Origin of the sequence: Labrenzia sp. C1B70 (genome assembly GCF_000475395.1) — a bacterium.
GTDB lineage: Bacteria > Pseudomonadota > Alphaproteobacteria > Rhizobiales > Stappiaceae > Roseibium > Roseibium algicola.
Window position 1 is genome coordinate 171233 of record NZ_AXCE01000012.1, and the last position, 57054, is coordinate 228286.

54 protein-coding genes (2 of these 54 only partly in view) are annotated in these 57054 nt (G+C 58.7%); 31 read left to right on the forward strand and 23 right to left on the reverse strand.

Going from position 1 to position 57054, the window contains the following annotated elements:
• Both Q666_RS49095 and Q666_RS49100 read left to right on the forward strand, forming a co-directional pair.
• Window positions 1-1985: the 3' portion of a S9 family peptidase gene (locus Q666_RS49095; protein WP_023000993.1), read on the forward strand. The gene continues 100 nt to the left of window position 1, outside the view; the window shows 1985 of its 2085 coding nt (coding positions 101-2085); the start codon falls outside the window, past its left edge; it ends in the stop codon at window positions 1983-1985.
• Window positions 1986-2189: 204 nt separating this feature from the next.
• Window positions 2190-2588, forward strand: coding sequence for a hypothetical protein (locus Q666_RS49100; protein ID WP_023000992.1), 399 nt, complete (start codon window positions 2190-2192; stop codon window positions 2586-2588).
• A 4-nt stretch (window positions 2589-2592) separates the two neighbouring features.
• Here Q666_RS49100 and Q666_RS49105 read toward each other — a convergent pair whose 3' ends face one another.
• Window positions 2593-3519 (reverse strand): LysR family transcriptional regulator, encoded by a 927-nt coding sequence (locus Q666_RS49105; protein WP_023000991.1) that lies wholly within the window; start codon window positions 3517-3519, stop codon window positions 2593-2595.
• 99 nt (window positions 3520-3618) lie between these two features.
• Here Q666_RS49105 and Q666_RS49110 point away from each other — a divergent pair, with 99 nt between their 5' ends.
• The 3 genes from Q666_RS49110 to Q666_RS49120 are packed head-to-tail and all read left to right on the forward strand — an operon-like array spanning window position 3619 to window position 4544.
• Entirely contained in the window at window positions 3619-3927 is a 309-nt protein-coding gene (locus tag Q666_RS49110; RefSeq protein ID WP_023000990.1) for a putative quinol monooxygenase, read from the forward strand.
• A gap of 6 nt (window positions 3928-3933) precedes the next feature.
• Complete coding sequence (locus tag Q666_RS49115) at window positions 3934-4152, forward strand: DUF2798 domain-containing protein (protein ID WP_023000989.1); 219 nt, start codon at window positions 3934-3936, stop codon at window positions 4150-4152.
• Between the two features lie 17 nt (window positions 4153-4169).
• The gene (locus tag Q666_RS49120; RefSeq protein ID WP_023000988.1) at window positions 4170-4544 is read left to right on the forward strand and encodes a RidA family protein; all 375 of its coding nucleotides are present in this window, start codon (window positions 4170-4172) and stop codon (window positions 4542-4544) included.
• Between the two features lie 195 nt (window positions 4545-4739).
• On the opposite strand, the gene Q666_RS49125 is transcribed toward Q666_RS49120, so the two are convergent.
• The 4 genes from Q666_RS49125 to Q666_RS49140 all read right to left on the reverse strand — a co-directional run bounded on the left by Q666_RS49125 (window position 4740) and on the right by Q666_RS49140 (window position 7600).
• On the reverse strand, window positions 4740-5231 hold the full coding sequence (locus tag Q666_RS49125) for a GNAT family N-acetyltransferase (protein ID WP_023000987.1): 492 nt from the start codon (window positions 5229-5231) through the stop codon (window positions 4740-4742).
• A gap of 28 nt (window positions 5232-5259) precedes the next feature.
• Entirely contained in the window at window positions 5260-6192 is a 933-nt protein-coding gene (locus tag Q666_RS49130; RefSeq protein WP_023000986.1) for a cytochrome c, read from the reverse strand.
• A gap of 143 nt (window positions 6193-6335) precedes the next feature.
• Complete coding sequence (locus Q666_RS49135; RefSeq protein WP_023000985.1) at window positions 6336-6791, reverse strand: cytochrome c; 456 nt, start codon at window positions 6789-6791, stop codon at window positions 6336-6338.
• Between the two features lie 206 nt (window positions 6792-6997).
• Entirely contained in the window at window positions 6998-7600 is a 603-nt protein-coding gene (locus Q666_RS49140; protein ID WP_023000984.1) for a superoxide dismutase, read from the reverse strand.
• Between the two features lie 791 nt (window positions 7601-8391).
• Between Q666_RS49140 and Q666_RS49145 the strand changes: the two genes are divergently transcribed.
• Window positions 8392-9570, forward strand: a complete 1179-nt coding sequence (locus tag Q666_RS49145; protein WP_023000983.1) for a YbfB/YjiJ family MFS transporter — start codon at window positions 8392-8394, stop codon at window positions 9568-9570.
• A 10-nt stretch (window positions 9571-9580) separates the two neighbouring features.
• Here Q666_RS49145 and Q666_RS49150 read toward each other — a convergent pair whose 3' ends face one another.
• Entirely contained in the window at window positions 9581-10438 is an 858-nt protein-coding gene (locus Q666_RS49150; protein ID WP_031269285.1) for a branched-chain amino acid aminotransferase, read from the reverse strand.
• Window positions 10439-10752: 314 nt separating this feature from the next.
• Between Q666_RS49150 and Q666_RS49155 the strand changes: the two genes are divergently transcribed.
• From Q666_RS49155 to Q666_RS49175, 5 genes are all read left to right on the forward strand, one after another.
• The gene (locus tag Q666_RS49155) at window positions 10753-11187 is read left to right on the forward strand and encodes a VOC family protein (protein WP_023000981.1); all 435 of its coding nucleotides are present in this window, start codon (window positions 10753-10755) and stop codon (window positions 11185-11187) included.
• A gap of 121 nt (window positions 11188-11308) precedes the next feature.
• Entirely contained in the window at window positions 11309-11971 is a 663-nt protein-coding gene (locus Q666_RS49160) for a haloacid dehalogenase type II (RefSeq protein ID WP_023000980.1), read from the forward strand.
• Between the two features lie 322 nt (window positions 11972-12293).
• Window positions 12294-13400: a TRAP transporter substrate-binding protein DctP gene (dctP, locus tag Q666_RS49165; protein WP_023000978.1), complete on the forward strand. Its 1107-nt coding sequence runs from the start codon at window positions 12294-12296 to the stop codon at window positions 13398-13400.
• Window positions 13401-13496: 96 nt separating this feature from the next.
• Window positions 13497-14831 carry a TRAP transporter small permease subunit gene (locus Q666_RS49170; RefSeq protein ID WP_023000977.1) on the forward strand — a complete coding sequence of 445 codons (1335 nt, stop codon included), beginning with the start codon at window positions 13497-13499 and terminating at the stop codon, window positions 14829-14831.
• Window positions 14832-14834: 3 nt separating this feature from the next.
• Window positions 14835-16190 carry a TRAP transporter large permease subunit gene (locus Q666_RS49175; RefSeq protein WP_023000976.1) on the forward strand — a complete coding sequence of 452 codons (1356 nt, stop codon included), beginning with the start codon at window positions 14835-14837 and terminating at the stop codon, window positions 16188-16190.
• 107 nt (window positions 16191-16297) lie between these two features.
• Here Q666_RS49175 and Q666_RS49180 read toward each other — a convergent pair whose 3' ends face one another.
• Window positions 16298-17053, reverse strand: a complete 756-nt coding sequence (locus Q666_RS49180) for an outer membrane beta-barrel protein (protein WP_023000975.1) — start codon at window positions 17051-17053, stop codon at window positions 16298-16300.
• Window positions 17054-17233: 180 nt separating this feature from the next.
• Between Q666_RS49180 and Q666_RS49185 the strand changes: the two genes are divergently transcribed.
• Together Q666_RS49185 and Q666_RS49190 are read left to right on the forward strand one after the other, a co-directional pair.
• On the forward strand, window positions 17234-17815 hold the full coding sequence (locus Q666_RS49185) for a hypothetical protein (RefSeq protein WP_023000974.1): 582 nt from the start codon (window positions 17234-17236) through the stop codon (window positions 17813-17815).
• Window positions 17816-18160: 345 nt separating this feature from the next.
• Complete coding sequence (locus Q666_RS49190) at window positions 18161-18382, forward strand: helix-turn-helix transcriptional regulator (RefSeq protein WP_023000973.1); 222 nt, start codon at window positions 18161-18163, stop codon at window positions 18380-18382.
• Here Q666_RS49190 and Q666_RS49195 read toward each other — a convergent pair.
• Window positions 18379-18765: a YkvA family protein gene (locus tag Q666_RS49195; protein WP_023000972.1), complete on the reverse strand. Its 387-nt coding sequence runs from the start codon at window positions 18763-18765 to the stop codon at window positions 18379-18381. The two genes, Q666_RS49190 and Q666_RS49195, sit on opposite strands and share 4 nt — an antisense overlap.
• Before the next feature lie 202 nt (window positions 18766-18967).
• Between Q666_RS49195 and Q666_RS49200 the strand changes: the two genes are divergently transcribed.
• A complete protein-coding gene (locus Q666_RS49200) occupies window positions 18968-19237 on the forward strand; it encodes a hypothetical protein (protein WP_077292599.1) in 270 nt (89 codons plus the stop codon).
• A gap of 18 nt (window positions 19238-19255) precedes the next feature.
• On the opposite strand, the gene scpA is transcribed toward Q666_RS49200, so the two are convergent.
• Both scpA and Q666_RS49210 read right to left on the reverse strand, forming a co-directional pair.
• Window positions 19256-21421 (reverse strand): methylmalonyl-CoA mutase, encoded by a 2166-nt coding sequence (gene scpA, locus Q666_RS49205; RefSeq protein ID WP_023000970.1) that lies wholly within the window; start codon window positions 21419-21421, stop codon window positions 19256-19258.
• Window positions 21418-23430, reverse strand: a complete 2013-nt coding sequence (locus Q666_RS49210; RefSeq protein ID WP_023000969.1) for a methylmalonyl-CoA mutase subunit beta — start codon at window positions 23428-23430, stop codon at window positions 21418-21420. The genes scpA and Q666_RS49210 overlap by 4 nt, the downstream gene beginning before the upstream one ends.
• Window positions 23431-23939: 509 nt before the next feature.
• On the opposite strand from Q666_RS49210, the gene Q666_RS66750 reads away from it, so the two are divergent.
• Window positions 23940-24641 carry a helix-turn-helix domain-containing protein gene (locus Q666_RS66750; protein ID WP_006939443.1) on the forward strand — a complete coding sequence of 234 codons (702 nt, stop codon included), beginning with the start codon at window positions 23940-23942 and terminating at the stop codon, window positions 24639-24641.
• Window positions 24642-24854: 213 nt separating this feature from the next.
• Here Q666_RS66750 and Q666_RS49220 read toward each other — a convergent pair whose 3' ends face one another.
• Together Q666_RS49220 and Q666_RS49225 are read right to left on the reverse strand one after the other, a co-directional pair.
• Window positions 24855-25262, reverse strand: coding sequence for a DUF4332 domain-containing protein (locus Q666_RS49220; RefSeq protein ID WP_023000968.1), 408 nt, complete (start codon window positions 25260-25262; stop codon window positions 24855-24857).
• A 44-nt stretch (window positions 25263-25306) separates the two neighbouring features.
• Complete coding sequence (locus Q666_RS49225) at window positions 25307-25699, reverse strand: DUF2780 domain-containing protein (protein WP_031269284.1); 393 nt, start codon at window positions 25697-25699, stop codon at window positions 25307-25309.
• Window positions 25700-25919: 220 nt separating this feature from the next.
• On the opposite strand from Q666_RS49225, the gene Q666_RS49230 reads away from it, so the two are divergent.
• The 6 genes from Q666_RS49230 to Q666_RS49255 all read left to right on the forward strand — a co-directional run bounded on the left by Q666_RS49230 (window position 25920) and on the right by Q666_RS49255 (window position 33438).
• Complete coding sequence (locus Q666_RS49230) at window positions 25920-27479, forward strand: helicase HerA-like domain-containing protein (protein ID WP_023000966.1); 1560 nt, start codon at window positions 25920-25922, stop codon at window positions 27477-27479.
• An 8-nt stretch (window positions 27480-27487) separates the two neighbouring features.
• A complete protein-coding gene (locus tag Q666_RS49235) occupies window positions 27488-28435 on the forward strand; it encodes a cation transporter (RefSeq protein WP_023000965.1) in 948 nt (315 codons plus the stop codon).
• A 132-nt stretch (window positions 28436-28567) separates the two neighbouring features.
• Complete coding sequence (locus tag Q666_RS49240; protein WP_031269280.1) at window positions 28568-30460, forward strand: mechanosensitive ion channel family protein; 1893 nt, start codon at window positions 28568-28570, stop codon at window positions 30458-30460.
• A 149-nt stretch (window positions 30461-30609) separates the two neighbouring features.
• Window positions 30610-31998: a dipeptidase gene (locus Q666_RS49245; protein ID WP_023000963.1), complete on the forward strand. Its 1389-nt coding sequence runs from the start codon at window positions 30610-30612 to the stop codon at window positions 31996-31998.
• A 103-nt stretch (window positions 31999-32101) separates the two neighbouring features.
• Complete coding sequence (locus Q666_RS49250) at window positions 32102-32683, forward strand: TIGR00730 family Rossman fold protein (protein ID WP_023000962.1); 582 nt, start codon at window positions 32102-32104, stop codon at window positions 32681-32683.
• Window positions 32684-32847: 164 nt separating this feature from the next.
• On the forward strand, window positions 32848-33438 hold the full coding sequence (locus tag Q666_RS49255; protein WP_023000961.1) for a DUF1131 family protein: 591 nt from the start codon (window positions 32848-32850) through the stop codon (window positions 33436-33438).
• Window positions 33439-33658: 220 nt separating this feature from the next.
• Here the strand turns inward: Q666_RS49255 and Q666_RS49260 are convergent, their stop codons facing one another.
• The gene (locus Q666_RS49260; RefSeq protein WP_023000960.1) at window positions 33659-34696 is read right to left on the reverse strand and encodes a phytanoyl-CoA dioxygenase family protein; all 1038 of its coding nucleotides are present in this window, start codon (window positions 34694-34696) and stop codon (window positions 33659-33661) included.
• A 176-nt stretch (window positions 34697-34872) separates the two neighbouring features.
• Here Q666_RS49260 and meaB point away from each other — a divergent pair, with 176 nt between their 5' ends.
• The gene (meaB, locus tag Q666_RS49265) at window positions 34873-35871 is read left to right on the forward strand and encodes a methylmalonyl Co-A mutase-associated GTPase MeaB (RefSeq protein WP_023000959.1); all 999 of its coding nucleotides are present in this window, start codon (window positions 34873-34875) and stop codon (window positions 35869-35871) included.
• The gene (locus tag Q666_RS49270; RefSeq protein WP_023000958.1) at window positions 35868-36479 is read left to right on the forward strand and encodes a peptidase C15; all 612 of its coding nucleotides are present in this window, start codon (window positions 35868-35870) and stop codon (window positions 36477-36479) included. The genes meaB and Q666_RS49270 overlap by 4 nt, the downstream gene beginning before the upstream one ends.
• A 159-nt stretch (window positions 36480-36638) precedes the next feature.
• On the opposite strand, the gene Q666_RS49275 is transcribed toward Q666_RS49270, so the two are convergent.
• Window positions 36639-37217: a TetR/AcrR family transcriptional regulator gene (locus Q666_RS49275; protein ID WP_023000957.1), complete on the reverse strand. Its 579-nt coding sequence runs from the start codon at window positions 37215-37217 to the stop codon at window positions 36639-36641.
• Window positions 37218-37420: 203 nt separating this feature from the next.
• On the opposite strand from Q666_RS49275, the gene Q666_RS49280 reads away from it, so the two are divergent.
• Entirely contained in the window at window positions 37421-37894 is a 474-nt protein-coding gene (locus Q666_RS49280; protein WP_023000956.1) for a YHS domain-containing (seleno)protein, read from the forward strand.
• A gap of 198 nt (window positions 37895-38092) precedes the next feature.
• Window positions 38093-39463, forward strand: coding sequence for a TIGR03808 family TAT-translocated repetitive protein (locus Q666_RS49285; protein ID WP_031269278.1), 1371 nt, complete (start codon window positions 38093-38095; stop codon window positions 39461-39463).
• Between the two features lie 222 nt (window positions 39464-39685).
• Here Q666_RS49285 and Q666_RS49290 read toward each other — a convergent pair whose 3' ends face one another.
• Entirely contained in the window at window positions 39686-40486 is an 801-nt protein-coding gene (locus Q666_RS49290) for an arginine deiminase-related protein (RefSeq protein WP_023000954.1), read from the reverse strand.
• Between the two features lie 45 nt (window positions 40487-40531).
• Between Q666_RS49290 and Q666_RS49295 the strand changes: the two genes are divergently transcribed.
• Window positions 40532-40948, forward strand: coding sequence for a GNAT family N-acetyltransferase (locus Q666_RS49295; protein ID WP_023000953.1), 417 nt, complete (start codon window positions 40532-40534; stop codon window positions 40946-40948).
• Window positions 40949-41063: 115 nt separating this feature from the next.
• Here the strand turns inward: Q666_RS49295 and Q666_RS49300 are convergent, their stop codons facing one another.
• On the reverse strand, window positions 41064-42092 hold the full coding sequence (locus tag Q666_RS49300; RefSeq protein WP_023000952.1) for an asparaginase: 1029 nt from the start codon (window positions 42090-42092) through the stop codon (window positions 41064-41066).
• A gap of 35 nt (window positions 42093-42127) precedes the next feature.
• A complete protein-coding gene (locus tag Q666_RS49305; RefSeq protein ID WP_023000951.1) occupies window positions 42128-43306 on the reverse strand; it encodes an aminotransferase in 1179 nt (392 codons plus the stop codon).
• 179 nt (window positions 43307-43485) lie between these two features.
• Between Q666_RS49305 and Q666_RS49310 the strand changes: the two genes are divergently transcribed.
• Window positions 43486-45270: an SPFH domain-containing protein gene (locus Q666_RS49310; protein WP_023000950.1), complete on the forward strand. Its 1785-nt coding sequence runs from the start codon at window positions 43486-43488 to the stop codon at window positions 45268-45270.
• A 23-nt stretch (window positions 45271-45293) separates the two neighbouring features.
• Here the strand turns inward: Q666_RS49310 and Q666_RS49315 are convergent, their stop codons facing one another.
• The 3 genes from Q666_RS49315 to Q666_RS49325 form a co-directional block, all read right to left on the reverse strand.
• On the reverse strand, window positions 45294-45986 hold the full coding sequence (locus tag Q666_RS49315; RefSeq protein WP_023000949.1) for a transporter substrate-binding domain-containing protein: 693 nt from the start codon (window positions 45984-45986) through the stop codon (window positions 45294-45296).
• Between the two features lie 47 nt (window positions 45987-46033).
• Window positions 46034-46777, reverse strand: a complete 744-nt coding sequence (locus Q666_RS49320; protein ID WP_023000948.1) for a hypothetical protein — start codon at window positions 46775-46777, stop codon at window positions 46034-46036.
• 237 nt (window positions 46778-47014) lie between these two features.
• Window positions 47015-47683 carry an ABC transporter substrate-binding protein gene (locus tag Q666_RS49325; RefSeq protein WP_208993914.1) on the reverse strand — a complete coding sequence of 223 codons (669 nt, stop codon included), beginning with the start codon at window positions 47681-47683 and terminating at the stop codon, window positions 47015-47017.
• Here Q666_RS49325 and Q666_RS65925 point away from each other — a divergent pair.
• The 4 genes from Q666_RS65925 to Q666_RS49340 all read left to right on the forward strand — a co-directional run bounded on the left by Q666_RS65925 (window position 47676) and on the right by Q666_RS49340 (window position 53623).
• The gene (locus Q666_RS65925; protein WP_152533348.1) at window positions 47676-48080 is read left to right on the forward strand and encodes a hypothetical protein; all 405 of its coding nucleotides are present in this window, start codon (window positions 47676-47678) and stop codon (window positions 48078-48080) included. The genes Q666_RS49325 and Q666_RS65925 overlap by 8 nt on opposite strands.
• A 74-nt stretch (window positions 48081-48154) precedes the next feature.
• The gene (locus tag Q666_RS49330) at window positions 48155-49693 is read left to right on the forward strand and encodes a SulP family inorganic anion transporter (protein ID WP_031269276.1); all 1539 of its coding nucleotides are present in this window, start codon (window positions 48155-48157) and stop codon (window positions 49691-49693) included.
• A gap of 172 nt (window positions 49694-49865) precedes the next feature.
• Window positions 49866-51680: an adenylate/guanylate cyclase domain-containing protein gene (locus tag Q666_RS49335; protein ID WP_031269269.1), complete on the forward strand. Its 1815-nt coding sequence runs from the start codon at window positions 49866-49868 to the stop codon at window positions 51678-51680.
• Window positions 51681-51796: 116 nt separating this feature from the next.
• On the forward strand, window positions 51797-53623 hold the full coding sequence (locus tag Q666_RS49340) for an adenylate/guanylate cyclase domain-containing protein (RefSeq protein WP_208993912.1): 1827 nt from the start codon (window positions 51797-51799) through the stop codon (window positions 53621-53623).
• Window positions 53624-53674: 51 nt separating this feature from the next.
• Here Q666_RS49340 and Q666_RS49345 read toward each other — a convergent pair whose 3' ends face one another.
• The 3 genes from Q666_RS49345 to Q666_RS49355 all read right to left on the reverse strand — a co-directional run.
• Window positions 53675-54244, reverse strand: a complete 570-nt coding sequence (locus Q666_RS49345) for a cytochrome b (RefSeq protein ID WP_023000943.1) — start codon at window positions 54242-54244, stop codon at window positions 53675-53677.
• A gap of 313 nt (window positions 54245-54557) precedes the next feature.
• Window positions 54558-55673: a hypothetical protein gene (locus Q666_RS49350; protein WP_145903477.1), complete on the reverse strand. Its 1116-nt coding sequence runs from the start codon at window positions 55671-55673 to the stop codon at window positions 54558-54560.
• A gap of 175 nt (window positions 55674-55848) precedes the next feature.
• On the reverse strand, window positions 55849-57054 hold the 3' portion of the coding sequence (locus Q666_RS49355; RefSeq protein ID WP_023000941.1) for a homospermidine synthase. It continues 180 nt past the right edge of the window; 1206 of the gene's 1386 nt are visible here — the last part of the coding sequence; its start codon lies off the right edge, out of view; the stop codon is at window positions 55849-55851.

Genomic DNA, 57054 nt, shown 5'->3' on the forward strand with positions numbered 1-57054 from the left:
ACAACTGGCAGGAGGTCATGAAGGACCCGTCCGTGCTGGATGCCGACATCCGCAGCTATCTGGAAGCGGAAAATGCCTATCACGAAGCGCAGATGGCACCGACAAAGGCTCTGCAGGAGAAGCTTTTTGCGGAAATGCGCGGCCGCATCAAGGAAGACGACAGCTCGGTTCCTGCGCCCGACGGGCCCTTCGCTTACGGCCTCAAGTATGAAACCGGCGGCCAGCAACCGGTTTTCTTTCGCACCCCGCGTGACGGCGGCGCGGAAACGGTTCTTCTCCATGGCGACAAGGAAGCCGAAGGAACGGCATATTTCCGGATCGGCGGCGTCAGCCAGTCGACGGATCACAAGCTCATCGCCTGGGCCTATGACGACAAGGGCTCGGAATATTATTCACTGAAGCTGCGCGACGCCCAGTCTGCCAAGGATTTCGACTACGCCATCGAGGACACGGGCGGCGGCGGCGTCTTCTCGGAAGACAGCCGCTATGTGTTCTACGTTCGCCTCGACGCCAACCACCGGCCCTCGAAACTCTTCCGTCACGAAGTCGGTTCCGATCCGGCGAGCGACGTTCTCGTCTACGAGGAAAAGGATGCCGGCTTCTTCATGGGCGTCGGCAAGACCCAGTCCGGCGACACGATCGTCATCGACATTCACGATCACGAGACCTCCGAAGTCTGGATGATCCCGGCCACCGACCCGACCGCCGAACCGGTGCTTGTCGCAGAGCGCGAGACCGGTATCGAGTACTCCATCGACGATCACGGCGACACACTCTACATCCTGACCAACGCAGGCGGCGCCGAGGACTTCAAAATCGTCACTGCGCCGAAAGGCACTCCCGGCCGCGAAAACTGGTCCGATCTTGTGCCCCACAAGGCAGGATGCCTGATCCTGTCGCATTGCGTCTACAAGTCCTTCATGACGCGGCTGGAGCGCGAAGACGGCTTGCCGCGCATCGTGATCCGACGGCTTGCAGACAACATCGAGCACTCCATCGCCTTCGACGAGGAAGCCTATTCGCTCGGCCTTGGCGGCGGCTACGAGTTCGACACGAGCACGATCCGCTTCACCTATTCCTCGATGACAACGCCGTCGCAGACCTTCGACTACAATGTCGAGACCCGCGAGCGTATTCTGCGCAAGGAACAGGAAGTGCCTTCCGGCCATGATGCGGACGACTACGTCACCCGCCGGTTGATGGCTCCCGCAGCCGACGGCGAAACCGTGCCGGTGTCTGTGCTCTACCGCAAGGACACCAGGCTCGACGGCTCCGCACCTCTGCTGCTTTACGGCTATGGTTCCTACGGCATCACCATTCCGGCGAGCTTCAACACCAACTGCCTGTCGCTGGTCGACCGGGGGTTCGTCTACGCCATCGCCCATATTCGCGGCGGCAAGGACAAGGGCTTCCATTGGTACAAGGATGGGCGGCGCGAGAACAAGAAGAATACCTTCACCGACTTCATAGCCGCGGCAGACCATCTTGTTGCGGAAAACTTCACCTCGCACCATCGCATCGTCGCTCAGGGCGGCTCGGCCGGCGGCATGCTGATGGGGGCGATTGCCAATCTGGCACCGGAAAAATTCGGCGGCATCATTGCCGAAGTTCCGTTTGTCGACGTTCTGTCGACCATGCTGGACGACACGCTGCCGCTCACGCCGCCGGAATGGCCGGAATGGGGCAACCCCATCACGGACAAGGCAGCCTACGATTACATCGCGTCCTACTCGCCCTATGACAACGTCGAGGCAAAGGCCTATCCGGCCATCCTGGCGGTAGGCGGATTGACCGATCCGCGCGTGACCTACTGGGAGCCGGCCAAATGGGTTGCCAAGCTGCGGGCAACCGGCACAGGTGACAAGCTGCTGATGCTGAAAACCAACATGGAAGCCGGTCATGGCGGCGCTTCCGGCCGTTTCGACCGGCTGAAGGAAGTCGCCGAAACCCAGGCCTTTGCCCTTTTGGTGACCGACAAGGCCTGACACCTCGTCAGACCCGAGGATTTTCCGGGCGTGCGGAGCAGTTCGCACGCCCGGGAACCTAAATTCCTTTCACACGCCCTTGCGGGTACCACCCGAGCGAACGTGACTTGATTTTGACCAAGTCTTCGGCTCATGTGAGAGTTGTTGCAAATCAATCAATTGAACGGTCCTGGACCGTACCGATGCTGTTCACTGGAGCCCGTGATGACCTGCTACCGCACACTTCCGCACCGCCTTGCTGATGGGCTGAAAAAGGGGTTGCGCCTGGTTCCGGTCATGGCCGCCACGCTGAGCCTTGCCGCATGCCAGTCCTACGACACGACCGGCGGCAATGTGGTGGAAACGCTGCTGTTCTCCCCCACATTCACCAAGAACCGGCAGGACATTCCCAGCACCTACAACACAGCTTATGACTGCCGCACCTTTACCGGCAGCGGCTGGAAAGGCATTGCCGGTGGCAAGGTCTTCAATTTCAGCCAGAAATACATCATTTCCCAGGCCGGTTGCTTCAAGACTCAAGGCGAATGCAACGCATGGCTTGCGGTCATGTCCAGCTACATAGATCAGCCGCGCTACATCCGCTGCAATCCCTACACAGCGTAGGACATCAAGCGGATCTTGCAGGATCACGCTGGACGACAGTTCCCTGAAACACGGGAAGCGCTGCCATGAACGGTTCCATGTAATCAAGCAGGCAGCGCGCCCGGGCGTTGAGCAGCCGCCCGGTGGGCCATACCGCAAAGATATCCCGTTGCTGCCCTTGCCAGTCTGCGAGCACAGGTGTGAGGCGGCCTGAAATCAGGTCATCGGAAATCTCGCTCACAGGCAACAGTGCGAGCCCGTGACCGTCGCCGGCCAGCTGCCGGGCAAGACTGATGTCATCGACAACAACACGTGCATCGACAGGCACGGTTTCGCGGCAGCCTGTTTCCCGATTTGTCAGTTGCCATTGCGGAAGCGTGGACACCCGCACCACCTTGTGCCGGCCGATCTGGTCCGGACTTTCCGGGGCACCCGCCTGTTCAAGATAAGCAGGCGCCGCAACGAGAACCGTTGCCACCACCCCGAGGCGCTTCTGGTAAAGCCGCTCATCGGTCTGGGGTCCGGCTCGGAGGGCAATATCGACCTTGTGTTCCAGCAGATCCTTGTTCTCGTTGCTAAGCGTCAGCGTCAGCTGGATCTCCGGAAAGGTCTTGAGAAATTCCGACCACATGGGCTGCAGGATGCCGATGGAAATATTGGTGGGCGCCGCCACCTTCAACGCTCCCCGAAGACCGTGCAGATCGGTGCTTAACCCGTCCAATGTCGTCTCAGCGTTTTGAACCAGGTCGGCAAAGGCCTCGAAATACGCTTCACCCGCCACCGTCAGATCGAACTTCCGCGCGGAGCGGAAGACCAACTGCGTGCCTATGGTTTCCTCCAGCTTCGCCAGGCGCCGGGTCACCGTTGCCGGAGGCAATCCGAGATGCGCGGCAGCCTTTGCCAGGCTTCGATTGCGCGCGATATGAACAAACAAGGCGATGTCGTCGAGCATGATTTCATTTTCAAAATTTAAACTCTCATTATTCGATATAGATTGAGATTAGAGAAATCAATAAGTCTGTCTTCGTCCTTAAACGCAACGGAGACACTCATGGGCAATTACTTCATCAGCGCTGGTATCGAACTGCAACAGGGTGCGGAGCGGACCAGGGCAGAGACGGAACTGCGCCGACTTGTGGCGGAAACCCAACACGAACCCGGCTGCAATTTCTTTGAAATCCGGCAGAACCTGCAGGATCCCGACAAGTTCACCCTTTGGGAGAGCTGGACAGACAAGGACGCCCTGGCTGCCCATTTCGAAATGCCGCACACCAAGGCCTATCTCGCGCAGAACCTGACACAGGTCAGCTACATTGAAGAACTGGGCGAAATCGGCACCAGCGAAGCGATCAAAAGGTAGTCAGTCATGAAGAACCGATTGATCGCGACGTTGCTGATGTCGCTGGGTCTGTCGCTCTTGATGTCGTGCTGGGTCACATTCCTGAACCTCGGCTGGAGCGACAGGTTCTTCTGGCAATGGATGAATGCCTTTCGCCTGGCATGGCCCGCCGCTGCCGTCATCGCCTTCTTTCTTGGCCCGCCCGTGCAAAAGGCAACGCTGTTCCTTTCAGCCCGCCTGCCGTAATCAGAAAAGGAAAAACGATGCCTCTTGCCCGACAGAATTTCGAGGAACTGGGCCTGCCGGCAGGCCCCTATACTCACGCCGTTCGGCATGGACAGACAGTCTATACATCCGGTTTCACAGCTTTCGGCACACCTGCTCAGGCCGATTCGGCCGGCCCGCAAATCAGGGCAGTGTTCGCTCAACTGAACACTATCGCCGCCTACTACGGAAGATCACTGAAAGATCTGGTGAAAGTAACCGTGTTCGTCACCGACATGACCGACTTGCCTGAAATCCGGTCAGCCCTTGCAGAACTCTATGAAAATGAGGTTCCTGCTAGCTCACTGGTCTGTGTTGCCGCACTGTTTCACCCACAGCTGAGGGTCGAAGTTGAAGCGATCATTGCAACCTGATCGATGAACGACTTGCAACCGGATTGAGAAATACGTATTATCCCTTAGTTGAATAGCAATGGACCGGCTCTACAACTTTCTGGAGATACGCGTTCCAATTTCTCGAATAACTGTGCACGGGCAAAACGACCCAATAATAAAAAGCGAAACTTGACCACCTGCTCGCAGGTGGTTTTGTTTGAAAGCGTCAGTTGTTTACCCGTTCAGTTGCTTTCTGAAGAAAACCGTCTCCAGGATCGGCGTATCGTAATAGGCGCCAACTTGCTCAAACCCCGCGGCTTCATAGAGCTTGATGGCACCCGTCATGCTTGGCAGCGTGTCCAGCAGCATCTCCCGGTAGCCGGCGGCAACCGCCGCTGCGATTACAGCCTCCACCAGCGCACCACCAACACCCTTGCCGCGTCCGTCCGGCAGGACGTAAAGCCGCTTCATTTCACACGCACCGTCTTTTCCGAACGCCCGCAGGCCAACACAACCGAGAACCGAGCCCTCCTCATCCTTCGCCAGGAAAAGCGCCCCGGACGGCGGCGCGTATTTCCCCGGCAGACCTGCAAGCTCTTCTTCAAAGCCCTGGTAGGAAAGGTCGATGCCGAGCCAGTCGACATAGGCCCGAAACAGGTGCCGGATCGGCGCCAGGTCGTTTTCGGTTGAAACGGGTACGATCGAAATTTGCTGCGATTGAATCATGGAATGACAAAAGGTCCGCGTGGTGTCGTCAGTTGGCTGTCGGCGCAACGGGCGGGATGGCTTTCAGGTAGGCGGCGATCGCTTCACGATCACTGGCAGGAAGCTTGGCCATGTTTTCCTGAACATGCACCATTTCACCACCGACGGAATCGTATTCAGGCGTGAAGCCGCTTTCCAGATAATAGGCAATATCGCTTGCGCTCCAACTGCCGAAACCACCGTCTACCGGCGTAATGTCCGGAATACGGCCTTCTCCTGTGGGAGCCGGTGCGCCACCGAGCCATTTCGCCAGATCCAGTCCCCCTGCAAGATTTCGAGCCGTGTGGCATTCACCGCAGTGGCCGGGCCCTTCCACCAGATACCGCCCGCGGTCCCAAAGGGCAGCGTCGACCTCGTTCCCGCTTGAAGGGGCGGCTATGACGGGTGACGGATCCAGGAACAGCCGTTTCCACAGCCCCAACCCCCGACGGATATTGAACGGGAAACCGAGCTCATGAGGTGGCGTCTTGCCGTTGACGGACGGCAGCGTTTTCATGAAGGCAAATAGATTGCCGATGTCTTCGCCAGACATGCGGGCATAGGAAGTGTAAGGGAACGCCGGGTAATAGTTTCGCCCGTCCGGCGATGTGCCATGCGTCATGGCATTGGCGAAATCAGCAAGCGACCAGGCTCCGATACCGTCTGCCGTGCTGGACGAAATATTCGGGGCAACAAACACCCCGAACGGCGTCTCCAGGCGAAGGCCTCCGCCAAGCTTCAGCTTGTCGTCTCCTGCAGCATCCTTGGCCGCATGGCAGGAAGTGCAACCGCCGGCCCAGAAAACAAGTTCCCCTTGCGACGCATCCCCTTCCGCAATGGCGGCAAGCTGGGCTTCGCTCAGCTTCGTCGGCGCGGACAGGAACCAACCCGCACCTGCCGCAACAACGGCAAGAACGACGAGGACGATGACAGCCTTTTTCATGAGGTCTCCCTGGGTCTTCCTGGCACCGAAACGCCAAAACAGCGGCTCTTCAACCCGGACAGGGTGAAAAGCCGCTGATCTGTCTCACAGTCTGGAGCCTGCCTGTTGCAGTCTGTGTGCGGTAGACCCCGGAATGCCGCCGGTCAGTTTTTCTTACGGTAAGTTTCGTGGCACGATTTGCAAGAGCCGAACACGGGGCCCATCGCAGCCTTGAAAGCCTCGACATCCGCAGGACCGTCCTTGCCGGATGCTTCGAAGGCTTTTGAAGTCGCGTCCGCAAACTTGGCCAGCTCAGCGGAAAATCCGTCCGGATTTTCCCAAATGGCGGCAGCGGCACCGGTTTCACCCTGATCGGAACCTGCAGGGAAATAGTCTCCGAATGTCAGGGCTGCTGCATTCATCGTTGCGATGGCAGCCTTACCGGCAGCAGGAGAATAGGCGATCTCCCCTTTCATCAGGCCACCACCGAGCCCGGCGGCCGCGCCGACCGACGACATGATGGCCTGCCGGGTCGCAATCGGATCGTCAGACGCCTGAGCAATGGAACCGGCAAGGCCAATCCCGGCCGCAAGACCCAATACAACAGCCGATTTGATCATTCGCATCGTTCTCTCCCTCTCGTGGAAATTGCCTTCGGCAATGATTCACCAGTGCGAGTACAGCCCATGTACCGCTCGGTCTGAAAATCACGGTCGCGTGAAGTGCGCCATGTTCGGTGAACACAGCGTCAACGCTGACGAAACAGCCAAACAAAAAACCCCGGCCTTTCCAGGCCGGGGTTTCGCAAAACGGGATGTTTCCCGAATTACTTCGTTGCAGCTTCGTACATTTCCAGCACGTAGTCCCAGTTGACCATGCTGTCGATGAAAGCTTCGAGGTACTTCGGACGCGCATTGCGGTAGTCAATGTAATAGGAGTGTTCCCACACATCGCAGCCGAGAATCGGCGCTGCGCCGTGTACCAGCGGGTTTTCACCATTCGGGGTCTTCATGATTTCCAGCTTGCCGTCCTTGACTGCGAGCCAGGCCCAACCGGAGCCGAACTGGCCAACACCGGCGGCGATGAAGTCGGCGCGGAACTTGTCGAAACCACCAAGATCACTGTCGATAGCGGAAGCCAGCGCACCCGGAAGCGAGCTGCCGCCACCGTCTTTCTTCATCCACTTCCAGAAGTGAATGTGGTTGTAGTGCTGACCGGCATTATTGAACAGCGGAGCGTTCTTGCCGAAGCTTTCCTTCACGATTTCTTCCAGGGACTTGCCTTCCAGGCCGCTGCCGGCGAGCAGCTCGTTGCCTTTTGTGACATAGGCCTGGTGGTGCTTGTCGTGGTGAAACTCGAGAGTTTCAGCAGACATGTAAGGGGCCAGCGCGTCATATGCATACGGCAGGTCAGGCAATTCGAAAGACATGACAAACTCCTTAAAAGGTCGGTGACCGGCGGCGACATGCCTGCCTCAAGAATGAATGCAGGAACGGCCGCGTCGAGCGGCAAAATAGGATTGCTGGGCCGTCACGGCAAGCGCCGATCCCCAAAATAAAGAAATTTTTTCTTTTTATTTTAGGACGTACGATCTGCCATTGACACTTCCCACGAGGGGAACGCGTCCACACGGCTGCAGTTGCGCCGCTCACGGAAATGTGATCAGTAATTTTCGAAAGAAAAGCATCGTTATTTATAACGAAAACACTTTAACAATATAGAATTATATAATAATAACAATCTTATTTCGATCATTATCTAATGTATATCTAGAATGATATTAAATAGAAATCTTCACTTCTTTTCTCAAGAAAAATTCTCCTCGCTACCACCATCACCTCTCAGGCCAGTCTCTGAAACGGCGTTTCTCTTGGAGAATGCTAAAACAACTGGAGTTGATGATGTAACGACAAGACCTGCGACTACCCGAACAGTTGCTACGGTGGAGCATGGCTCATTGCGACTGTATCCATAAGGCCTGCATGACCCGGGCTCCCGGTTCCAAGGTCCAGTCGGTGCGAACCAATGCCCTGCGAAAGGCAATGCGCACCAATACTCGGCTTGTCGCCCCTGGTGTCCGCACCGGAAACTGATCGCCTTCACCCTGCCCTGCACCAACCCTACTTCAACGTGTTCCTGGAAATGACAAAGCAGAGAGATCGTGCAAGATAGCAACGACTGCATGTCAGTTTTCAGCTATCGCCTGACGACCGGAACCCCATGTCACCCATCTCGCGCTCTCCTGCCGCATTGGCTTTCGGTGGTCTGCTCGCCCTTGCTGCCGCGATGGGCATTGGCCGGTTCGTCTATACCCCGATCCTGCCCTTCATGACCGACGGCCTGCAGTTGCCACCTGATGATGCCGGCCTGATCGCGTCCGCAAATTTTCTCGGATATCTGGCCGGAGCTCTTGCCGGCGCCTCAAGGTCCCTGCCCGGTAATCCCCGGCTATGGTTTCTCGGTGGGCTTCTTGCCAGCGCCCTGACCAGTGCCGCCATGGCGCTGACCACTTCCCTGTCTCTGTTTCTGTTGATCCGCTTCGCCAGCGGCGTCGCAAGCGCCTTTGCGCTGGTCTTTTCAACCAGCCTGATCCTGGAGCGGCTGACGGCAGCCGGTCGCGGCGGCTTGAGCGCCCTCCACTTTGCCGGGGTCGGCTGCGGCATTTCCTTTTCCGCTGTTCTGGTTGCCCTCCTGGCGCATCTGGGGGTAGACTGGCGTGGGCTCTGGCTGGCCAGTGGCGCTGCCACGCTTTGCTTTCTTCTGGTGGCTGCATTTCTGGTGCCGTCCGAGCCGTCTCCCCAGCCAGTCACCACACCTGCGCAAAGCTCCCCCGACGAAGCCCCTGCATCTCCGTTTGGCTCTGCCAGTCGCATCCGCCTCATTCTGGCCTACGGTCTGTTCGGTTTCGGCTATGTCATCACCGCAACCTTCGTCAATACGATCGCACGCGCCAATCCGGCGCTTCAATCAACCGAAGCCTTCGTCTGGTTGACAGTTGGGCTGTGCGCGGCACCTTCAATTTACGTCTGGAACAGGATTGCCGCCCGCATGGGCACTCGAAAGGGCTTCGCTCTTGCCTGCGTGCTGGAAGCGGCAGGGGTTGCCTTGACGGCGGTGAGCACAGCGCCTGCGCTCTTCCTCTTCGGAGCAGCGCTCCTCGGGGCAACCTTCATGGGTATCACCGCGCTTGGCCTGATGGAGGCACGGCGCGAAGTCAGCCGGGACGGACCGGCAGCAATCCGTCAGATGCTTGCGGTACTGACGGCAAGCTTTGGAGTCGGGCAGATGGCCGGGCCCTGGGTTGCCGGTCAGATGCACCATCTGACCGGGTCCTTTACTGCTTCATCCCTGGCAGCCGCCGCGGCGCTTGTGGTAGCCGCGGCTCTGGTCGTCAGATGACACTCTCCACTCAGGCGTGGGAGAATTCCCAGTAGAGCTCTCTTGCGCGAGCCGCGATCGGACCCGGCTGCAGGTCGCGTTCCTCGATCCGCTTGACCGGCGTTACCTTGCTGTAGTTCCCGGTCGAGAAAATCTCGTCGGCTTCCAGGAATTCGCCATAGTCCATGGTGCGCTCGAAAACGTCATAGCCAACGGACCGCAGCAGCTGAATGACGCGCTGACGGGTAATGCCGTTCAGGAAGGTGCCGTTGGGAACCGGCGTGTGTACCTTGCCTTCCTTGGCCATGAAGATATTGGCCGATGTCAGTTCAGCGACATTGCCCAGCATATCGCGAACGACCGCGTTGTCGAAGCCGCGCCCCTTGGCCTCCAGCATCGCTCTCGCATTGTTGGGATAAAGGCAGCCGGCCTTGGCGTTGACAGGCATGCATTCAACAGTCGGACGGCGGAATGGAGACAGCGTGATGCTCATCGCCGCATCCTTGGGTGCCATCGGCGCATCGAACAGGCACAGGCAGAACCGCGTGCTGTCCGGATCGCCCACGATCACCCCGGGTCCGTCACTTTCGACCCAGTACATGGGCTTGACGTAGATCTGCTGGTCACCACCGAATTTGGCGCAGCCTTCCTTGGTGAGCTCGACCATTTCACCAACCTTCATGGTCGGCTTCATGCCCAGCGCCACGGCACTGTCGTTGACGCGTTTGCAGTGGAGATCGATGTCCGGCATCACACTTTCAAAGAAGCGGGCGCCGTCAAAAACGCTGGAACCGAGCCAGGAAGCATGTGTGCGCGGGCCCATGATCGGCGGATTGCCCTCGTGCCAAGTCCCGTCGATCCAGGTCCAGGTGTCACTCCATCCGCTCATGTCTCTTCCCTTTTCTGCGCTGCGGTTGTGCAGTCTGTCCGCCGAAACAACACCGCTCATCCCGGCAGGTCAATAGCTTACCGCGAAATTGAGGAAAGTTGCTGTCATTCTTCGCAAGATACGGTGATATCAGGATGAAAATCACCAAAACACCCACTTGAGCGACATCAATTTTTCAAGTCGGGTTCTGCAATGACAAGATGTGGATCCCCTCACCGACCTTTGGCTTGGAAACAATGCCCCCGCCCTCGGACCATTGACTCTCGTCACACAAAGTTCACTATATGTTCCCGCTACAATTTTGGGAGTTCAGGATGGAACAGCGCATTTCCGTGACGACGCTCGTGGTTGAAGACGTTGCCGAGGCACGCCGCTTCTTCGAAGACGGCCTGGGATGGCAGGTTCATTCCTCGCCGGGCCCAGAAGTGGTCTTTTTCCAGGTTCCCGGCAGTGTATTTGCCCTGTATGGCCGCGCCTCCCTGGAAGAGGAAATTGGACGCTCTGTTACCGGCAGCCCCACCGGTGCGGTGACGCTCGCCTGGAACGGCAGGTCGGAAGCCGAGGTGGACGCAAGCTTCCTGAAGGCGCTCGCCGCGGGTGCCCGATCGGTCAAGGAACCCCAGAAAGCCTTCTGGGGCGGGTATTCCTCTTACGTGGAAGTCCCCGGCGGTCACCTGCTCGAGATAGCCTATAACCCGTTTTGGCCGGTGGAAGAGGATGGCGCAATCACCCTGCCTCCAGTCCAATAGCAGGGCACAATTGTTGTATAAGTCCTGCCTGCGACCTTTGTCGCAGATAGCTGCGCTTGACGCAGGAGGCCGCAGGCTGTTCTCTTCCGCGGTTTCGTGAAAGGGCTTGGAGGTCTTGAAGATGGCGCATGCAGCTTACGTGTTCGATGCGTATGGAACCTTGTTCGATGTGCATGCCGCCGTCCGCAAACATGCGGAGAAGCTCGGACCGGATGCCCAGAGACTGTCGTCTCTCTGGCGGGAAAAGCAGCTTGAATATTCCTGGGTGCGCGCCCTCATGGGCAAGTATCTGGACTTCTGGGAACTGACCCAGCAAGGCCTGGACACCGCATTCGCCCTGGTGCCTTCCGCTGACAAGTCGTTGCGCGAAGATCTTCTCAGCGCCTACTGGGAACTTGATTGTTACCCGGAAGTGCCGCAGGTGCTGACCAACCTCAAGGCAACCGGCGCTAAAATCGCGATCCTGTCCAACGGATCTCCGGCCATGCTCGAAGCTGCCGCCAAGGCCGCCGGGTTGACGGAACTTTTCGACGAGATCTTTTCCGTCGACGCGCTTCGAACCTTCAAGACCGATCCGCAGGTCTATGAAATGGTCACGACCCATTTCCGGATCTATCCGGAAGAGGTTTCCTTCCAGTCTTCAAACCGTTGGGATATTGCCGGTGCTACCGCATTCGGGTTCCGTACCGTGTGGATGAACCGGATGGGCATGCCTGACGAATATCCGGACCTTTCTCCCAAGGCGGTTCTGGCGGATCTGACAGGGCTCGCCACACTCGGCTGACCTGACACCACTTCCCTTCAGGAAGTGGAGACAGCGCCAGCTTTGTGTTTCTCTATTTTCAAAACAGTTCCGGCCATTTTTTCCAAAAAGGAAAAGATGTTTTGAGCGTCCGGCAAGGTTGCAGGATTCTGTAAGTGTAATATCCTTCCCTTGGTTGGGAGGAAAAGAAGAGCGACAGACTTCCTCGAGGTCATCCCGAACCAGTTACAAAACAACTGCTTAAGAACACAAACAGCTGGTTTGTCTCCGCGAAGAAGAAGGGGCGTTGAAACACTCCCCGCGCGAGCGCTCATTTGCTCCCAGACCTATTTGGGAGGATACCATGAAACAACTTACGACACGCAGGCAGGCCCTGCGGACGCTCGCAGGTGCCGGCACGGTCGGAGCAGCGACACTCGCTGCGCCGCATATCGCTTCGGCACAAGGCCAGACGACGACCTGGAAAATCCAGACGTCCTGGCCAGGCGGTGCCGGTTTGCAGATCTTCAAGGACTGGTGCGCAACCATTGCCGAAAAGACAGGCGGGGAGCTCGCCTTCCAGCCATTCGGCGCCAACGACGTCGTGGGCGATTTCCAGCTGTTCGACGCCGTCAAGAACGGCGTTCTGGACGCGGTCAACCCGTTCACGATCTATGCGCAGGGCATCATCCCCGCGGCCACCTTCCTGACGAGTTATCCGCTCGGTATGCGCAACCCGCACGAATGGGACGTGTTCTACTATTCCCTTGGCGGTCTTGAGATCGCCCGTGAACTCTACGCCGCACAGAACATGATGTTTGTCGGACCGGTGCATCACGGCCCCAACATCATCCACTCCAAGGTGCCGATCCGCTCCATCGATGACTTCCGCGGCCGCAAGATGCGCCTGCCCGGCGGCATGGTCGCCGAAGTCTTCACCGAGATCGGCGCGGAAACGACGGTGCTTCCGGGATCGGAAATTTTCCCCGCACTTGAAAAAGGCACCATCGACGTCGCCGATTATGTTGGTCCGGCGGTCAACTATGCCCTCGGTTTCAGCCAGGTCACCAAATACATCTCAATGGGCCCTCCGGGCTTCATGTCGCTGTATCAGCCGGTCGACCTTATGGACATCACCGTCGGCATGGATGCCTGGAATGCGCTCAGCCCGCAGATGCAGCAGTTCGTCGAGATGGAAACACACGTCTATTCCGACATGCACCATGCAGCCATCCAGAAGGCAGACCAGGAAGCCTGGGCGAAGTTCGAGGCCGACGGCACCGAAATCACCCGGCTCAGCCAGGACGATGTCGAACTGATGACCGAAGTCGCCGTTCCGATCTGGTTCAACTATGCGAACCGGGACAAGGACAGCGCGCGCCTCTTCAAGATTCAGCTCGACTACATGATGTCCGGTTCACTCGGCTACGTCACGCCGGAGCAGGTCGAAGGCCTCGAACTCGACCTCTGATCCCAGACGACGTCTCGGGAAACGGACCCGCGCGGCCAGCCGCGCGGGTCCTGTTCAACTCAACAGGGGCTTGTTTCCCCTGGGGAAGGGAGAGGCATGCCTCATCTGGACTTTACCCTGCCGCACTGGGCCTATTGGCTGGGGCTGATCATCTTTCCGCTGATCGCCGCTGCCCTTGCCAAGCGGCCTAAGCCGACTGAACGGCGCTACTCGCTGGTGCTCGGCTATTTCATTCTTGTCACCGGCGGCATCCTGGGCCTGCATCGGCTTTACCTGAAAAGCCTGATCGGGCTGGTCTATATCCCGGTGTTCGTGCTGATCCTCTACGCCAACGCGCAAAGCCAGGATGCGCGCGCGGTTGTCTCGGACATGGCCAACGCAGTGCGACAGGCGGAGCGGACGCTCGAGCGCGAAGGCGAAAGGGTGAAGACCGCAGAGGCCGATCTTCCTGCCTTGCGCCAAAAGCTCGCCGAGGCGGAAGCGCAGGCCGAAGAAGGCAGCTTTGCCAAGCGCCGCGCGGAAAGGGATGTCCAGCGCGCCGAACAACGTGTCGAACAGGGCAAGACCCGGGTTGCCGAGGCCGAGGCAACTCTGGAGACCGCCCGCCCGGCTGCCGTAACAGCTCGCGAAACCCTCGATTTCTGGGGCAATGTTGCCAAGTACGCCTTCTGGCTCCTGCTTGCAGGTGTGGCGGTCGACGCACTCCTCCTGCCCCGACTGGTTTCCAAAGCAAACGAAAACCTGCCACCGGACCCGGAACTCAGCGAGGCGGAAAAGAAGCTCAAGGAGCTGGAAGAAGCCGAGCGCAAGGACGATGCGGATCACGTCTCTTCCGGCTGGACCGGCTGGATTGACCGGCTCTCGCTCTACTGTGGCGAGTTTGTCAGCTACTGGGCGGTGATCGCCGTTCTTGTCTACTACTTCGAGGTCATGAGCCGCTACGTCTTCGGCAGCCCGACCAACTGGGCTCACGAGGCGATGTACCTCATGTTCGGTATGCAGTACCTGATCGCCGGTTCCTACGCCATGCTGACGGAATCCCACGTACGGGTCGATGTCTTCTATGCGCCGCTGTCGCCGCGCCGCAAGGCAATTGTCGATCTACTGACATCCGTCTTCTTCTTCATCTTCGCCGGCACCCTGCTGGTGACTTCGTGGATCTTCGCCTTCGATGCCATCGCGGTTCCCTCCGGCAACTCGCTGGTATCTGACTGGGCACGCGGTGAAATCGGCTTCAGCGATGTCGTTGCAAGCTGGAACCTGGCCCAATGGACCGATCCGAACATCCGCTGGGGCGAAATCAGCTTCAACGAATGGGAAGTGCCGCTCTGGCCAATGAAGTGGGTCATGGTGCTCGGCGGGTTGCTGCTGGTGCTCCAGGGAATTTCCAAATTCGCGCAGGACATCCGCGCAGTGATGGGCAGGGCTTGATCGATGGGACTTGAAATCGGAATCGAGTGGCTGACACTCATCATGTTCGGCTCGCTGCTGGTCCTCTTGATGGCAGGGCTGCCGCTGGCCTTCGTTACGGGAGGGCTCGCCTGTGTGTTCCTGTTCGTCCTGGGTGACGAGCGGGCGCTCAACATCGTGCCGTCGCGCATCTTTCCGCTGATGACCAACTACCAGCTATCGGCAATCCCGCTGTTCATATTCATGGCATCGATGCTGGAACGAGCCGGCATCATTAACGACATGTTCGATGTCATCTACAAGGTGCTTGGCGGCGTGAAGGGCGGCCTGGCGGCTGCCACCATCATCGCCTCCACCGTACTGGCGGCCATGGTGGGTGTCATCGGGGCGGCTGTTGTCACCATGGGCATCATCGCCCTGCCCGCCATGCTGAAGCGAAACTACGATCCGAAGATCGCCATGGGCTCGATCATGGCCGGCGGAACGCTTGGCATCCTGATCCCGCCGTCGATCCTGGCAATCATCTACGCCGTCGTGGCCGAACAGTCCGTTGGTGAGCTCTTCATCGGCGCGGTCATTCCCGGCCTGCTGCTGTCCGGGCTCTACATCCTTTATGTGATCGTCAGCTGCATGATCGACCCCAGAAAAGGCCCGCCGATCCCGGAGGAAGAACGTATTCCTTTCAAGGAAAAGGTCCGGCTGCTGTCGAACATGTCCGCTCCGATCGCGCTGATCGTGATCGTGCTGGGCGTGATCTTCACCGGCGTCGCAACTCCGGTGGAAGCAGCCGGCATCGGCACCTTCGGCGCCATTGTCGTGGCCGCCATCCACCGCAATCTCGATTGGCAGACACTGCGCGAAGCCTCGCTGACCACCTTGAAGGCTTCGGCCATGGTGATATGGATCATGTTCGGCGCGACCATCTTCGTTGGTCTCTATGTACTGGAAGGCGGTCAACAGTTCGTGCAAGGCGCGCTGGAAGCCACCGGCCTCGGCCCCTGGGGCATTCTGATCATCATGCAGATCGTGCTTGTCGTCCTGGGCATGTTCCTGGACTGGGTCGGCATCCTGCTCCTGTGCGTGCCGATCTTCGTGCCGATCATCAAGGCGCTCGGAGCGGCGTCCTTCGGGCTCGACAGCCCGGACGATCTGGTGCTGTGGTTCGGTGTTCTCTATCTGGTGAACATGCAGATGAGCTTCCTGTCACCACCGTTCGGTTACGCACTCTTCTACCTGCGAGGCGTCGCTCCGGCGGACATTCCGATGACAGACATCTTCAAGTCTGCCCTGCCCTTCCTGGCGCTTCAGGTGCTTGGACTGGCATTGTGCATGCTGTTCCCCGGACTGATCACCTGGTTGCCGAACCTGGTCTACGGATAACAGAGCCCACAAAGACAAAGGGAAACGGCTGCGCTCAGTGGGAAAAGCGCAGCCGTTCCATGCTGCCGGACAAATTGCCCGACAGGGTTGGCTTGTCAGGAGACAGATCAGAACGAACGGGAGAGCCCGATCATGAGCCGATGGTTACCGGCCGTCCGATCTACCTTCGTACCGCCATATCCGGCCTTCTCGTCCAGGATACCGGTCATCGAGTAGTCGGCCCTGAGATGCCACGCATCCGTTACCGCAACCTCGACACCCCCGCCGATCACCGGACCGATCGAAACGGAGTTTCTCTCCGTCCCGTTCGCCTTTAGGCTGTGTTCTGTCGCAGCAATACCGAGGCTGAGATAAGGCATCACGTTGTTGATCGGCACGCCGACCCGGGCCTTGGCATTGATCGTCCACTTGGATCCTGTCTCGATGGTGCCCAGCGTCGGATGGTTGCCTTTTTCACGGCCGCCGAGATAGGCCGCACCGCCTTCGACACCCAAGACGAAGCGGGAAACTTCCCAGTTGTAGCCGCCGAAAAGACCGAACGCTGCGTCGACCCTTGAAAAATCCTTCGATCGACCGCCTGATTTGACGTCTGTCACGGTCTGCGAAACACCTGCTTCAAAGCCGAGATAAGGCCCAGCCCAGAGCGACTGTGGCGCTTGCGAATAGACAGGAGCGTCAAAAGTTTCCAGATCGGCAGCACTCGCCCCAACGACAAGCACACCAAGAACGGCGCACAGAACCAGCGGCTCCAACAGCCAGTGGCTCCGCAGAACACGCCTGATCACGCCGGCGCGTTGCCTGGAGCGACCGCGCCCGATGGCCGGCGGCGCACGAAAAACATAATTGGCAAAGGAACTTACCATCAGTGATCTCACTTCATGTATGACAATCTCATCGCCTCACAAATTCAAAAAATTAATGTAAAACGATAATTTGAAAATTGATTGCAATAATTTTTTTGTCAATAGCAATGTTTTTGAATTTGTGTTTTCCCGACAGATGAACTAGATACGATGCCGCAATGACACGATGCGGAGTAACCGATGAGCGAACTTGAATGGGCGGAACGGGAGAAGCGGCTGACGCGGATCCGTCGTGTATCCGCGTTCATGAAATGGGCCGTCACCATCATTCTGTTGATCCTGCTGGGTCTGGGCGTGGTCGTCACGATCGGTATCGCCCTGCCGAACGAGTTGATGATCGGTGCGCAAGAAACATTTGATGTCGCCGATACCGAACGCATGCTGGGTGACATTCCGCAGGTGCAGCGCATCGGAATATCCATACTGGCAGCCATTGCCTTCAGTCTGCTGCTGGCGGTGGGCTGGAACATCCGCCAGGTCTTCAAGCGGTTTCAGAAAATGGAGTTCTTCTCGCCGAAGACGCTTGCAAACGTGTTTTCCTTCGGCATCTGGCTTATCGTGTTCGCGGTCTTCGACCTGATCAGCGATCCGATCGGCTCGGTCCTCCTGACCTATGACTTTCCCCCGGGCCAGCGCACCGTCGACATCAGTCTGGACGGTGGCGAGATCTTCTTTCTCGTCCTTGGTGCCTTGATGCTGCTGTTCGGCTGGATCCTTCGCGAGGCTGCCCTGATTGCAGACGAGAACCAGCAGTTCATTTGAGGTGATCATGGAGCGTTGCGAATGCTGAACATCAATGGCGTTGCCTATGTCCGGCAACTCGGCCTCATGCACGGTGGCACCGAGGTGGGCAGATGTCTTCAGCCCCCGCACCTTCTCTCAGCCTTTGCAAGCAACAAGGCTCCCCGTCATCCACGGCCAGTCGCGTTTGCGCGCCGGAAGCTTTCACAAGAACAAAGGATTGTTGACGCCGTGGCTGATGGCAGTGAAATATCAGGCATGATTCTCGGGACACTCATGCCTTGCTCATCTCTCTCTTGCGTAAGGCCGTCCAGCTCGCAGAAGAAAATCGAAAAATAAGCAAGCGACAGCGCCGGGGGTCCCTTCATGCCCATCATCATTGAACTGGACGTAATGCTCGCCCGCAGGAAGATGCGGTCCAAGGAGCTTGCCGAACGCATTGGCATCACCGAGCAGAATGTTTCGCTGCTCAAGTCCGGAAAAGTGAAGGGTGTCCGTTTCGAGACCCTGGAAAAGATCTGCGACGTGCTCGACTGCCAACCCGGCGACATTCTGATTTACGAGCCCGAAAAAACTCCGGAAGATTAGACAGAAACTAGCCGCCAGAACCACAAAAGTGCAGCCAACGCCGCACCGATCCAGATCAGTAGAACCAGGACTGCCGCCATTTTGCTGGCAGGCAGCTTTTCCGATCTCCTGTCAGCTTCCACCCGGCAGTCCTCCATCACCTGCGGTGGAATGAGCTTCACCACCAGGTAGATGCCGAGCGGCACGAGAAGCAGATCGTCGAGATATCCGATCACCGGAATGAAATCCGGAATCAGGTCAATGGGTGACAGAGCATAGGCTGCGGTTGCGATGGCCAGGGCCTTCACATACCAGGGAACCCTCGGATCCCTTCCAGCCAGATAAAGGGCATGGAGATCTCGCTTGATGCGCTTTGCCCAGGTCTTGATGGTGTCCTTCAGCATGTCAGCCCGCGTGAATTGGAGACAGTCCCTGCGACACGGCAGGCCCTGGGCGGTGTCGGCCGGAAGGTCATCGGGCCCGAAACACCTTCCAGTCCTGCGCAAGCTACGCTGCCTAGAACATCCTCCGTAATTTCAACAGGTCCGACGGAGCGAGCGGTCTTTAGCCATGACGCGATCAAATTCCCCCCTTGAAGGCAGGCCGGTGCCTGCAACAAGAGCGCGGCTGCGATCAGGCAAGCTGCTCAATCTCGACAGCACGCACCTGAGCGAATGCACGCTTTACGACCTTGAGAACGGCGACATCGGCATCGTCGTTCAGGACCCGGACCTGCCGGTGCCGGACCGGGTGCTGATCGATGACGACAAGGAACTGACCCGGGTCTTTACGGAAATCCGTTGGCGCATGGGTCCTTACCTCTTCGGCATGTACCTGGAACCACCGGTCCCGGTGAGCAAGTTCCAGGATACCTGACGACTGCCGACACGGGCCTTATTCAGCTGCTTCAGCGGAGCCATATCCCAATTGCTCGTTGAGTTTGCCGATCAAACCGATGGCCGCTTCCGCAATCACGGTTCCCGGTGGGAAGATCGCCGCTGCCCCGGACTTGTAGAGTTCGTCATAATCCTGCGGAGGCACGACACCGCCAACGACGATCATGATGTCTTCCCGGCCTTCTTCCGCCAGCGCGCGCCTCAGAGCCGGCACCAGTGTCAGATGGCCCGCCGCCAGCGATGACACGCCGACCACGTGAACATCGTTTTCGACCGCCTGACGGGCAGCTTCTTCCGGGGTCTGGAACAAGGGCCCGATATCAACGTCGAAACCGAGATCGGCAAACGCCGAGGCAATCACCTTCTGACCGCGGTCGTGTCCGTCCTGCCCCATCTTGGCGACCAGGATACGTGGTCGGCGGCCATCATTGTCTTCAAAGGCTTCCACCAGCTTCTGGACTTTCTCGATGGTTCCGGACATGGCTCCGGCCTCCCGTTTGTAGACACCGGCAATCGACTTGATCTCGGCCTTGTGCCGGTCGAACACTTTCTCCATTGCCAGGGAGATTTCACCCACGGTTGCCTTGGCCCGTGCGGCCTTGACCGAAAGATCCAGCAGATTGCCGTCACCGGACGCGGCACATTGGGTCAACGCTTCCAGGGCGGCCTGGGTCTCGGCCTCGTTGCGCTCTTCACGCAGGCGCTTGAGCTTGTCGATCTGGGCGGCGCGCACCTGGGCGTTGTCGACCTTCAGAACGTCGATCGCCTGTTCGCTTTCCGGCTTGAACTTGTTGACGCCGACCACGGTTTGCGCACCGCTGTCGATGCGCGCCTGTGTCTTGGCGGCTGCTTCCTCGATCCGCAGCTTCGGAATGCCCTTCTCGATGGCCTTCGCCATGCCACCAAGCTCTTCTACTTCGCGGATGTGCGCCATGGCCTTCTCGGCAAGGTCTGCCGTCAGCTTCTCGACGTAATAGGAACCGCCCCAGGGATCGATCACCTGCGTCGTGCCGCTTTCCTGCTGCAGAAACAGCTGCGTGTTGCGGGCGATACGTGCGGAGAAATCGGTCGGCAGAGCCAGCGCCTCGTCCAGCGCATTCGTGTGCAGCGACTGCGTATGCCCCTGCGTTGCCGCCATGGCTTCCACACAGGTTCTAATGACGTTGTTGAAGACGTCCTGTGCCGTCAGTGACCAGCCGGAGGTCTGCGAATGGGTGCGCAGCGACAGGGATTTCGGGTTTTTCGGCTGGAAGTTTTCTTCCATCAGGGTCGCCCAGATCAGGCGCGCGGCACGCAGCTTGGCAACTTCCATGAAGAAGTTCATGCCGATCGCCCAGAAGAAGGACAGCCGCGGTGCGAACTGGTCGATGTCCATGCCGGCGGCGACACCGGCGCGGGCATATTCGATGCCGTCGGCAATCGTATAGGCCAGCTCCAGATCCGCCGTCGCCCCCGCTTCCTGCATGTGGTAGCCGGAAATGGAGATCGAATTGAAGCGCGGCATGTTCTGGGACGTGTATTTGAAGATGTCCGAGATGATCCGCATGGAGTGCTTGGGCGGATAGATATAGGTGTTGCGGACCATGAACTCCTTCAGAATATCGTTCTGAATGGTGCCTGAAAGGTCCTTCTGGGCAACGCCCTGCTCTTCCGCTGCCACGATGTAAAGCGCCAGCACCGGCAGCACCGCGCCGTTCATGGTCATGGAGACGCTCATCTTGTCCAGCGGAATGCCGGAAAAAAGCGTACGCATGTCATAGATGGAATCGATCGCCACCCCTGCCATGCCAACATCACCCGAAACACGCGGATGATCGCTGTCGTACCCGCGGTGCGTGGCAAGGTCGAAGGCCACCGAAAGGCCCTTCTGACCGGCGGCAAGGTTACGCCGGTAAAAGGCGTTTGAATCTTCGGCCGTTGAGAACCCGGCATACTGGCGCACTGTCCAGGGCTGCTGGACATACATCGTCGGGTAAGGACCGCGCAGAAACGGCGGTAGGCCCGGCCAGGTATCCAGATGTTTCAGTCCATCAAGATCCTGCGCCCCATAGACAGGCGGCACAACGATGTCTTCCGGCGTTTGCCAGCTCTCCTGCGAGCCGGCGTCCGCAGCCTTCACGACTTTCCGGAACGGCTTGTCAGCGAAATTCGGGATCCTGCTCATGATTGGACCTCCAGATCTTTCGGCTCGACCCCTTGTTGGGCCTCCAGCCGGTCAAATGCATCCTTCAAGAGTGCAAGCAGGTCGCACCCGGCAAAGACGAAAGCGTCCACACCGGCTTTGCGATAGGCATCTTCCCGGTCTCCAGGGCGCCCTGCAAGGTAGAGGTAATTCACCCCTGCCGTTTTCAGGGCTTGAGCAGCCTCTTCCGCCTGCGCCTCGTAAACATCGTCCGTGGAGACGAGACAGGCAAGCATCGCCCCGCTTTGCCGGAAGGCCTCAACGAGATCTTCAAGAGAACCATAGACAGCCGGTCCGACGGGTTTCAACCCGCCCGCCGCAAAGGCGTTTGCCGTCCAGGTGGCTCTCGCCGAGAACTGGGCCAGACTGCCGAGAGACGCCAGGAATACCGCTGGCGTTGTCGACGCGGCCTGCTCGAAGGCTTCAGACCTGCTACGAAGCTGTTCGAAGGGCTCCGCTATCCGGGCCGTTTCCAGCTTCGGAAGGGAATAGTCGCGCGGCAGAAGGTCAAGCCGCATGCCCAGCTCGCTCAGGGGCACTCCCTGAAGGGCAAGCTTGCTCAGGGTCGCAAAGCGCTCGCCGTTTCCCGGTTCCGGCAGGTCCTCACGCGGTGCGCTCACGCCTGCAAGATCTTCCTTGCTCGATTTCAGCACCGCAACAGGCTTTTCAGCAAGGTCCGGGAACTCGCTTACGCCGGTGATCGGACGCTTTCTGGTGGCGATGTTCTTGGCAAGACCGGCCCTGGCAGCCCCGATGCGATCATGCACGAGGCCCGTGCGCACCGCCTCGAACAGGCCACCAGCCGCCTCGATATCCTGGAAGAGGCTCCAGGCGGCCTCGCAAACTGTATCCGTCCGGTCTTCAATGGCGCCAGAGCCGGCGGCCGGATCGGTCACCTTCGCAAGGTTGCTTTCTTCCAGAAGGATAGACTGCGTATTGCGCGCCAGCCTGCGGGCAAAGCCGTCGGGCAAACCGACAGCCAGCGTATGCGGCAGGACACAGACACTGTCTGCACCACCGACACCGGCTGCAAAGGTTGCCACCGTGTTGCGCAGAAGATTGACCCAGGGATCCCGGCGAGTCAGCATTCTGTAGGAAGTCGACATATGCAACGGCAGGGCCGCTTGCGGCAGTCCTGCACCGTCCAGTACCGACGCCCAGAGCGAGCGGATCGCGCGGGCCTTGGCAATGGTTCCTATCTGGTCGGCTTCCGCGATCAGGCTGAACGAAATTCTGTCAGCCCATTGTTCGGGCGCCAGTCTCGTGCCTTCCAGCAAGCGCATGTGAGCTGTGGCGGAAGCCAGAACAATCGCAAGTTCCTGCGCAGGCGTCGCCCCCGCTTCGTGCCATATGCGGCCATCGGCCTTCATTACCCGTGCTGGGCTGCCAAAATCATGCGCTGCGACCACCAGATCGCGGAAATGCATGTAGGCGTTTTCCATGTCGGCAAGTGCGACACCACTGACTGCCACCCAGCCATAGGGATCGATCCCGGCCGTCAGGCGAACGCTTGCCGGATCGATCTTGCGCTTTTCGAGCAATGCCAGAATGGAGGCGAAAATCTCGACATTTTCCCGCCCGGCCTCAAAGCGCAGGTCAATCAGATCCAGTTCGACGTCTTTCAGGAGGCGGTCGACACCGGATAGATCGTCTACCCGGATGCCATTGCCGTATGATGCGGCAGCACCGCGGAAAACCAGGTCAAGGCCGCTCGCGCCGCCCTCCAGATCTTCCAGAATTTGTGCGTTTGCGGCGGCAGGATCGGGAATGTCGATCCGCTGGACCACGGACCAGTCGCCTGCGGCAGCCCGAAGGGCGCGCGCCGGACTATCTGTCCTGCGCTCATAAAGCGGCGCGATATCCAGTCCATCTTCGGTTTTCCCGTAAAGCTTCTGCCGGGCACTCCCCTTCAGGGCCTTGTCGACGGCAGCCCACCAGGCCTCCGCGTCGGCAGAATAAAAACTTTCAGGTCCAGTAAAGCTGTTCGGCATCGCACGTACTCCCTGGCCCCGTTTTAGTCCCTGGGCCCGAAGCTTGGCAACTCAGCAGAATGGGTAAGGATTTGAAGTTCACAAGGTCTCGGACAGTTGAATCAGGTGAAACCGGGAGCCAGTTCCGACTTGCGATTCGCTCGTAGAATTAATTAGACGCGCAAAATAAAAATTTATCTACAAATTGCGTTTTTCGACTTACACTTACGAAGACGTTAAACACTTCTCAGAAAGACAATTTGGCCTCTTCTAGGCGCCAACTTGTCAATTTTTTGGCGGAATAAGCTAAATTTGCCAGTTTTCCCTATTGGTACGATCATCAATTGTATTGTAGCGTATAGGTGCTGACGCATGGGAAATTCTACCCTCATAAGAAATGCGCGGCGTCCGGATCCGACACTTACCTGAATAGGTTTGGCGGGAACGGGTTTCACCCATCAGCGGATGTTCCGGCTCGCGTACGGACACCCGCAAAGACGCGGCCACCCAAGCCGCAAAGGATGTGCACAATGCTTGATCAAACGGAATTGAAGAGCAAGCTGAGAGCAATCTCGGAAGCAAATGCCGCCCATCATGTTCTCGATATTTTGGAATCGAACCTTCGCCGCATGGGGGCGACGCATATCCTCATTACCGGCCTGCCGATGCCGAACCGCCCGATCGACAACCTCGTTCAACGGTTCCGGTGGCCAGATCAACGCAATGACGGAATTGAAAGCACTTCGCTTTCTGCAAATGACAGCGCCTTGATGCTTGGCCTCGGTTCAAACCGGGCTCGCGTCTGGACAATCTCCGCCGGTGACATGGAACATTCCGACCTTCTGGCGTCAGCCGGGGAAGGAAGTCAGGTTCTCGTCATCCCGGTAACGGAACTCTATCCCTTTCAGGCATTCGTGTTTGCAAGCGGCCCTGCTCTTCAGGTCAACAAATACGATCTTTCCAATCTGGAAGCACTTGCCGCTGCCGCCTTCTCGCGCCTGCGCGAACTTGGCGTGATTTCCGGACAGCGACCGGGCGCATTGTCGACCCGTGAGCGCAAGGTTCTGGAACTGACAGCCTATGGCAAGACAGCCGGCGAAATCGCAGACGTGCTCGACATCTCCCAGCGGACTGTCCATGCTCACCTGCAGAATGCCAGTGTCAAGCTGAACGCTTCCAACAAGACCCACACCGTGGTCGAAGCGCTTCGTTACGGCCAGATCAGCGTATAACGCTGCTTCTCCAGCCAACAGCTTCAAGGGGCTAACAACAGGCGCACTTCGGTGCGCCTTTTTTGTTCTGGCGCGGATGCAAACCAACATGGGTCGGATGAGACCACGCCAGGCACGCACGCCGGGCAACAACGTCAAAATGCCAATCACCAAAAGGAAAAGGCGCGCTTTCCGCACGCCTTTTTTGTCATTTCATTTTTCGGCTTGCCGACCTCAGTAGGTCATCATTGGCGGCAGTTCCTTGGCCTGGTCGACCCATTTGGTGACCTGGCTTTCACTCGGCACCTGGCGAACGAGCTTCTTGGCTTCGTTCACTTCCTGCATCTTCTCCGCCAGGTTGGCGGCATTGCGATGCTTCAGTTCCTTCACCGTGTCGACGCCGGCAGCTTCCAGGAGTTCGGAATATTCCTCACCAACGCCGCTGATGCGCATCAGATCCGCCATGTTGGCCCATTTCAGGATCCGCTTGCCGTCGATGCCGGTTTCTTCTTCCAGCGCCTTGCGACCTTTCGGGTCCTTCGCACGCTCCAGATAAGCTTCCGTTGTCTTGATGCCGACTTCACCCAGCTTTGCAGCATAGGTTGGGCCGATACCTTCGATTTCATCGATGGAATAAGACATGCGCTCAGAACTCCCTAATCAACCGGCAACCGAACCTGGGACAGTCAGACGATCTGGCTCAGTCCCGGAATTTGTGAAACCACTTCATTCACAACATCGTCCCCTGCTTTTTCCTTAGCATAGGAGACGAGTTCTTTGACAACACTTTGCACGCCATCCATGTCGAGGCCCGCATTTGTCAATTCATTGAGTGCCGCCATGGCCCCCATGCCACCGCCCATCATGCTTCCAAGACCACTCAAAAACCCGCCGCCGGAACCGGCTTCCGCACGCGCATCGACAAGATCCTTCGCTCCTGGCAAAGCGTCGAAGATGAGCTGCATCTTGTCTTCCGGACCTTCCCTGTTCAAGAAGCCCAGAATGATGCCGATGGCGTTCTTGGCAACATCTTCCTCGATGCCTGCTGCCGCCATGATCCGCTGGATGAGCTCGTCCATGAAAATCTCCTGATCAAATGACTGACGCCCTGTCATCCGGCGCCCGTTTGGCTTCTCTATACAAGTCTCGAGGTGCCCACGTCGATGGGCAATGTCTTTTCTGCTCGACTATGCCGCATGCAGCCCGCACGCTCGTCCAATGCCGCCCGGCAACAGAATGTTTCAATCTGGCAGCGAAAGGCTCTAGGCTGCGGCAAGATGCAGGGATTCGGGGGTAATCGTGACGGTAAAAGACAGTATTTTCATCGGTGCCAGCACCAGGGAAGAAACCCTCACACTCAAGCTCGCAAACCGCCACGGCTTGATTGCCGGAGCAACTGGCACCGGCAAGACCGTTTCACTGCAGATCCTTGCCGAAGGCTTTTCCAAGGCCGGTGTTCCCGTGTTCTGCGCCGATATCAAGGGCGACCTGTCCGGACTTGCAACCGCGGGTGTTTCCAAGGATTTTCTTGAAAAACGTGCCAGCGATGTCGGGATCGCCGACGAATACACCTACGAAGCGTTCCCAGCGGTGTTCTGGGACCTGCTCGGCGAGCAAGGCCATCCGATCCGCACCACCGTTTCCGAGATCGGGCCCCTGCTCCTCGCCCGACTGCTGGAACTCAACGATACGCAGGAAGGTGTACTGAACGTCCTGTTCGAGCTGGCCGACGATGAAGGCCTGCTGCTGCTGGATCTGAAAGACCTCAGGGCAATGCTTGCCCACGTGGCAGAACGTGCCTCCGAGCTTTCCACGATCTACGGCAACGTTTCCAAGGCGTCCGTCGGGGCCATTCAGCGCAGGCTTCTGGTGCTGGAGCGCCAGGGCGGAGAACACTTCTTCGGAGAACCGGCCCTCGACATCCGTGACTTCATCCGCACCGCGCCGGACGGCCGGGGCGTCGTCAACATCCTCGCTGCGGACAAGCTCATGTCCGCCCCCCGGCTCTATGGCGTCTTCCTGCTCTGGATGCTGTCTGAACTCTTTGAGGAACTGCCCGAAGTCGGTGATCCGGAAAAGCCGAAGCTGGTGTTCTTCTTCGACGAAGCCCATCTTCTGTTTTCCGATGCTCCCAAAGCACTTATCGAGAAGGTGGAACAGGTAGTCCGGCTGATACGTTCCAAGGGTGTCGGCGTCTATTTTGTTACTCAGAACCCGCTGGACGTACCGGAGACCGTGCTTTCCCAGCTCGGCAACCGCATTCAGCACGCCCTGCGCGCGTTCACGCCGCGCGACCAGAAGGCTGTCAGGGCCGCTGCGGAAACGTTCCGTCCCAACCCGGATCTCAACACCGAACGGGTCATCACGGAACTCGGTGTCGGCGAAGCACTGGTCTCGACCCTGGAAGGCAAAGGCATTCCGTCCGTCGTTCAGCGCACGCTGATCCGTCCGCCCTGTTCGCGGCTGGGTCCCGTCACTCAGGCCGAACGACGGGCCTTGATCCAGTCCAGCCCCGTTTTCGGCACTTATGAGCGCACCCGCGACCGGACGTCGGCTTACGAAGTCCTGATGGGACGCGCGCAGGAAGCGCAGAGACAGGAACAGCGGCGCCAGGAAAAGGAAGACAGCTACGCCAGGAAACATGGCGAGCCACGGCGCTCGCGGTCCGGTTTTCAGCTGCCCGACTTCGGACGCGATGACAGGCCGCGTCAGGAAAGCCGGGAGCGGCGCAGCAACCGCCGTGGACAGCGTGACACGGCCCTGGAAGCCGGGCTCAAGTCCGCAGCCAGAAGTCTCGGCTCCTCGCTCGGCCGTGCGCTGGTTCGGGGCCTGCTCGGTTCGCTGAAAAGAGGCAACTAGACGAAGCGATGCCGGCAACCGCGGCCCAAAATCTGGAGACCGAGCGCAAGGCGCTTGTCATCGGCAAATGGGCCAACCTGTTCATGGCCGTTGCCGGCCTTCTGACCGCATGGGTATCCCGGTCCGACGCCATGCTGGTGGACGGTCTGTATTCGGCGGTCAACTTCATCTCCGCCATTGCGGCTGCTCGTATCGGGGCAAGGGTCGGCCTGCCACCAACACGCTCCAGACCCTGGGGACACGATTTCGACGAGGTGCTCTATGTCACCTTCCGGAGCCTTATCCTCATCGGCGTGCTGGTCTTCGCAGCCTTTGTCTCCACCTCGAAAATCTGGACCTTCTTTTCCGGAGGCGTTTTCCCGGAACTGGTGTTTGGTCCGATCGCGGTCTACGCAGTCGTCATCGTCAGCATCTGCCTTGGCCTTGCATTCAACTTTCACCGTGCCTACCGGAAAACCGGCAAGCGCAGCGCCATCCTGAAGACCGAAGCCCGCGCCGCCCTCATCGACGGCGCGCTCAGCGTCGGATCGGGAGCAGCCCTTCTGTCGCTGCCCTATCTGGAAGATACGGTTCTCGGACCATTTGTCCCGATCGGTGATGCCGTCATCGTTCTGGTGTTGATCCTGGCGATCATCTGGCAGCCGCTTTCGACCTTCCGCACGACGCTGGCAGATCTTGCCGGCGTCAGCGCCCCCAGCAGCACCTATGCCAAGGTCGCCCGGGCCGCCCGGGACCTTGCCCGCGAAAAAGGCTATCGCCTGCATCGGGCAGCTGTCCTTCAGGCAGGGCGCATGCACTGGGTGGCCGTCTATCTCGACCCCGAAAAACCCGTTCGTGCCGAAGACATAGACACGTTCCGCGACATTCTCTCCGCCCGGCTGGAAGATGTGATCGGGCCAGCAAGGGTGGAAATTGTCCTCACCGCAAGCGATTACACCAATCCGGTTCAGGAGTGATGCGCCCCCCGTTTTCCCCTGAGTAACAGGATAGTTACCCCTTCCCGTTAAGGCTGCAATCGAAACAACGGCAGACGGGGCAACATGCGTTACCGAGAAAACCGGCCACAACCGCAATACAAAGCTGAGTGCTTGCAACAGCGCCTCTTCGGTTCGGCTCTGCAATTGCTTTTCCTGCTGTCCCTGGTTGCTGTTCTCCTGACCGGCGCGCCGATGGCCGGTGCACAGGAGCCCGGCGCAGCCCCCACCAGTACGGAAGAGCGGGCAGGATCACTGGATCAAAATCGGGTGGCACGCGCCCGGGAGTACCTGCGCGACAACCCGATTTCTCCACCCGACACGTCCAGTCCGCGTGCGACACTGGAAAGCTTCGTCTACATCATGAACGAAGTGAACACGCTCTGGATGTCGGTTCGGGACAGTTATGATGACAGCAACCGGTTGTTCCTGTCGGACAGCGAAGAGGAAAAACTGGTTCTGGTACGTGCGCTTCTTTCAAAAGCCGCGCAGACTTTCGACCTGAGCGGCATTCCCGTGACTTCCCGGGAAAATGCCAGCGTCGAGATTGCACTGCAGCTTCAGGAGATCCTGGACCGGATCCCTGCGCCGCTTTTCGAAGACATCCCCGGCTCGCCTGCAGGCAGCTCGCGAAAGGCCGGCAACGCGGCGGATTTGCCAGACCATTGGACCATTCCCGGCACCAGCATCAACCTGCTGCGCCAGGATGAGGGGGAACTGCGCGGACAGTACCTGTTTTCCAGGTCCTCCGTTGAGCGCATTCCCGAAGACTATGCAGTTGTACGGGTTCTGCCCATCACCGCGGATCGCGGGGAAGACCTCTTTGAATACTACACCTACACCCCCGGCAACCTGATTGCACCGCTCTGGTATGACGTCATTGAAGCCGGGCCAGACCTGCTTCAGTATCATTTTGCCGACCAGGCGTATTGGCAATGGCTGGCACTTGGAGGACTTCTCGTCCTCTACGCGGTCGTGTTCGGATATTACGTCCGCTGGCGCAGGTGGCGTGCGGTCTCCGTTAACGAAGGTACCCGCATCGTCCACGCGATCCTCAATCCGGTTGTCGTGATCCTTGCCGCAAGTCTCTTCCGCTATGTGTGCGAAGATCAGATCAACATCACAGGCATGCCTTTGGTGGCAGTCGGCACGTCGACGACAGCCATCATCTGGTCGGCGACCGCCTGGATGGTCTATCAGCTTCTGCAGTTGTTCTACGTCTGGTTTTCCAGCAGTGCCGGGGCTGCAAGAGACGGACTTGACGTCAGCCTTCTGCGCACCGGATTCCGGGTCTTCTCCCTTGCCATCGCGCTGATCGTGCTCGGGTATGGCGCAACTCAGATCGGCATTCCGATCTACGGTGTCATCGCTGGTCTCGGCGTGGGCGGTCTTGCAATTGCCCTTGCCGCCCAGCCGACAATCGAAAACCTGATCGGCGGTATCATTCTCTATGCTGACCGGATGGTGCGTGTCGGCGAATTCTGCCAGTTCGACGATCTGGCGGGCACTGTGGAATCCATCGGCATCCGTTCAACCCGTATCAGGGCGCTCGACCGCACACTCATCACCGTTGCCAATGCCGACCTCGCCAAACGAAAGATCATCAACTACAGCTACCGCGACCAGTTTCACTTCCGACACAAACTCAAACTGCGGTATGAAACGAGCCAGACTTCGCTGAAGCGCGTTCTGGCTGCGATCCACGACTATCTCCTCGCCCACGAAAAGGTAATCGAAGATCCGCTTCGCGTGCGTCTGATCGGTTTTGACGATTACGCTGTCACGGTCGACGTCTATGCCTATGTGCAGGCAGCCACCGTCGCAGCGTTTCAGGAAATCCAGGAAGAGCTTCTCTTCGGCATAAGGGAGATCGTCGAGGCCAACGGATCAGAAATTGCCTATCCCTCCTCGACCGTCTATCTGTCGCAAGACAAGGGTCTGAAGGACGAACAGACGGCCGGTGACGCAGCACCTGCCACCGGTGAGAAAGAGATCCAGGCCGCCTGATGGATCGGCGGCCGGCGCTTTGCGGGCCGTCTTCTGCTCCATGAATAAGCAATTGCGCAACGCGCGCCGATATGGCCTGTTAGGGCCTTCTCACATTGCCCGAGTCCATCGGGCCTGCTCCTATCTGTTCAAAAATTCAAGGATCCGTCATGAGTTCCATCGACAAGGTCTTGGCGCGCATCGATGCCAATCTCGACAACAGCCTCGACCGACTGTTCGACCTCCTCAAGATCAAGAGCATTTCCACCGACCCTGCGTTCAAGGCTCCGTGCCGTGAGGCAGCTGAATGGCTGGCAAGGGAACTGAACGACATCGGCATTGAAGCATCGGTACGCGACACGACCGGCCATCCGATGGTTGTCGGTCACCGCAAGTCCGGCAAGCCGGGGCCGCATGTCCTGTTCTACGGCCACTACGACGTTCAGCCGGTCGATCCGCTGAACCTGTGGAAGCGCGATCCGTTCGACCCGGCCATCGAGACAAAGCCGGACGGCAGCAAGATCATCGTTGCCCGCGGTTCCGCCGACGACAAGGGTCAGCTGATGACCTTCGTGGAAGCGGCCCGCGCCTACCTGGAAGAAACCGGCGATCTGCCGCTCGACGTGTCGATCCTGTTCGAAGGTGAGGAAGAGTCTGGTTCGCCGTCGCTTCATCCGTTCCTTGAAGCCAACAAGGACGAACTGTCCTGCGACCTTGCGCTCGTGTGCGACACCGGCATGTGGGACGCTGAAACACCGGCAATCTCCATCATGCTGCGCGGCATGGTCGGCGACGAGATCATCGTCAAGGCGGCCAGCCGCGACCTGCATTCCGGCTCCTATGGTGGCTCGGCTCAAAACCCGAACCACATCGTCGCTTCGATCATTGCCGGCCTGCACGATGAGAACGGCAAGGTGACCCTGCCCGGTTTCTACGACGGCGTCATCGACATGCCGGAAGAAGTCACCAAGATGTGGGACGAGCTCGGTTTCTCGGTCGAGGAATTCCTCGGCGAGGTCGGCCTGAAATATCCGCGCGGTGAAAAGGACCGCATGCCGCTTGAACACCTCTGGACCCGCCCGACCGTTGAAGTGAACGGAATGTGGGGCGGTTACCAGGGTGCCGGTTCCAAGACCGTGATCCCGGCCGAAGCACATGCCAAGTTCACCTTCCGCCTTGTCGGCGATCAGGACCCGGACAAGGTCCAGGAAGCTTTCCGCGCCTACGTGCGCTCGAAGATCCCGGCAGACTGCACGGTGGATTTCATTGCCAAGGAAGGCAGCCCTGCCGTCAGGCTCGACTTTGCGATGCCTGCGCTGGAAAAGGGCAAGACAGCCCTCAAGGCGGAATGGGACAAGGATGCTGCGCTGATCGGAATGGGCGGTTCGATCCCGATCGTGGGTGATTTCAAGCGCATGCTGGGCATGGATTCGCTGCTGATCGGCTTTGGACTGGAAGACGACCAGATTCATTCGCCGAACGAAAAATACAACCTGACCAGCTTCCATAAGGGCATCCGTTCCTGGGCCCGGGTTCTGGACGAGTTGGCCAAAGACTGACCTTGAAGATGACACGCGGGCCCACGGGCCCGCGTGTCATGGATCGAACACGATCAAAATTCCTGATGGCAGAGCCTGCCACCTCAGCGACCGGAGAACAGACATGAAATCCATTTGCGTCTTTTGTGGCTCCAGCTACGGCGCTCTCGAGGCATATGCGGATATTGCGCGCGAAACGGGACGCGCCATCGCCGAACAGGGCTACACGCTTGTCTATGGCGGCGCCAAGGTCGGCCTGATGGGCACCGTTGCCGACGCGGCACTTGAAGCCGGCGGCAAGGTGATTGGTGTGCTGCCGCGATCTCTTCAGGACAAGGAAATCGGCCACGAGGGTTTGAGCGAACTGCATCTCGTGGATTCGATGCATGAGCGCAAGGCGATGATGGCAGACTTGTCCGACGCCTTCATAGCCCTTCCGGGCGGCGTTGGTACGCTGGAAGAGATTTTCGAAGTCTGGACCTGGGGCCAGCTCGGTTATCACAAGAAGCCCTGCGGTTTCCTCAATGCCGAAGGCTACTACGATCACCTGATCGCCTTCCTCGACCACCAGACAGAGCAGGGTTTCACCAAACAGGTGATGCGCGACATGGCGCAGATCGCCAGTTCGCCGCTGGATATGATCCGCCAGTTCGAAAACTATACGCCCCCTTCCGCACCCAAATGGATCAATCGGGACGAGACCTGACAGGCACGCTGAAACGCAAGCCTTGATGCCCCTGCGGCAGTTGCCTGCAAGCTTCGGGAACTGTCCACAGGGGGCATCGCTCTCTTTGCAAACAAGACGTTACTTGGTAAATCCCGTATCGCTTCTGCGCACTTCGGCGCAGCCCAATCAGCCCGAGTATCATCATGCGTCTAACTGCTATCGGTTTTGCCTGCCTTTTCGCACTTACGGGAGCGGCCTGCGCACCGACGGCGGATCTGGACGGCACATCCGGGCGACTGGTGCGGACATCCAACATCACGCTGGTGCAAATCGCTGAAGATCATGTCGGCGGCATTACCGGTGAAACCCAATACGGCCAGAAAGCCATTGAGGCAGCCCTGCCCGGCTTCACCACCGAAGGCATTCAAACCGCCAACGAAAACTCCACCGAGTGGGCACTTGCAGCTTTCAACAGTGACGGCTTTCAGGTGTTGCAGGTGTTCAAGGGTCAGAACGGCAAGGTCCGCACCGTCCACGGTGTGACACACCACCTGCAGGGCCCGAACGGCGAACGGATCGGCATGACCTTTTCCGAAATCGGCTCCTCACGTGCCGATTGCCGGGTCGGACAAAACTTGTGGCGTGGCATGGCAATCTGCCATTCCGATGGCCATCCGAACGTGGAACTGGTCTACGCGATCCCGGGCTACGACGGCCCGTTCGACCGCCTTCCGGCTGAAAACGACCTGTTCGATGCACAGCTACAGCGGATCCTCTGGACGCCGAAGAGCTGACGGTTACACGGCCGGCCAGGTTCATTCCGACAGATCACCCCCAATTTCCCCCTCATCCTGAGGAAGCGCGAAAGCGCTGTCTCGAAGGATGGGCGGCACACTCTTGAGCAAGTGTCCCATCCTTCGAGACGGACCTGATGGTCCTCCTCAGGATGAGGTTGGATGGGAACATTTGACTATCGGATCTTTGAAACGAAGAAATCAGAAGACACCTCAGCCCTCACACATGCGGCTGCGAGCGCACCATGACTTCGCCCACCTTGCGCCACACGTTGCGCTGCTTCAGCGTCTTTTCAGCCACATCCGCAAGATCCATCAGAACCGGCATGCCGCGATCCTTGAGACCCGGCAGTGCCTTGATGTCGCCGCCGGTCCACGGCAGGAACGGATTGCGGCGCATGTGCCAGTGGATTTCCGAACGGACTGTCGGTTTGTCGGACGGCGTGCGGCCGTGAAAGGCAAAGGTATCGGCCACGATCAACGTGTTTTCCGGCACCGCCATCTTTTTGGGCTGCGGCAGGCCAAGGGAGGCAAGCTCATCCGCCTTGATCCGGAAAGACCCGCTGGCATGGTGGGACCTCAGGTCCTTGGCTGCGCTCAGGGAGCATTCATACTCCCATTCCAGCCGCTCCTTCGTGAGCTTGTGTGAGCCCGGGACGAAGAAGAAGGGCCCGTCGTCCTCGCCGACGTCCTGCAGGAACAGCCAGGCCTTGGACGTCGCGTGGAACGTATCTGCATGGGCATCGGACTGCGGATCTTTTTTCTTCACCTTCAACGGTTCTACCAGGACCGTCTGAATGAAATTGAGAGGCTGTCCACCCTGCGAGGCGGCATAGCGGATCATGTTGATCGCACGCGGATCACGCACCGCCTGAGCCAACGCAGCGTTTTTGCGCAACACCTCCGGCGGCAGCAAGGTCATCCGCGTCACCGCCTGGCCCTGGCGCATCTCCCGCGATTCGAACGGCTGGTTGAACACTTCTTCCTTGAGCTGGCGGAAAGTTTCTTCCGGAAGGAAGTTCTTCACCAGGAAATAGCCGTTCTCATCGAAGAAAGCCTGCTGGTCCCGATCAACCAGATGCGCCAGCTTTGCGCGTCTGTGTGCTGCAAGATCGGCCGCAAGCTGCACTCTTTTCTTGTGCAGGCCCCAGGTATTCAGCCTCTCGCTTCCCAGAAGCGGATTCTTGCGCGGAGACTTGTCGGTTCCGGCGAGACCCAGAACCCAGAACGGGGCTTTCAGATAGGACAAGGGTGTCATGCAGCACCAAAAATGAATTTCATCGAAGTGGCGTGTATCTAACACGTTTTTGCCTGCGGGTTTCAATGTTTCCATCCGTTTCGGCGCTGTTTTGCGCCGTCAGAACGCGTCGCGAAGGCGTCTTCACCCTTTGGCGGCAGTGACCTTTGTCGAATCCTGCGCTAACACCTTGAGGCATGATGACAACGGCACGAAATCTCGACCCCGCGAAGCTGGCGGACGGTCTGAAAGCCGGACAGCGCGCTGCGCTTGCCCGCGCCATCACGCTCGTGGAATCGCGCAAGCGCGAGCATCGCCGCCTTGCCCAGCATCTGATTCAGGAACTGCTACCCCTCACAGGCAAGGCTCTCAGGGTCGGCATCACCGGCGTGCCAGGTGTCGGCAAGTCCACGACCATCGACACGCTGGGGTCCAACCTGACAGCCGCAGGGCACAAGGTCGCCGTTCTGGCGGTTGATCCATCATCCACCCGTACCGGTGGGTCGATCCTGGGCGACAAGACACGAATGGCCCAGCTAGCTGTGGATCCGAACGCCTTCATCCGCCCATCGCCTTCCGCCGGTACACTTGGCGGGGTCGCCGCGAAGACGCGCGAAACCATGCTGTTGTGCGAGGCCGCCGGGTACGACGTGATCCTGGTTGAAACCGTCGGCATCGGACAATCGGAAACCACGGTTGCCGACATGGTCGACTTCTTTCTGGTCCTGATGCTGCCTGGCGCCGGTGACGAGCTTCAGGGCATCAAGAAGGGCGTTCTTGAGATTGCCGACATGATCGCCGTCAACAAGGCCGACGGCGACGGCGCTACCCGTGCCCGTACCGCTGCCTCGGACTATCGCGCAGCCCTGCATATTCTTGCTCCCAAGTCGCCCACATGGACCCCGCCTGTCATCACGGTGTCTGGCCTCGCCAACGAAGGGCTGGATCACCTGTGGGAGCAGATCACGGTGTTTCGCGAGCGCATGCAGGCCAGCGGTGAATGGCATCAAAAACGCAGCGGCCAACAAGTCGCCTGGATGTGGGACATGCTTCAGCAGCGCATGATGGAAGCCCTGACATCGAACACGCGTACCGCCGACCGTCTCAAATCCCTGGAGGAGGAAGTGCGCGGCGGCAAGACCGCTGTCTCGCTCGCGGTGGACGAATTAGCGACCTTGATGGGGCTTGGCGAATGAACACTTCAGGACGCAAGACCGTTCTGGTGACCGGTTTTTCGCCGTTCCCGGGGGCACCCGTCAATCCGACGGAGCGCCTCATGAGACGGCTCGTCAAACGGATTGGGGCGCATCAGTCAGGTGTCGACTTCGTCTTCCATGTCCTGCCGACAACCTGGGCTGGGCGTGAGGATGTCACAGACCGGCTCCGCACCACCCTTTCGCCAGACGCCATCGTGCACTTCGGCGTCGACGGGACGCGGCGAACGATCAATATTGAAACAAGGGCCGTCAACAAAGCCGTACGCGTGCGTCCGGATGCGTTGGGCAGAGCACCGGCGAGGCCGGAACTGGCAATCTCTCAAGAACGCGCACGGAGCTCAACCCTGCCTGCCAGGGCCCTGCGCGATGCTGCGCTTGCCGCAGGTGCACCCGCACAGCTTTCCACCAACGCCGGAACCTATCTCTGCAATGCCACCTTGTGGGATTCCATCGGCTCGGGCATTGCCAGCATCTTCGTTCACGTTCCGGCTTTGCCGAAAGGTCCGCGCGATACGAGACCCGCCTACCCTGTCATCGAGGAAGCCGCGGTCCGCATTCTGCGCGAACTGGCAAGGCGCCTGCGATAGAGCGAGGCTCGGAACACCCTCCTGAAGAACTTTCCCCTCATCCCATCCTTCGAGACAGCACTTCGTGCCCTCTCAGGATGAGGTGGTGTTGGGTTATCTGAAATTCAGTATTTCGCGGTTTGAAAGTCCCCGAGCCTCAATAAACCACCTGCTCCTGCCTCAATGCACACGGCCAAGCAGTCTCTCGACCTGGCGGATGCAGTCGGCCGCCATGTCGGCGGACAACCCCGCCCGGCCGAGAACCCGCAAGCCGAAATAGGCTGTCAGTACGCCGCGCGCGGTGCCGCGAGCTTCTGTCCCCTCAAGCCCATCGTCCTGAAGCGCGCGGTAAAAACCGTTTTCCAGACGCCTTGTCATGGCCTGCAGCCTTGCCTCGGCTTCTGCCCCCCCCGCCTTGTCGACCAGGGCATTGCACAGAAAGCAGCCAAGCCTGTCGCCATCTTTCTGGGCGAGGTCGGCAATGCGGCCGAACAGGGCAAGTATCCGGTCCCGTCCCGCCCCTTCTGAAGGGTCACCAAGAAAAGCGACCGTGTTGCTGACAACCTGATCGTTGTACCTGTCGAGTGCCGCCAGATAGACCGACTGTTTGTCCTGGAACGCCTTGTAGAAAGAACCCTTGGTAATGGCCATGGCATCGAGCAGTTCGGACAGCGAGGCTTCGTCATAGCCAACGTCCCAGAACAGCTCCATGGCTTTTTCCAATGCCTCATCGGCGTCGAATTCCCGAGGTCTTGCCATGCGATCTCCCGTCAAGCCACTTCACAAAAAACTCAACCACGTGTCACGCGCTTGTGTTTTGTACCATTCGGTTCCTAACTCTATTTAGGAACCACCGGCAGGGTTGGTCAAGTGTGACCGATTAGGAACCAATCGGTTCCTATTTCAAGATCGCTTGAACACGTCTTTGTCGGACCAATTCAACCCCTTGGGAGTGTCTTCAGATGTTTGCAAACCTCATTCGCGGCTCAGTTGCCGCCCTGGTCGTCGTCACCGGGCTTGTCTCCAGCGCTTTCGGTGCCGGTTTTGACGTCAACGCCACCATCACCGGCCTGGCCCTGCGCGGTGTCGATCCGGTTTCCTATTTCGTCAATGGCGCTCCGCAGGACGGCGACATTGCCATTACCGAAGTTCACAACGGCGCCACCTACCGTTTCGCCTCTGAAGAGAACCGCGATCTCTTCAAGCAGAACCCGGAAAAATATCTTCCGCAATACGGCGGTTTCTGCGCCTTCGGTGCTGCCATGGGTGTGAAGGTCGATGGTGACCCGGACCTGTGGAAGATCGTCGACAACAAGCTTTACCTGAACCTCGCACCGTCGATCCAGGAACGTTGGAACAAGGACGTACCGGGCTTCATTTCCAAGGCTGACGAAAACTGGGTTGGTCTGGAAAGCGTTGACCCGAGCAGCCTGTAATCGCCTCTGACCGGTCTCTTCTGCCCCTGTAGACCGGTTACCTGACCGGCCAGGCCATCTGCCTGGCCGGTCTCTTTTTTCCGCTGGTTACAGTGTGTGGTCTCGCAAATGCCATTCCGGCACGGCTCTTGCGATTTCAGCCATAGACACTTGAGGCGCATCCCAATCCGGGACGTCGGAAAGCAATTGGCCGGATCGATGACACGTAATCTTTCAAAACTGAACCGACGCGCGTTTCTTGCCGGGACAGCATTGTGTCTTTCCGGGACAGTCGCCACGGCCCAGATGAAGGTTGCAGACCTGCGTGGTTCTATCGACTCAGAGGATCTTGGTCTTCTTCCCAACGCGGCAGATGACCAGACCGCTCAATTCCAGAATGCCGTCAATCGTGCCGTTGAGCGTGGCCGAGCGCTGTTCCTGCCTGCCGGCACCTATCCGGTCGCCAATCTGCGTCTTCCATCTGGCACATTGATTGTCGGGGTTCCGGGCAGAACGCGGCTCGTCTACCAGGGCGGCGGTGGTCAGTTAATCCGTGCCGAGGATGTTGCCAATGTCGGTCTGACCGGGATTACCTTCGATGGCGCCAATCGATCCATCGGCGATTTCACCGAGGGTCTGCTGCATTTCATCAACGTCAAGAACGTCACGCTGGACAATTGCGAGATCACCGGTTCTTCCAAGATGGGACTGTTGCTGGACCGCTGTTCAGGCCGGGTCGAAAATTGCCGGATCTCCGGTGCCGCGGAAGCGGGACTGCGTTCAAACGAGGCCAACGGCCTTGCCATCACCGGCAACACGGTAACCGACTGCGCCAACGGCGGCATCTGGGTGCACCGCTGGCGCGAAGGCGAGGACGGAACCATCGTTTCCGGCAACCGGGTGGAACGTATCGGCGCCCGCTACGGCGGTACCGGCCAGTTCGGCAACGGCATCAATGTTTTCCGCGCTCATGGCGTCATGGTTTCCAACAACCGCGTGGCGGATTGCGCCTTCTCCGCAATCCGCTCCAATGCAGGTTCCAACGTCCAGATCATCGGTAATTCCTGCCTGCGCTCCGGAGAAACGGCGATCTATTCCGAGTTCGGTTTCCAGGGAGCGGTCATTGCCAACAATATCGTTGACGGCGGCACGATCGGCATATCCATCGCCAACTTCATGGATGGCGGCCGTATGGCGGTCTGCTCCGGCAACCTGATCCGCAACATCAAGAAGGAAGGCCCCTACCCGCCGGAAGTGGCCGGCTTCGGCATCGGCATTGCCGTTGAAGCGGATACGACATTGACCGGCAATGTGGTTGAGGGCGCACCGAAATTCGGCCTGATGCTCGGCTGGGGCCCCTATATGCGCAACATCGCAGCCTCCCAGAACGTTGTTCGGGACTGCGGCACGGGCATTGCTGTCACCGTGGTTGATGGCGCGGGCGCTGCCGTCATCACCAACAACATTGTTCAAGGTTCGCAACAGGGCGCGATCAACGGTTACCGCTGGCTCGAAAAAGCGACCGGTGAACTGAACAATGTTTCGGAATTCGACAATCTTACCGTTCACGGCAACCAGATAGCCGCCTGACTGACCCGACCGCCCGGCACAAACGCGCTCATCCTCTGAGACATCCCGTCGACCGCTCTCTCCACAACTCAGGTTAAAACCCTACGAGCAGAAACGGAACGGCATAAGTGCCATGGTGTCCGAAAGCCTGATACGTCTCAATGAACTCATCCCGAGAACGCACTTCCGCGCGTTCCCGGGCCCAAGACAAACCGCTGTCAGAACTGCAAAGCTCTGGAGCAATCAGTCCAGGGCAAACCGCAGTGACAGGCACGACAGGCCACCATCGACCTTGCGGGCTTCGTGGGTCGGCAGGACAACGGTCGTGAAACCGGCCGCCTCGATGGCTGCCAATGTCTTCGGGTAGCCTTCCGGTACCATGACGACATCATTCACACGGATGACGTTGGCGGCGTAGTCTTCCCCTTCCGGAACGACCACAATTTCCCGGTCACCGAAAAAGCCGCTGTCTGCCATGACCTTGGTCGCCAGGATGACGCCGTCGCCAAGGGTGGAACAGGCTGTCTTGAAATGCAGCACGCCATCGGGCGTCTCGCAGACTTCGGCCTTGTACCCCCACTCGCCCAGCAATCCGGCAAAGGCATCAGCGCCCTCCCGGTCGGTGCGGGCGGACAGGCCGATCAGGATGACGTCGTCGAGCATCAGGACATCGCCGCCGTCGACATGACCGTTCCCCGGCAGGTCGACAACCTTACCGAACCGGCTTTCCAGCGCCGCACGGATCTCCGCGCCTTCGCCTTCCCGGCTGGCCGTGCCCGGCCGAAGCTGGATGGCGCCTTCAGGCAGGCAGAAGGCAGGATCCTCGACAAAACAACTGTCCGGGTAGGTTTCAAGCTGCGGCAGAACGTCGACCGTCAAGCCGGCTTCTTGCAAGGCCGAGACATAACGCTCATGTTCTGCCCTGAATTTTTCGCCACTCGGGTTGCCCGTGTCCACCGCACGGATGCCGTCGGCCACGCTGTCGGCGGGCGTGCGCGTGATCGCGTGGGTGAAACGGAAAGACAAATCGGGACGATGTGCCATGAGACAACTCCTGTGACAGAACCAAGCGCTCAACCAGCCATCCGCATGGCCAAATTGCAAGACGTCCCGGCCCTGAAAACATGCATCGACGGGGCCTATGCACCGGTAAAATCAACCTTACCGGACCTGCCGGATGTCTCCTCCGGCCTGAAGGAAGACATCGAGCAAAACCAGGTCTTCGTCGCCGAAACGGATGGCCGTATCGTCGGCTGCGCAATCCTGGGGCTCCACGGCCAAAGTGCTCATCTCATGAACATAGCCGTCGATCCGGATAGCAGGGGCATGGGCATCGGGCGTCTGTTGATGGAAACCATCGAGGTCTTCGCCAGTGAGAGCGGAGCCACCGAGATACATCTGGCAACCCATGTTGCCATGCCTGAGAACGTTGCTCTTTACGCGCACCTGGGCTGGAGTGAATTGGAAAGAAACGGCAACAAGGTGCTGATGAAAAAAGATCTTTGAGCCAGATCACAAGCGCTCGTCACACGCCTCTGCCTCAAGAGCCGAAAAAGCGGCATCTGAAACCAGACGGAAACAGGTGAGAGCCAGGAATGAAGCCTGAGAGTGCGCCGGCTTGTTAAGGCAGCGCTGCTTTCAACTCGGTCAGGAACTCTTCGCGCGGCTTGATGTGTCCGGCCTGGATACCGACCCGGGTCAGGATCGGCGGGTTCACCAGTCCGTCAAGCAGAGCTGCCTCATCATCATTGAGCTCCAGCATCGCTTCCAGAACGGTTGCCATCATCACTTCGGACGCCCGGGTTGCTCCGTCGTCGCATTTCAGCGCGACACCGAAACCAAGCTCGGGAACGGAAGCACAGAAGACACCTTCGGCTCCGGTCTTGACGAACACTCGGCCACGGAAAGCTTCCATCACCCTGGTGCAGAAACGGCCTGTCCCGGCAACCATGTAAGGTTCGTTGATGCACGCATCAAACAGCCGTTCGGCAGCCTCGGCCCGAAGCGGCTCCAGCCCTTCACCCGTTCCAAAGGCGGCAAAGGCGCGCGCGAAGCTGCGCAAGGGTGAAGCGTAGGTCGGGATTGAACAGCCGTCTGTTCCGCAGACATCCTCGGACAGAGTGTCGCCGGTCATCTGCTCCATCACATTGCGAACTTCACGTTGCACAGGGTGTTCCGCGTTTACATAACCGCGCGTCTCGACACCCATAACCTTTGCCAGGCCAAGGAAACCGGCATGTTTGCCTGAGCAGTTGTTGTGCAGGCCGCAGGGCGATTCATCAGCCAGGATAAGTTTGGCTGCATCTTCCATCCGCTGGGGCCACTGCGGGCCGCACTCGAGATTGTCTTCGGCAAGGCCTGCCTTCATCAGCATGACCCTTGCCGAATTGGCGTGAACTTCCTCGCCGTTATGAGACGCACAGGCAAGTGCCAGTTCGGCATCTGAATAGTCGAGCGCTTCCGCCGCTCCCGATTCAACCAGGGGCAATGCCTGAAGTGCCTTGATGGCGGAGCGCGGAAACACCCGGGCTTCCACATTGCCGATACCGAAAACCAGCTTTCCGGCGCTATCGACGATCGCAATGCTGCCCCGATGCAGGCTTTCGATCACGGTGCCGCGGGTGACGTCGACCAGAGCCGGATTGTCCATGAAGTTTCTCATTTCCAAGGTTTCACACTATCAGGCTAAGCGGATTCGGCCTGGGCCGCAGTCAAAAATGCGGAAAGACGGGCGAGCGCTTCGTCGATCACGGCATCCTGCTTGCAGAAGCAGAAGCGAATGTAGCCCTCGGGCGCATCCGATCCATAAAAGGCAGACACGGGAACTGCCGCAACACCGGCGGCCGTGACCAGGGTTTCACACGCCTCGACGTCGGTCCGTCCAAGGCCCAGCCCTTCGAACCCGCAAGTCAGGAAGTAGGTTGCATTGCAAGGCAGAACGGAAAATCCGAGGGCGGCAAGGCCTGCCGCCATGCGGTCGCGCTTTGCGGCAAGGTCTTGCGACAGGCCATCGTAGTAGCTGTCGTCCTTGCGCAGGCCATAGGCAACAGCCATTTGCAGATGTGGCGGTGTCGTGAAGGTCACCCACTGGTGCGCCTTGGCAATCGGGTCCATGAGCGCGGCAGGCCCGGTGACATAGCCAACCTTCCACCCGGTGAGCGAGAAGGTCTTGCCCGCAGAGCCGATCCGCACCGTGCGCTCGCGCATGCCGTCCAGCGTCATCAGCGGTGTGTGCCGGTGACCGTCAAAGACGAGGTGCTCGTAGACTTCGTCACAGATCGCATAGGCATCATACTGGCGGCAGAGAGAGGCGACCAACTCAAGCTCTTCGTCTGAAAACACCTTGGCGGTCGGGTTCATCGGGTTGTTGATGAGGACTGCCTTGGTCTTGTCGGAGAAGGCTGCCTTGAGAGCTTCAGCATCCAGCGACCAGTTGGGCGGGGTCACTCGGACGCGCACAGGAATGCCGCCGGCCTGCTTCACCAGCGGCAGGTAGCAATCGTAGAGCGGTTCGATCAGCACGACCTCGTCACCCGGGGATACCAGCGCGAAAATGCAATCCGCCAACGCCTCGGTCGCACCGGAAGTCACCATCACTTCGGTTTGCGGATCGACCTCGAGACCGTAGAAACGGCGATTGGCCTCGGCAACGGCCTGGCGAAGGTCCGGTATTCCCAGCATGGGCGGATATTGGTTCGGCCCCTGCAACAGCGCATCAGCCGCTGCCTGCCGGATATCCACCGGCCCGTCGACATCTGGAAATCCCTGTCCGAGGTTCACGGCCCCATGCGCCATAGCCAAGCGCGACATGGTCTCGAACACGGTGGTGGCAATGCCGGTGAAGACCGGATTGGTCGGCTTCATGGTTCCTCCCGAGCGTCTTTTCGCCGGTTCTAATCCTACCCGCGTTTGCCGTCGAGCTTTTTCATTTGAACGAGGCCCAGGCGCAGTTCGACCACCACGTGTCACATGAGTGTCGTTGACTCAGTCCATCACCCGCAGTCAGATAGGTTCCGCATCGGAACCTTGGCGGAGGAAACGTGATGCTCGGCGTTATTATTGGAATTGTGGCAATCCTTCTGGGAGCCAGCATCATTCTTCGACGAGCCGGAGTTCCCGCCGGCGGTCACAGGCTGGTTCAAATTTTTTCCAGCCGGTTCATGGGCATCATTCTGGTGCTGATCGGCGGCTTCATGCTCCTGTCCTCATCCTTCATCTTGGTGGACGCCAACAGTGTTGGTCACCTGAAGAGGATCTATGCGTTCGAGGAGTTGCCTGAGGGCCGCATCCTTGCCCTGGACGGCGAAAAAGGCCCGCAGGCCCAGATCCTCGGGCCCGGCTTTCATTTCATTCCGCTTGTCCGGGTGCTCTACGATTTCGAGGAATGGGACGTCGTCACCATTCCCGAAGGCTATTATGGCCAGTTGACCGCACTCGACGGCGACGCCATGCCCTCCGGCATGTTCATGGCACCGGCAATTGCAGATGCAGATGTCGGCGACATGCTGAAGGCCGACAGCTTCCTGACAAAGGGCGGTTTGCGCGGACCGCAGGAAACGGTGCTGAAACCCGGGCAATACCGTCTGAACCGGTATCTCTTCGACATTCGCCTCGATGAGAATACCAACGCGACGATTATCCCCGCCGGGCATGTGGGTGTGGTCAAGTCCAATGTCAGTCAGCCCGGCATCAATTGCATTGAGGAAGAAGTCTCTGCCTCCTCTGTTTCCCGCGAGGCGCTTACCGTTCCCCTGGTACCCAGGGGCTGCGTCGGCATCTGGAAGGATCCGCTCTTTCCAGGGGCCTATTACCTCAACCGGCAGGCCTATGAAGTGACGCTGGTCGATACCCGCGTCCAGACCTGGGAATACAAGGGCGGCTACGTAAAACGCATCATCGATCTCTCGGTCGATCAACAGGGCAATATCCAGCAGAACGAACGGTCCGTGCAGGAACAGATCCCCAGCGACGCTGCCGACCGGGCGGTCTACGTCAAGGTGGAAGGTTGGGACATTCCCTTGGAACTGCGCGCACTCGTCCAGGTCGACCCTGACAATGCACCCGTGGTCGTCGGCTCCGTCGGCGGACTGGAGGAGATTGAAAACCGCATCCTGACACCGGCCATCCGTTCGATCGTGAGGAACGTCGCCGGCGCCTCGATCCGCGTGCAGGACAAGAATGCCGACGGAACGCCGGTGCAGCCTGCGACCTACACCGTGCGCCCAACCAAGGTTCTGGATCTCATCGAAAACCGCGATGCCCTGGAACAGACCATCGAGCAGCAGATCAAGATCGAAGGCAACAAGGCCGGCGTCGACATTCGCGAGATCCGTCTGGGTGAACCGGCCATCCCGCCGGAACTGCTGGTCTCCCGCCTGCGTGTGCAATTGGCCGATCAGCTTTCCACCGCCTACGAACGCGAAACGGATGCGCAGCAAAAACGCATCGAAACGGAACAGGCACGTTCCACGGCGGACGAACAGCCCCGTCTCGTGGAAGCCCAGATAGCTGTGCAGGTGGCCAATCAGCGCGAACAGGAACGCGCTGCCCTTGGCCGCGCCGAGCGCCAGTATCTGGAGGAACTTGCCCGCGGCCAGAGAGCGCAGGTCGACGTTCTCGGCCAGGACCGCGTAGCTCTGCTGCAGGCGCTGGAGAAACTGCTGACCTCGCTGGAACGCAAACCGGAGCTGGTTGGCCTCGTCGGCAAGCTTGTTCCCAATACAGTTGTCGGTGGAGACAGCGGCTTTGCCGGTGCGGCCGCCCTTCTCGGTGCAAGCCTGGGCCAGGCCCAGCAACCGGCAGCTAACCGGACATCCGGCGGGCAGTAATCCGGATCAGCGGATTGGCCCGCCTAGCTCGGGCCATCCCCGGTATCGTTGTCCTCGTCACTCAGGACGGCGCGCAAGGCCTCCTCCACCCGAGGCACCAGATCCCGGTGCCGCTCGTGAAGGTAATGGTAGAAGGCATATTCCTTGCGGCTGGACGGGAGAGAATAAGCATCCTCAAGACCGAACCTCTCTATCATCTCCTTCGCCCTCAACTCGCGGACGAAAACCAGATCGAGCCGCTTCTGTTTCAGCATGAGAAACAGCTGCTCCGGTTCTTCAGCCGACCAGACCTCTGCAAACCCGCTGGCCGCCATTTCGCCAAAGACAGCCCCACGCACATGCCCTGCCCGCAGGGATTTAAGATCCTCCAGGGATTTGTCCTTCAGGTCTGCGCGGTTGGTGTAACCGTAGGCCACAACAGAAAGCAGCGGCACATCCACCCTGACGAGGGTCGGATAACGGTCCCCCACAGAGCCGATCCGGATCACTTCACCATCGGTTTTGCCGGAGGTGGATTCCACCAGAGCCCGGCTTGGCGTGTTTTCGACAATCTCCAGTTCGATCCCAAGGCTCGAATAGGCTTTCTGCAGATAACCGACCGCCACCGGGGTCAAACCGGGAGCCTCAAACCCGGACAGCACAATTCTCTCGCCCGCGGAAGCGGCAGTAGCCAGAAGGAACCCGGCCAGCAGACAGATGAGCCTCTTCGTGCGCATAGTGTTCCTCGCAGCGTCTCGTCGGCCGTGCAGCCTGCGTAAAACCTTCAGCTCAAGCCGGTCTTGTGCAGAACGTGTCCATCTTTCTCCGGCGTCGTATCACCGACACCGTCGGTTTCCTCACCCACTGGCACCGCCAGCATTCTTTTCAGAACTGCTTCGATCCTGGGCACCAGATCCGCATGTTTCTCATGCAGATAATGATAGAATGCGACCTCCTGCAAAGACGGTCGCAACGGGAAGACACCCACCAGTTTCCGGTCGCGGATAATGCGCCGCCCCGTGCCCTCCCCGGCAATGACAAGGTCGATCCGGTCTCGCTGGAGCATCTCGAACAATTGTTCGGGCGTATCTGCGGTCCATACCTCGGCAAACCCATCTGCCAGTTCAGCGGCGAACCGTGCGCCCGCCACATGGCCAACCCGCAAATGCTGGAGCTGCTTGAAGGACTTGCCGCGAAGCTGAGGCTTGTTCGCATAGGCGAAGGTCCGAGCCAGAATAATCGGAACATCGACACGCAACAGGCTGCTGTGATCGGCTTCGATGGTCCTGATCCGCACCAGTTCACCGTCGGTCTTGCCGGAAGCTGAATCCAGCAGTGCCCTGCGAGGGCTGGTGATAATCGTCTGGATGCGGATGCCTAACTCCCCATAGGCCTGACTTAGAATACTCTCGGCAACGGGGGTCAGGTTTGGAGCTTCAAAACCGGACAGCTTGAGAACGTCCTGTGCCCGGGCGCTGGACATCAGAAGAAGAACGCTCAGCATGGCGCAAAACATGAGCCGATGCATTCTGCCCTCCTTAAGCTGCCTGCACGACAATTTCGTTCACAACAAGCCGTCTGACTGCGGCCACGTCCTCCGCAGTCCCGTATCTAGAGCAATAACCCTACGGGACAATTTGCAGACTTTCCAAGCTGATTGCAATGCGGTTGTACAATCTATTGAGAATAACCAATAACGTGCGCTTGCATGTCTCTCCTTTTGCCAGTCAGGAAAAGACTTCAAGGATCAGAGGAGTTGGCAACGCTAGGAGTGCGAGCCGTAATAGTCCTTTGCAATCTTGTCGATGAAGCCTTCGTCGACAAGTTTCTTGATGACACGGTTCAGTTCATCAAGCTTTGCCGCCCAACCCGATTTCTTGGAAACACCGAGATACAGGTCGACCGAGTTTCCCGGATTATACGGCGCCTTTTCAATCTTGTCGGCGAACCCCTGGCGTTTGATCAGGTAGTCCACCTGGCAATCCGTACCGATCATGATACCGAAACGCCTCTTCATCAGCATGTCGATCAGGATCTGCTCCTGCGCGACGCCGACCTTGTCCAATGACCGGTCCTTGTCGAACCTTTCGAAGTAGGCCGAATGCAACACGTAGCCGACCTGGTATGGCGCCAGGTCTTCGTAGCTCCGGATCTTATCGGCCTGTCCCTTGATGGTGTAGAAGGCGGTCGTGCATCTGAAATAAGGCGTATCGGTATAGGCGATATATTCTGCCCGGTCCGGACGGAAAGCCAGCCCGGTCATGACATCGACGCCGCCCCCTTGCATTTCGGTGAGCGCCCGCCCCCAGGGCAGTTTGGCAATCCGGAGTTCGGCTTCTGTGCGCCTGGCAACTTCGTCCATCAGGTCCAGATCCAGCCCGATGAAGGTATCTCCCTCCGAAATCCGGAAGGGCGGCCAGTCATCTGTGGCCATGATCATCTCGTCCGCGCGTGCGACGCCTGCTGACACCGCAAGCAAAAAGGAAAAAGCAACGCAACAGATACGAGAAATTGACACAACAACAACCCCAAATAATCAGAGAATTAAAGTTGTTACCCAATTTCATCAAATATTATCGCTCGTATTATTGCAATATCGTAAATTGTATCCAGCAAGAACTAACCCTTCTCCCTTAACGGAAAACTCCTGTCATACACGCGCTTTACTGGCTCAACAGGCAACCATCGAACCTTTATCAAGGAAGAACCCCGGTCAACGCATGGCTGCTCCTGCCTGGCCCGCCTTGCTGCGTTGCAAAAAATCGATTAGAAGGTGGCAACTTGATCCAGGTCAAAAGTGGAAATCCGGGCAGGGATTGGCGCTGACCTAAAAAACCACACCAAATATCCGGAGCAGCCCGTGTCAGCACGCGCGGAGGCCGTTGCGCCTGAACAACCGTTGAAAATGGATGCGTCCCGCATCAAAACCGAACTTCTGGCCGGGCTTACAGTTGCCCTGGCGCTCGTTCCCGAAGCCGTGGCCTTTGCCTTTGTTGCCGGCGTAAATCCGCTGGTAGGTCTCTATGCGGCGTTCTTTGTCGGTCTGATTACGGCCTGTATCGGTGGTCGTCCCGGCATGATTTCCGGCGCGACCGGCGCACTGGCCGTGGTGATGGTCTCCCTCGTCAGCCAGCACGGGGTGGAATACCTTTTCGCCACCGTCGTGCTGATGGGCCTCATCCAGATCGTGGTGGGCTTGCTGAAGTGGGGCAAGTTCATCCGCATGGTGCCCCATCCGGTCATGCTTGGTTTCGTCAACGGCCTTGCGATCGTGATCTTCCTTGCACAGCTCGGCCAGTTCAAGGTTCCAGATGGCGCTGGCGGACTGACATGGATGGAAGGCTCCCAGCTGTATCTAATGCTCGGCCTGATAGCGCTCACCATGGCTGTTATCTGGTTCCTGCCCAAGATCACATCGTCTTTCCCTGCGCCGCTTGCAGGCATACTGGTTGTCTCCGCGCTCGTGCTCGGCTTCAACCTCGACACTCGCTCGGTTGGCGATCTCGCCTCGATCGCCGGCGGCCTGCCGGATTTTCACATTCCCATGGTGCCGCTGACGCTCGACACATTGCAGATCATACTGCCTTATGCCGTGATCCTGGCAGCCATCGGCCTCATTGAATCCCTGCTGACGTTGAACCTCGTGGCCGACCTGACGGGCACCAAGGGCGGCGCGTCCAAGGAATGCCTTGCACAGGGCACGGCAAACGTCGTGACCGGCTTTTTCGGTGGCATGGGTGGCTGCGCCATGATCGGCCAGTCCATGATCAACGTGAAATCCGGTGCACGTACCCGGATTTCCGGCATTGCCGCAGCTCTTTTCCTGCTGTCCTTCATCGTCATCGCCTCGCCCTTGATCGAACGGATCCCGGTCGCAGCCCTGGTCGGCGTAATGTTCATGGTGGTCATCGGCACCTTCGCATGGACCAGCCTGAAGATCATGCACAAGATCCCGCCGATCGACGCGCTTGTGATGGTCATTGTCACCTGCGTCACCGTTTATTCGGATCTCGCGGTCGCTGTTGTTGTTGGTGTGATCATTTCCGCGCTTGCTTACGCCTGGAATGCAGCCAGCCGAATCCGTGCCCGCATCGGCACCAGCAAGGAAGGCTGGAAGGTCTATCGTCTGACCGGCCCGCTGTTCTTCGGCTCTACCACCGGCTTTGCCGATCTCTTCGATCCGTTGAATGATCCCGAGGACGTTGTCGTCGACTTCATCGACAGCCGCGTGGTCGATCATTCCGGCCTGGAAGCAATTGACGCCCTCGCCTCGAAATACCTTGCTGCTGGCAAGCGCCTGCACCTGCGCCACCTCTCACCGGACTGCAAGAAGCTGCTGGCCAAGGCTGGCGATCTTGTCGAAGTCTCGGTCCTTGAAGATCCGGATTACGAGATTGCCGTGGACTACGGTCACACGTTCGACCGGGCAGAAAAGCCTTCCTGACGCACGCTTTTCCAAGCGCGAAAAACCAAGACCCGCACGGTTGCCCCGTGCGGGTCTTTTAGTATCTGAAACAGGTTTCAAGCTTCCGGTGCAGTTCCCCGATTGCTACGCGCGGCGTAATTTGAAAGAGATATCGGCTTACGACGACACAACTCACAATCGGGACGTCACGGTGCCAGCACGCAGGAAACTCTTCATCACACCGACCCTTGCCTCCGTCATCGGCAGTTTCGTGCTGGTGACCGCGGCTGCAATCCTCTTCATCCAGGCTGTCACTTCTTCGGAAGTCGTGAGGAGAATGGGCGGTGAGTTGGTCGATATCGGCATGGATGCAGCCGAAACAGCGTTTGTCGAGCAGCTTCATGCCATCACCGAAACTGCCGAATTCACCCGACTGACCTATGAGCGCAAGGAACTGCCGGTCGACGACCCCGATCTCATCCTGTCTTACCTTTACGGTGCACTCGCCCCGATGGAGCAGGTCTCCTTTCTGGTTCTGGTAGACGAAAATGGCGAAGGCGTTGATGTCGACAGAGGCGATGCGGACGGCAAGCTGCTGGGCGGCAACGTCAATCTGGCGAAGGATATTCCGATCCTGGCTCCGCTGGCGGAACGCGCGAAAAAGCAGTCTGGCGCTTTCTGGAGCGAGCCGTTCTACATGCCGAACCGCGAGCACACCTATTACGTCTTTGTACGTCCGCTGCATGAGGGCAAGACCTACCGTGGCAGCCTGATGATCGGCATGTCGCTCGACAGAATGTCCGAGATCACCTGGCACGTTTCGACAGACGACATAACCGTCTTTCTCATGAAAGAGGGATCAGACGAAATCGTTGCCCATCCCGACCTTCACAAATCCTTCGATGACCTGACAGCAGAAATGCCTCTTCTGAATGTCGATCGTTTGCCCGATGCCTTTCTTGCCGGCTTCAAGGACATGCCGAGGGTCAAGAATGAGTCCTTCGACATTTCCGAGAAACTGGCTGTCTATTCCGGCACTGCCCCTGACGGCGCCGAACGGTTCGTGATCCTTGAACAGAAGAACGAAAACCTTTTGGGGCTTCCGGTCAGGATCGGTGTTCACTTTCCTGCCGAGTACCTTTCCCAGCCGCTGAAACAATTGCTGATGGCGCTACTTGTTGGTGGCGGACTGCTCGTGCTGTCGCTGCTTGGCGCAGTTTTGCTGGCGAGACGGATTGCAAGACCGGTGCAACGTGCTTCGGTCGCGGCAAGAGAAGTGGCGGGCCTGAACCTTTCGACCGTAGCGCCGCTGCCTTCCAGCATCATCCGGGAACTGGACGACCTGTCCATGGGCTTCAATGCCATGTTAGGCGGCTTGAAAGCCTTCAATCGCTACGTTCCGGGCACACTTGTCAGGAAACTTCTGAGCGAAGGCCGGGCGGATGCCCCGCCGGAAGAAAGGGAGGTTGCGGTGCTGTTCACCGACATCGCCGGCTTCACCTCTGCCTCCGAAGGCATGACGGCAACCGAAACCGCTGCCTTCGTCAATCATCACCTGTCCCTGCTCGGCGCCGAGATCACAAAGGAAGGCGGCACCATCGACAAATACATCGGCGACAGTGTCATGGCATTCTGGGGCGCACCGGAAAGGCTGGAAAATCCGGCAGAGCCTGCGGCCCGTGCGGCAATCGGCATGGCCCGTGCCATCCGGGAGGACAACATTGCACGCGTTGCCCGCGGTGAAGCGCCTGTTCGTATTCGCATCGGCCTTCACATGGGCCCGCTCGTGGTCGGCGACATCGGCGCACCGGAGCGGGTCAACTACACGGTCATCGGCGACACGGTAAACGCCGCTTCCCGGCTGGAGAGCCTCGGCAAGGAGATCGACGGCGACGCCGATGTTGTGATTCTCGTCTCCAGCGAGATCGCCAAGCGTCTCGACAGCAGCATCGAGCAGGAGGCCATCGGACTGCACAAGGTCAAGGGGAAATCGGCAGCGGTCGAGGTCGTTCGGCTGCGTGGCTAGCACCGAGCCGATCATCCGTTGCAATCCTCACGGTTTCATCCGGTCACCCGTGCTTTGCCTCGCCACGTTATCAGGGTATGGGTATTGCGTCGAAATTCAGTACGCAGGCCAAGCACTTGCCCTTTAACAGGCGCCTTCACATCACGCCGACGCTCACGACGGTCATCGGTGGTTTTGTCTTCATCACCGCTGCGCTTGTCCTGATCGTTCAGGCGGCCACGTCGGAAAAGGTCGTGCGCAACCTGGGCGGCTCACTGATCAACTCGGGCATGCACTCCCTGGAGCAGGCCTTTTCCGCCCAGATAGAAGCCGTCGAGGAAGCAAGCTCCTTTACCGCGGCAGCTCTTTCCACCGGCAGCATCCTGTTGCGCCGTCCTCAGGAAGTCGCCGACTACATGTTCGGTGCGCTGTCGGCCATGGAGCATGTCTCCTTTGTCATCGTCGCCGACAGGAACGGCAATTTCATCCAGGTCGACCGGGGCCGTGCTGACGGAATTCTCGTACCCCAATTCGTGCCGAAGACCGACGAAACGCATGCCCTTGCGGGTTTGATCTCGTCTTCAAGGGACAAGACAGCCCCCTTCTGGTCTGGCCCTGCCTTTTATCCTCAGCGCCAGCACACCTATATCGCTCACGTTCAACCGATCCTGTCCGACGGCCCTGACGGCAGTGACTACGAAGGCCTCGTCCTGATGGCCATGTCCATGGAGCGCTTGTCGGAAGTCACAAGCGACATCTCCACCGGCCTGGTTCAGGTGTTCATGATCAACCCGCAGACCTACGGTCTGATTGCTCATCCTGCGTTGTCGGAGGTCTTCAACCTTCTGTCGCCGACAAGTCCGCTGATTGAACTCGAGAACGTCCCGGACACTTTTTTGCAAACCCTCAAATCGACCGAAACAGTCGATGCATCAGGCTATGGCATACGCCAGGGACACGAAATGCGTGCCGGCTATGATGCCCTTGGCAACAAGCGGTTTGTCGTCCTCCAAAGCCCGGACCTCGGCCCGACGGGGTTGCCGATTTCCATCGGCGCCCATTTTCCGGCGGAGGTTCTTGAGCAGCCGCTTGAGCAATTAAGCGATGCGATACTGATCGGCATCGCCCTCCTCGGACTGTCGCTGATCGGCGCTGGCTTTCTTGCCCACCGCATTGGCCAGCCGATCCGCCGGGCAGCGCTTGGGGCAAGGGCCGTCGCGGATCTTGAACTGGACTCTGCCGAGCACCTGCCAGGCAGCTTCGTGCGCGAACTGGACGACCTCGCCAACGGTTTCAATTCCATGGTCAGCGGCCTGACCGCTTTCAGCCGGTACGTACCCAAAACACTGGTCAGGAAACTCCTGCGTGAAGGCCGGGCGTATGCGCCGCCGGAAGAACGAGAAGTCGCGGTGATGTTCACCGACATTGCCGGCTTCACCTCGGCCTCCGAAGGCATGACGGCAACCGAAACCGCTGCCTTCGTCAATCATCACCTGTCCCTGCTCGGCGCCGAGATCACAAAGGAAGGCGGCACCATCGACAAATACATCGGCGACAGTGTCATGGCATTCTGGGGAGCACCGGAACGGCTGGAAAATCCGGCAGAGCCTGCCGCCCGAGCGGCAATAGGCATGGCCCGTGCCATCCGGGCGGACAACACGGCACGCGTTGCCCGCGGTGAAGCGCCTGTGCGTATTCGCATAGGCCTTCACATGGGCCCGCTCGTGGTCGGCGATATCGGTGCACCGGAGAGGGTCAACTACACGGTCATCGGCGACACGGTGAACGCCGCTTCCCGGCTGGAGAGCCTCGGCAAGGAGATCGACGGCAGCTCCGATGTGGTGATCCTCGTCTCCAGCGAGATCGCCAAGCGACTTGGCAACACCGTTGAGTACCGGTCCATAGGACAGCATCAGGTAAAAGGCAGAGTTGAGCCCCTGGAGGTGGTGCGGCTGATCGATTGACGCTTACCACACGAGGAAGCAGCCAGCGCTAACCAGCACTGGCTGTTCGGTTCAGAGGATCCGGTAGAGTGTCCGGTCACGCCTCAGAACGTGGTGGAACAGTACCGCGCCAATGTGAAGGGCAAACAGTGCCAGCAAAGCCCATGCGCTCCAGGAATGAATGGCTGACAGTGTCCCCGCAATGTCTGGCGACTTGCCGATCGGGCTCCAGACCGGAACCAGTCCGAACCAGCTCAGCGGAAATCCGTGGGCGTTTGTTGCCAGAAACCCGCTGACCGGCATGACGATCAGGAACAGATAGAGAAGCCCGTGAACGACGCTGGCCGCCAGTCGTTCCAGAGCCGGGCCCTCTTCCGCCGGCTTTCGAGCAACAAGCTTGTTGCCGACACGAACCAGCATCAGCCAGAGTACCAGAAAGCCGAAACTTTCGTGCAGCAGGTAGAAATCCAGGGACACATCGCTTTTCACGAACTTGATCACGTAACCCAGTGGCCATGTCGCCAGAACCAAAGCGGCAATCATCCAGTGCAGGATCCTGGTGGTTCCGGCATGACGGCTTTCCGGTCCAAGGGGATGCGCATCGGTTCGCGAAGTCGTTTCCATGGAGTTCAGCACTGTCATTGTCCTTTTTATGCCTCAACAGCCCGGGTTCGTTTTGCGCCCGGTTCTTTCACGGTCGGCTGCCCGTCAGGTTCGGGTAGATGGCAACCGTTGTCACCAGCGTTTGAACCTGACACGAGCCCTGTCACCGTCTCTTGTTAGCTCATCCCCTTCCCGGCCTCCTGTGACCAGCGACACTGCCCGAACAGCAGGCGCAAACGGTCTTGACATGAACCGGGGGAAACAACGCAAGGCGGCCCGGGTCCGGCAAGATCAGTGACAACGGATCCAGTATAAATCTGTCAGGCATTCCGGATGACAAGAGCTTCGCAGGTCAGCGAAGTCGGAAGAAGCAGAACCGCTCGACCAGCCGCAAAAGGTCTTTTTGCGAGCGGCAGTTGGCCTTGGCCATTGTATTCTTCAGGTGTTTTCTTGCGGTGTCGAGTGAGATGCCGCGCTCAACGCAATGTTGCGACAGATCCTGCCCGGACGCGATCGCGCCAACCACAAGCTCCTCGGAAGGTGTCAGGCGGAACAATCCGGCAAATTGCCTGATCTCCGATGGGTCCGGCCCATGCTGCATGTGGAGCGGAATACACAGGACAGCCAGCATCGAGCCGCCACCACCGATCCCTCCGGGAACGGGCAGGAAGCGGACCCCGATCTGATGATCCGTTGTATCGGTGAGCGTAACGGTCTCGCCCGAAGGAACGCTCGAACGGAAGTGAAGGGCGTCCAGTGCAAGCGCAAGACGCCGGTTCAAGGCCCTGTCCCGGAAGACAAGACCCCGGCTGCTCATTTTCAGAACCTGTTCTTGCTGCAAGGCTTCGGCCTGATCGTTCGCGAAGACGATCCTGCCCCCTGCGGTCACCAGGATTATCCCTTGCCCGCGTGCCGTCAGGAGATTACCGAGCGTTTCCGTATTCGCTTTTGCTTCAGCCAGTGTCAGATGGATCCGCAAGGCCTGCCGGGTATGGCCGAGGATCAGCTGCTGAGCCTCGAGCTGATCTTTTTCCCAAGGCTCCTCTTCATAGAGAGAAAAGCCAAGCCAGCTCAAGCGATCGGGCATGGCGAGTTGAGCGCCAGTTACCTCGTAGAGTTCGAAAGGCAGCAGGTTCTCGTGATAGACAGGACTGGCCATCCGCTCTTCGTCGGTCCACAGGAGATCTCCGTGCAGAACTCTTCCGACCGGTGCATCCAGGATGCGCGGATACCTGACATCAAGCTCTGCGTAGGTGCCCATGTAATCCTTGTGAAAATCAGGATCCATGCGAACCGTGACGAAGAGGTCGTCCCCCGCATCTGTCAGGTTGTTGGAGAAGAAGTGACAACTCTTTGCCTGGAGGGCGTCAGTCACCTCTTCCATGGCCGGCTTCCAGAGCTCCGCCGTAACCGCGGCCTCATAAAGGCCCCGGATGGCAGCGTTCAGTCTTGCCTGATCGACTTTCAACTTGCCCTCGCCGAATGGTTGCACCCTATGACGTATATTCTGCCAAGATTTATTTCAAGAATGTTATGTAGATCACAAAGTTTTCGCGTTCGGCGACTTTCCGAATTTCAACAAACAACAAAAAAGCCGCCGGAGTTATCCGGCGGCTATTTTCACCAAAGGTTGCCCTTTTTCGTTATCGCACCAGAATGTTACGGAACTGCCAGGGATCCTTGGTGTCGATATCTTCCTTGTAGAAGCCAGGCCGCCCTTCCAAAGGTGTCCAGTCCGTATAATAGCCTTTGACCGGGCCAAGATACGGCAGCTGAATTTCGAGGCAGCGCTTGTAGTCCATCTCGTCCGTCTCGACGATGCCCGCTTCCGGGTTCTCCAACGCCCAGACCATTCCGGCCAGAACGGCCGAAGTCACCTGCAGACCGGTCGCGTTCTGATACGGCGCAAGGTCCCGGGCCTCCTCGACAGACAGCTGGGAGCCATACCAATAGGCATTTTTCTTGTGACCGTAGAGTAGGACGCCGAGTTCATCGATGCCGTCCTGCAGTTCACTTTCATCGAGAACGTGCAGCGTCTCCTGAACCTTTCCTGCGGAGCCGAACAGTTCATGCAGCGAGAGCACGGCCACGTTCGCCGGATGATAGGCATAGTGGCATGTCGGGCGATAGCTGACCTTCTTGCCGTCGCTCACGGAGAAGTAGTCGGCTATGGAGATTGCTTCATTGTGCGTGACGAGGAAGCCATATTGCGCGCCTGGCGTCGGGCACCAGGTCCGCACACGGGTGTTGGCACCCGGCTGTTCCAGATAGATCGCAGCCTTGCAGCCTTTCTTGTGCTTCTTGGCGTTCGCAGGCTTCCAGGTTTCGTGCGTACCCCAGCCGAGTTCCGCGGGCTGGAAACCTTCGGAAAGGAAACCTTCCACCGACCAGGTGTTCCAGAACTCGCCGAATGGTTTCGGTTCCTTGGCTCGCTGGGTGTCACGCTCGGCAATATGGATGCCCTTGACACCCACCTTCTTCATCAGCTTGGCCCAGCCCTTCTGGCTGGACGGTTCCTTGAACTTGACGCCGGTATCGGTCGCGATATCCACCAGCGCCTTCTTCACGAACCAGGAGACCATGCCGGGATTGGCGCCGCAGCAGGAAACTGCCGTAGTGCCGCCAGGATGTTTCTTCTTTTCGCGTCGTACGGCCTCACGCAGTGCATAATTGGTCCGGTCGGCTGCCGTTGCGGTGTCGTCGAAGTAGAACCCCGGCCAGGGTTCGACCACGGTGTCGATATAGAGCACGCCAAGCTTGCGGCAGAATTTCATCAGGTCCAGCGATGAAGTGTCCACAGACAGATTAACGACAAAACCCTGCCCCTCGCCCTCCGTGAGCAAAGGCGT

Bases quoted from the DNA above. Each gene is read 5' to 3' on its own strand.
- Q666_RS49100 (WP_023000992.1), top strand. From the start codon at position 2,190: ATGACCTGCTACCGCACACTTCCGCACCGCCTTGCTGATGGGCTGAAA.
- Q666_RS49105 (WP_023000991.1), bottom strand. From the start codon at position 3,519: ATGCTCGACGACATCGCCTTGTTTGTTCATATCGCGCGCAATCGAAGC.
- Q666_RS49110 (WP_023000990.1), top strand. From the start codon at position 3,619: ATGGGCAATTACTTCATCAGCGCTGGTATCGAACTGCAACAGGGTGCG.
- Q666_RS49115 (WP_023000989.1), top strand. From the start codon at position 3,934: ATGAAGAACCGATTGATCGCGACGTTGCTGATGTCGCTGGGTCTGTCG.
- Q666_RS49120 (WP_023000988.1), top strand. From the start codon at position 4,170: ATGCCTCTTGCCCGACAGAATTTCGAGGAACTGGGCCTGCCGGCAGGC.
- Q666_RS49125 (WP_023000987.1), bottom strand. From the start codon at position 5,231: ATGATTCAATCGCAGCAAATTTCGATCGTACCCGTTTCAACCGAAAAC.
- Q666_RS49130 (WP_023000986.1), bottom strand. From the start codon at position 6,192: ATGAAAAAGGCTGTCATCGTCCTCGTCGTTCTTGCCGTTGTTGCGGCA.
- Q666_RS49135 (WP_023000985.1), bottom strand. From the start codon at position 6,791: ATGATCAAATCGGCTGTTGTATTGGGTCTTGCGGCCGGGATTGGCCTT.
- Q666_RS49140 (WP_023000984.1), bottom strand. From the start codon at position 7,600: ATGTCTTTCGAATTGCCTGACCTGCCGTATGCATATGACGCGCTGGCC.
- Q666_RS49145 (WP_023000983.1), top strand. From the start codon at position 8,392: ATGTCACCCATCTCGCGCTCTCCTGCCGCATTGGCTTTCGGTGGTCTG.
- Q666_RS49150 (WP_031269285.1), bottom strand. From the start codon at position 10,438: ATGAGCGGATGGAGTGACACCTGGACCTGGATCGACGGGACTTGGCAC.
- Q666_RS49155 (WP_023000981.1), top strand. From the start codon at position 10,753: ATGGAACAGCGCATTTCCGTGACGACGCTCGTGGTTGAAGACGTTGCC.
- Q666_RS49160 (WP_023000980.1), top strand. From the start codon at position 11,309: ATGGCGCATGCAGCTTACGTGTTCGATGCGTATGGAACCTTGTTCGAT.
- dctP (WP_023000978.1), top strand. From the start codon at position 12,294: ATGAAACAACTTACGACACGCAGGCAGGCCCTGCGGACGCTCGCAGGT.
- Q666_RS49170 (WP_023000977.1), top strand. From the start codon at position 13,497: ATGCCTCATCTGGACTTTACCCTGCCGCACTGGGCCTATTGGCTGGGG.
- Q666_RS49175 (WP_023000976.1), top strand. From the start codon at position 14,835: ATGGGACTTGAAATCGGAATCGAGTGGCTGACACTCATCATGTTCGGC.
- Q666_RS49180 (WP_023000975.1), bottom strand. From the start codon at position 17,053: ATGGTAAGTTCCTTTGCCAATTATGTTTTTCGTGCGCCGCCGGCCATC.
- Q666_RS49185 (WP_023000974.1), top strand. From the start codon at position 17,234: ATGAGCGAACTTGAATGGGCGGAACGGGAGAAGCGGCTGACGCGGATC.
- Q666_RS49190 (WP_023000973.1), top strand. From the start codon at position 18,161: ATGCCCATCATCATTGAACTGGACGTAATGCTCGCCCGCAGGAAGATG.
- Q666_RS49195 (WP_023000972.1), bottom strand. From the start codon at position 18,765: ATGCTGAAGGACACCATCAAGACCTGGGCAAAGCGCATCAAGCGAGAT.
- scpA (WP_023000970.1), bottom strand. From the start codon at position 21,421: ATGAGCAGGATCCCGAATTTCGCTGACAAGCCGTTCCGGAAAGTCGTG.
- Q666_RS49210 (WP_023000969.1), bottom strand. From the start codon at position 23,430: ATGCCGAACAGCTTTACTGGACCTGAAAGTTTTTATTCTGCCGACGCG.
- Q666_RS66750 (WP_006939443.1), top strand. From the start codon at position 23,940: ATGCTTGATCAAACGGAATTGAAGAGCAAGCTGAGAGCAATCTCGGAA.
- Q666_RS49220 (WP_023000968.1), bottom strand. From the start codon at position 25,262: ATGTCTTATTCCATCGATGAAATCGAAGGTATCGGCCCAACCTATGCT.
- Q666_RS49225 (WP_031269284.1), bottom strand. From the start codon at position 25,699: ATGGACGAGCTCATCCAGCGGATCATGGCGGCAGCAGGCATCGAGGAA.
- Q666_RS49235 (WP_023000965.1), top strand. From the start codon at position 27,488: ATGCCGGCAACCGCGGCCCAAAATCTGGAGACCGAGCGCAAGGCGCTT.
- Q666_RS49245 (WP_023000963.1), top strand. From the start codon at position 30,610: ATGAGTTCCATCGACAAGGTCTTGGCGCGCATCGATGCCAATCTCGAC.
- Q666_RS49250 (WP_023000962.1), top strand. From the start codon at position 32,102: ATGAAATCCATTTGCGTCTTTTGTGGCTCCAGCTACGGCGCTCTCGAG.
- Q666_RS49255 (WP_023000961.1), top strand. From the start codon at position 32,848: ATGCGTCTAACTGCTATCGGTTTTGCCTGCCTTTTCGCACTTACGGGA.
- Q666_RS49260 (WP_023000960.1), bottom strand. From the start codon at position 34,696: ATGACACCCTTGTCCTATCTGAAAGCCCCGTTCTGGGTTCTGGGTCTC.
- meaB (WP_023000959.1), top strand. From the start codon at position 34,873: ATGATGACAACGGCACGAAATCTCGACCCCGCGAAGCTGGCGGACGGT.
- Q666_RS49270 (WP_023000958.1), top strand. From the start codon at position 35,868: ATGAACACTTCAGGACGCAAGACCGTTCTGGTGACCGGTTTTTCGCCG.
- Q666_RS49275 (WP_023000957.1), bottom strand. From the start codon at position 37,217: ATGGCAAGACCTCGGGAATTCGACGCCGATGAGGCATTGGAAAAAGCC.
- Q666_RS49280 (WP_023000956.1), top strand. From the start codon at position 37,421: ATGTTTGCAAACCTCATTCGCGGCTCAGTTGCCGCCCTGGTCGTCGTC.
- Q666_RS49285 (WP_031269278.1), top strand. From the start codon at position 38,093: ATGACACGTAATCTTTCAAAACTGAACCGACGCGCGTTTCTTGCCGGG.
- Q666_RS49290 (WP_023000954.1), bottom strand. From the start codon at position 40,486: ATGGCACATCGTCCCGATTTGTCTTTCCGTTTCACCCACGCGATCACG.
- Q666_RS49295 (WP_023000953.1), top strand. From the start codon at position 40,532: ATGGCCAAATTGCAAGACGTCCCGGCCCTGAAAACATGCATCGACGGG.
- Q666_RS49300 (WP_023000952.1), bottom strand. From the start codon at position 42,092: ATGGACAATCCGGCTCTGGTCGACGTCACCCGCGGCACCGTGATCGAA.
- Q666_RS49305 (WP_023000951.1), bottom strand. From the start codon at position 43,306: ATGAAGCCGACCAATCCGGTCTTCACCGGCATTGCCACCACCGTGTTC.
- Q666_RS49310 (WP_023000950.1), top strand. From the start codon at position 43,486: ATGCTCGGCGTTATTATTGGAATTGTGGCAATCCTTCTGGGAGCCAGC.
- Q666_RS49315 (WP_023000949.1), bottom strand. From the start codon at position 45,986: ATGCGCACGAAGAGGCTCATCTGTCTGCTGGCCGGGTTCCTTCTGGCT.
- Q666_RS49320 (WP_023000948.1), bottom strand. From the start codon at position 46,777: ATGCATCGGCTCATGTTTTGCGCCATGCTGAGCGTTCTTCTTCTGATG.
- Q666_RS49325 (WP_208993914.1), bottom strand. From the start codon at position 47,683: ATGGCCACAGATGACTGGCCGCCCTTCCGGATTTCGGAGGGAGATACC.
- Q666_RS49330 (WP_031269276.1), top strand. From the start codon at position 48,155: ATGGATGCGTCCCGCATCAAAACCGAACTTCTGGCCGGGCTTACAGTT.
- Q666_RS49345 (WP_023000943.1), bottom strand. From the start codon at position 54,244: ATGACAGTGCTGAACTCCATGGAAACGACTTCGCGAACCGATGCGCAT.